This window comes from Blautia aquisgranensis, from assembly GCF_040096615.1.
Classification (GTDB): Bacteria; Bacillota; Clostridia; order Lachnospirales; family Lachnospiraceae; genus Blautia_A; species Blautia_A aquisgranensis.
This window is the reverse complement of the sequence record NZ_JBBMEJ010000007.1, coordinates 1-55,435: the sequence shown is the minus strand read 5'-3', so window position 1 is coordinate 55,435 and position 55,435 is coordinate 1. Positions and strand designations below refer to the sequence as shown.

Annotated in this window: 64 protein-coding genes, 2 tRNA genes and 3 pseudogenes (1 of these 69 cut by a window edge); 12 read left to right on the top strand and 57 right to left on the bottom strand. The window is 44.8% G+C overall.

The genetic code is table 11. The features are described from left to right. The 5 genes from WMO28_RS07325 to rpmJ form a co-directional block, all read right to left on the bottom strand. Positions 1 to 621 carry the 5' portion of a DNA-directed RNA polymerase subunit alpha gene (locus WMO28_RS07325; RefSeq protein ID WP_178640853.1) on the bottom strand. It extends 339 nt beyond the left edge of the window, so 621 of the gene's 960 nt are visible here — the first part of the coding sequence; the start codon lies at positions 619 to 621; its stop codon lies off the left edge, out of view. A gap of 84 nt (positions 622 to 705) precedes the next feature. Beyond that, positions 706 to 1,299, bottom strand: coding sequence for a 30S ribosomal protein S4 (gene rpsD, locus WMO28_RS07320; protein WP_178640850.1), 594 nt, complete (start codon positions 1,297 to 1,299; stop codon positions 706 to 708). A 16-nt stretch (positions 1,300 to 1,315) separates the two neighbouring features. Next, the gene (gene rpsK, locus WMO28_RS07315; protein ID WP_015526942.1) at positions 1,316 to 1,708 is read right to left on the bottom strand and encodes a 30S ribosomal protein S11; all 393 of its coding nucleotides are present in this window, start codon (positions 1,706 to 1,708) and stop codon (positions 1,316 to 1,318) included. A gap of 55 nt (positions 1,709 to 1,763) precedes the next feature. Continuing rightward, on the bottom strand, positions 1,764 to 2,132 hold the full coding sequence (gene rpsM / locus WMO28_RS07310; protein WP_008707282.1) for a 30S ribosomal protein S13: 369 nt from the start codon (positions 2,130 to 2,132) through the stop codon (positions 1,764 to 1,766). A 307-nt stretch (positions 2,133 to 2,439) separates the two neighbouring features. Then, entirely contained in the window at positions 2,440 to 2,553 is a 114-nt protein-coding gene (gene rpmJ, locus WMO28_RS07305; RefSeq protein ID WP_003022746.1) for a 50S ribosomal protein L36, read from the bottom strand. 242 nt (positions 2,554 to 2,795) lie between these two features. Between rpmJ and WMO28_RS07300 the strand changes: the two genes are divergently transcribed. Further along, a complete protein-coding gene (locus tag WMO28_RS07300) occupies positions 2,796 to 3,506 on the top strand; it encodes a YoaK family protein (RefSeq protein WP_349056555.1) in 711 nt (236 codons plus the stop codon). Positions 3,507 to 3,686: 180 nt separating this feature from the next. Here WMO28_RS07300 and WMO28_RS07295 read toward each other — a convergent pair. Next, positions 3,687 to 4,579: pseudogene (locus WMO28_RS07295) on the bottom strand (alpha-amylase family glycosyl hydrolase); the annotation flags it as partial. A gap of 32 nt (positions 4,580 to 4,611) precedes the next feature. After that, a pseudogene (locus tag WMO28_RS07290) lies at positions 4,612 to 5,426 on the bottom strand (glucose PTS transporter subunit IIA); the annotation flags it as partial. Here WMO28_RS07290 and WMO28_RS07285 point away from each other — a divergent pair. Continuing rightward, positions 5,404 to 5,721 (top strand): annotated as a pseudogene (locus WMO28_RS07285) (UTRA domain-containing protein); the annotation flags it as partial. The pseudogenes WMO28_RS07290 and WMO28_RS07285 overlap by 23 nt on opposite strands. A gap of 63 nt (positions 5,722 to 5,784) precedes the next feature. Beyond that, positions 5,785 to 7,107 (top strand): sodium-dependent transporter, encoded by a 1,323-nt coding sequence (locus WMO28_RS07280; RefSeq protein ID WP_349056553.1) that lies wholly within the window; start codon positions 5,785 to 5,787, stop codon positions 7,105 to 7,107. Between the two features lie 237 nt (positions 7,108 to 7,344). On the opposite strand, the gene WMO28_RS07275 is transcribed toward WMO28_RS07280, so the two are convergent. The 32 genes from WMO28_RS07275 to WMO28_RS07120 all read right to left on the bottom strand — a co-directional run bounded on the left by WMO28_RS07275 (position 7,345) and on the right by WMO28_RS07120 (position 27,459). Next, positions 7,345 to 9,399, bottom strand: a complete 2,055-nt coding sequence (locus tag WMO28_RS07275; RefSeq protein ID WP_349056552.1) for an autotransporter outer membrane beta-barrel domain-containing protein — start codon at positions 9,397 to 9,399, stop codon at positions 7,345 to 7,347. Positions 9,400 to 9,572: 173 nt separating this feature from the next. Continuing rightward, positions 9,573 to 9,791, bottom strand: coding sequence for a translation initiation factor IF-1 (gene infA / locus WMO28_RS07270; RefSeq protein ID WP_005428560.1), 219 nt, complete (start codon positions 9,789 to 9,791; stop codon positions 9,573 to 9,575). Positions 9,792 to 9,825: 34 nt separating this feature from the next. Continuing rightward, positions 9,826 to 10,584, bottom strand: a complete 759-nt coding sequence (map, locus tag WMO28_RS07265) for a type I methionyl aminopeptidase (RefSeq protein ID WP_178644022.1) — start codon at positions 10,582 to 10,584, stop codon at positions 9,826 to 9,828. A gap of 2 nt (positions 10,585 to 10,586) precedes the next feature. Further along, entirely contained in the window at positions 10,587 to 11,231 is a 645-nt protein-coding gene (locus tag WMO28_RS07260; protein ID WP_178644020.1) for an adenylate kinase, read from the bottom strand. A 98-nt stretch (positions 11,232 to 11,329) separates the two neighbouring features. After that, positions 11,330 to 12,643 carry a preprotein translocase subunit SecY gene (gene secY / locus WMO28_RS07255; protein WP_349056551.1) on the bottom strand — a complete coding sequence of 438 codons (1,314 nt, stop codon included), beginning with the start codon at positions 12,641 to 12,643 and terminating at the stop codon, positions 11,330 to 11,332. Further along, complete coding sequence (gene rplO / locus WMO28_RS07250; protein ID WP_349056549.1) at positions 12,643 to 13,083, bottom strand: 50S ribosomal protein L15; 441 nt, start codon at positions 13,081 to 13,083, stop codon at positions 12,643 to 12,645. The genes secY and rplO overlap by 1 nt, the downstream gene beginning before the upstream one ends. 12 nt (positions 13,084 to 13,095) lie before the next feature. Then, positions 13,096 to 13,275, bottom strand: a complete 180-nt coding sequence (rpmD, locus tag WMO28_RS07245) for a 50S ribosomal protein L30 (RefSeq protein ID WP_015526932.1) — start codon at positions 13,273 to 13,275, stop codon at positions 13,096 to 13,098. A gap of 13 nt (positions 13,276 to 13,288) precedes the next feature. Then, a complete protein-coding gene (rpsE, locus tag WMO28_RS07240; RefSeq protein ID WP_015526931.1) occupies positions 13,289 to 13,798 on the bottom strand; it encodes a 30S ribosomal protein S5 in 510 nt (169 codons plus the stop codon). A 17-nt stretch (positions 13,799 to 13,815) separates the two neighbouring features. Then, positions 13,816 to 14,184, bottom strand: coding sequence for a 50S ribosomal protein L18 (gene rplR, locus WMO28_RS07235; protein WP_118513010.1), 369 nt, complete (start codon positions 14,182 to 14,184; stop codon positions 13,816 to 13,818). Positions 14,185 to 14,201: 17 nt separating this feature from the next. Continuing rightward, positions 14,202 to 14,741 (bottom strand): 50S ribosomal protein L6, encoded by a 540-nt coding sequence (gene rplF / locus WMO28_RS07230; protein ID WP_178644014.1) that lies wholly within the window; start codon positions 14,739 to 14,741, stop codon positions 14,202 to 14,204. Between the two features lie 97 nt (positions 14,742 to 14,838). After that, positions 14,839 to 15,240 (bottom strand): 30S ribosomal protein S8, encoded by a 402-nt coding sequence (gene rpsH / locus WMO28_RS07225; protein WP_349056548.1) that lies wholly within the window; start codon positions 15,238 to 15,240, stop codon positions 14,839 to 14,841. 79 nt (positions 15,241 to 15,319) lie between these two features. After that, positions 15,320 to 15,505 (bottom strand): type Z 30S ribosomal protein S14, encoded by a 186-nt coding sequence (locus WMO28_RS07220; protein ID WP_015526927.1) that lies wholly within the window; start codon positions 15,503 to 15,505, stop codon positions 15,320 to 15,322. A 13-nt stretch (positions 15,506 to 15,518) separates the two neighbouring features. Next, positions 15,519 to 16,058, bottom strand: coding sequence for a 50S ribosomal protein L5 (gene rplE, locus WMO28_RS07215; RefSeq protein ID WP_021650765.1), 540 nt, complete (start codon positions 16,056 to 16,058; stop codon positions 15,519 to 15,521). Positions 16,059 to 16,080: 22 nt separating this feature from the next. Next, positions 16,081 to 16,392 (bottom strand): 50S ribosomal protein L24, encoded by a 312-nt coding sequence (rplX, locus tag WMO28_RS07210; protein WP_349056547.1) that lies wholly within the window; start codon positions 16,390 to 16,392, stop codon positions 16,081 to 16,083. Between the two features lie 11 nt (positions 16,393 to 16,403). Next, positions 16,404 to 16,772 carry a 50S ribosomal protein L14 gene (rplN, locus tag WMO28_RS07205; RefSeq protein WP_019162495.1) on the bottom strand — a complete coding sequence of 123 codons (369 nt, stop codon included), beginning with the start codon at positions 16,770 to 16,772 and terminating at the stop codon, positions 16,404 to 16,406. A gap of 13 nt (positions 16,773 to 16,785) precedes the next feature. Continuing rightward, the gene (gene rpsQ / locus WMO28_RS07200) at positions 16,786 to 17,040 is read right to left on the bottom strand and encodes a 30S ribosomal protein S17 (RefSeq protein ID WP_294650948.1); all 255 of its coding nucleotides are present in this window, start codon (positions 17,038 to 17,040) and stop codon (positions 16,786 to 16,788) included. 17 nt (positions 17,041 to 17,057) lie between these two features. Next, entirely contained in the window at positions 17,058 to 17,267 is a 210-nt protein-coding gene (rpmC, locus tag WMO28_RS07195; protein ID WP_119240268.1) for a 50S ribosomal protein L29, read from the bottom strand. After that, positions 17,257 to 17,694: a 50S ribosomal protein L16 gene (gene rplP, locus WMO28_RS07190; RefSeq protein WP_118062095.1), complete on the bottom strand. Its 438-nt coding sequence runs from the start codon at positions 17,692 to 17,694 to the stop codon at positions 17,257 to 17,259. The genes rpmC and rplP overlap by 11 nt, the downstream gene beginning before the upstream one ends. Continuing rightward, positions 17,694 to 18,350 carry a 30S ribosomal protein S3 gene (gene rpsC, locus WMO28_RS07185; RefSeq protein WP_015526923.1) on the bottom strand — a complete coding sequence of 219 codons (657 nt, stop codon included), beginning with the start codon at positions 18,348 to 18,350 and terminating at the stop codon, positions 17,694 to 17,696. The genes rplP and rpsC overlap by 1 nt, the downstream gene beginning before the upstream one ends. An 11-nt stretch (positions 18,351 to 18,361) precedes the next feature. Continuing rightward, complete coding sequence (gene rplV / locus WMO28_RS07180; RefSeq protein ID WP_015526922.1) at positions 18,362 to 18,751, bottom strand: 50S ribosomal protein L22; 390 nt, start codon at positions 18,749 to 18,751, stop codon at positions 18,362 to 18,364. An 86-nt stretch (positions 18,752 to 18,837) separates the two neighbouring features. Beyond that, a complete protein-coding gene (gene rpsS, locus WMO28_RS07175) occupies positions 18,838 to 19,119 on the bottom strand; it encodes a 30S ribosomal protein S19 (RefSeq protein ID WP_015526921.1) in 282 nt (93 codons plus the stop codon). Between the two features lie 15 nt (positions 19,120 to 19,134). Continuing rightward, the gene (rplB, locus tag WMO28_RS07170) at positions 19,135 to 19,980 is read right to left on the bottom strand and encodes a 50S ribosomal protein L2 (RefSeq protein ID WP_015526920.1); all 846 of its coding nucleotides are present in this window, start codon (positions 19,978 to 19,980) and stop codon (positions 19,135 to 19,137) included. Between the two features lie 62 nt (positions 19,981 to 20,042). Further along, on the bottom strand, positions 20,043 to 20,342 hold the full coding sequence (gene rplW / locus WMO28_RS07165) for a 50S ribosomal protein L23 (protein WP_119240269.1): 300 nt from the start codon (positions 20,340 to 20,342) through the stop codon (positions 20,043 to 20,045). After that, on the bottom strand, positions 20,342 to 20,962 hold the full coding sequence (rplD, locus tag WMO28_RS07160) for a 50S ribosomal protein L4 (RefSeq protein WP_021976669.1): 621 nt from the start codon (positions 20,960 to 20,962) through the stop codon (positions 20,342 to 20,344). Before rplD ends, rplW begins: the two co-directional genes overlap by 1 nt. A 21-nt stretch (positions 20,963 to 20,983) precedes the next feature. Further along, positions 20,984 to 21,616, bottom strand: coding sequence for a 50S ribosomal protein L3 (rplC, locus tag WMO28_RS07155; RefSeq protein ID WP_092069546.1), 633 nt, complete (start codon positions 21,614 to 21,616; stop codon positions 20,984 to 20,986). Between the two features lie 65 nt (positions 21,617 to 21,681). Next, on the bottom strand, positions 21,682 to 21,999 hold the full coding sequence (gene rpsJ / locus WMO28_RS07150; protein ID WP_015526916.1) for a 30S ribosomal protein S10: 318 nt from the start codon (positions 21,997 to 21,999) through the stop codon (positions 21,682 to 21,684). A 355-nt stretch (positions 22,000 to 22,354) separates the two neighbouring features. Beyond that, positions 22,355 to 23,434, bottom strand: coding sequence for a hypothetical protein (locus WMO28_RS07145; protein ID WP_349056545.1), 1,080 nt, complete (start codon positions 23,432 to 23,434; stop codon positions 22,355 to 22,357). 146 nt (positions 23,435 to 23,580) lie between these two features. Then, the gene (locus tag WMO28_RS07140) at positions 23,581 to 23,835 is read right to left on the bottom strand and encodes an HPr family phosphocarrier protein (protein WP_015526913.1); all 255 of its coding nucleotides are present in this window, start codon (positions 23,833 to 23,835) and stop codon (positions 23,581 to 23,583) included. Beyond that, positions 23,832 to 24,788 (bottom strand): DNA-binding protein WhiA, encoded by a 957-nt coding sequence (gene whiA, locus WMO28_RS07135; RefSeq protein WP_178645017.1) that lies wholly within the window; start codon positions 24,786 to 24,788, stop codon positions 23,832 to 23,834. The genes WMO28_RS07140 and whiA overlap by 4 nt, the downstream gene beginning before the upstream one ends. Positions 24,789 to 24,806: 18 nt before the next feature. Beyond that, positions 24,807 to 25,685 (bottom strand): RNase adapter RapZ, encoded by an 879-nt coding sequence (rapZ, locus tag WMO28_RS07130; RefSeq protein WP_349056602.1) that lies wholly within the window; start codon positions 25,683 to 25,685, stop codon positions 24,807 to 24,809. A gap of 51 nt (positions 25,686 to 25,736) precedes the next feature. After that, positions 25,737 to 26,654, bottom strand: a complete 918-nt coding sequence (gene murB / locus WMO28_RS07125) for a UDP-N-acetylmuramate dehydrogenase (RefSeq protein WP_435376066.1) — start codon at positions 26,652 to 26,654, stop codon at positions 25,737 to 25,739. 67 nt (positions 26,655 to 26,721) lie between these two features. Next, a complete protein-coding gene (locus WMO28_RS07120) occupies positions 26,722 to 27,459 on the bottom strand; it encodes a tRNA threonylcarbamoyladenosine dehydratase (protein ID WP_349056544.1) in 738 nt (245 codons plus the stop codon). Positions 27,460 to 27,635: 176 nt separating this feature from the next. Here WMO28_RS07120 and WMO28_RS07115 point away from each other — a divergent pair, with 176 nt between their 5' ends. The 5 genes from WMO28_RS07115 to WMO28_RS07095 are packed head-to-tail and all read left to right on the top strand — an operon-like array spanning position 27,636 to position 30,598. Beyond that, a complete protein-coding gene (locus WMO28_RS07115; protein ID WP_349056543.1) occupies positions 27,636 to 28,052 on the top strand; it encodes a stage V sporulation protein AB in 417 nt (138 codons plus the stop codon). Positions 28,053 to 28,074: 22 nt separating this feature from the next. Further along, on the top strand, positions 28,075 to 28,533 hold the full coding sequence (locus WMO28_RS07110) for a SpoVA/SpoVAEb family sporulation membrane protein (protein WP_349056541.1): 459 nt from the start codon (positions 28,075 to 28,077) through the stop codon (positions 28,531 to 28,533). Beyond that, a complete protein-coding gene (locus WMO28_RS07105; protein WP_178642636.1) occupies positions 28,530 to 29,585 on the top strand; it encodes a stage V sporulation protein AD in 1,056 nt (351 codons plus the stop codon). The genes WMO28_RS07110 and WMO28_RS07105 overlap by 4 nt, the downstream gene beginning before the upstream one ends. 2 nt (positions 29,586 to 29,587) lie before the next feature. Then, complete coding sequence (locus tag WMO28_RS07100) at positions 29,588 to 29,944, top strand: SpoVA/SpoVAEb family sporulation membrane protein (RefSeq protein ID WP_178642637.1); 357 nt, start codon at positions 29,588 to 29,590, stop codon at positions 29,942 to 29,944. A gap of 27 nt (positions 29,945 to 29,971) precedes the next feature. Continuing rightward, a complete protein-coding gene (locus tag WMO28_RS07095) occupies positions 29,972 to 30,598 on the top strand; it encodes a stage V sporulation protein AA (RefSeq protein WP_349056539.1) in 627 nt (208 codons plus the stop codon). Positions 30,599 to 30,679: 81 nt separating this feature from the next. Here the strand turns inward: WMO28_RS07095 and WMO28_RS07090 are convergent, their stop codons facing one another. Then, the gene (locus WMO28_RS07090; protein WP_178642642.1) at positions 30,680 to 32,662 is read right to left on the bottom strand and encodes a sodium-translocating pyrophosphatase; all 1,983 of its coding nucleotides are present in this window, start codon (positions 32,660 to 32,662) and stop codon (positions 30,680 to 30,682) included. Positions 32,663 to 32,875: 213 nt separating this feature from the next. After that, positions 32,876 to 33,799, bottom strand: coding sequence for a ferredoxin-like domain-containing protein (locus tag WMO28_RS07085; RefSeq protein ID WP_178642643.1), 924 nt, complete (start codon positions 33,797 to 33,799; stop codon positions 32,876 to 32,878). Between the two features lie 242 nt (positions 33,800 to 34,041). On the opposite strand from WMO28_RS07085, the gene WMO28_RS07080 reads away from it, so the two are divergent. Then, positions 34,042 to 34,959, top strand: a complete 918-nt coding sequence (locus WMO28_RS07080; protein WP_349056537.1) for a LysR family transcriptional regulator — start codon at positions 34,042 to 34,044, stop codon at positions 34,957 to 34,959. A 77-nt stretch (positions 34,960 to 35,036) separates the two neighbouring features. Here the strand turns inward: WMO28_RS07080 and WMO28_RS07075 are convergent, their stop codons facing one another. Then, positions 35,037 to 36,335, bottom strand: coding sequence for a cation:dicarboxylate symporter family transporter (locus tag WMO28_RS07075; RefSeq protein WP_178642647.1), 1,299 nt, complete (start codon positions 36,333 to 36,335; stop codon positions 35,037 to 35,039). A gap of 1 nt (position 36,336) precedes the next feature. Beyond that, positions 36,337 to 37,188, bottom strand: a complete 852-nt coding sequence (rfbD, locus tag WMO28_RS07070) for a dTDP-4-dehydrorhamnose reductase (protein WP_178642649.1) — start codon at positions 37,186 to 37,188, stop codon at positions 36,337 to 36,339. Positions 37,189 to 37,478: 290 nt separating this feature from the next. Between rfbD and WMO28_RS07065 the strand changes: the two genes are divergently transcribed. Further along, positions 37,479 to 37,976 (top strand): QueT transporter family protein, encoded by a 498-nt coding sequence (locus WMO28_RS07065; RefSeq protein ID WP_178642651.1) that lies wholly within the window; start codon positions 37,479 to 37,481, stop codon positions 37,974 to 37,976. 63 nt (positions 37,977 to 38,039) lie between these two features. On the opposite strand, the gene WMO28_RS07060 is transcribed toward WMO28_RS07065, so the two are convergent. From WMO28_RS07060 to WMO28_RS07015, 10 genes are all read right to left on the bottom strand, one after another. After that, the gene (locus WMO28_RS07060; RefSeq protein ID WP_178642653.1) at positions 38,040 to 38,762 is read right to left on the bottom strand and encodes a SigF/SigG family RNA polymerase sporulation sigma factor; all 723 of its coding nucleotides are present in this window, start codon (positions 38,760 to 38,762) and stop codon (positions 38,040 to 38,042) included. 2 nt (positions 38,763 to 38,764) lie between these two features. Further along, positions 38,765 to 39,190, bottom strand: a complete 426-nt coding sequence (spoIIAB, locus tag WMO28_RS07055; RefSeq protein ID WP_349056600.1) for an anti-sigma F factor — start codon at positions 39,188 to 39,190, stop codon at positions 38,765 to 38,767. Further along, positions 39,190 to 39,534, bottom strand: coding sequence for an anti-sigma factor antagonist (locus WMO28_RS07050; RefSeq protein ID WP_178642655.1), 345 nt, complete (start codon positions 39,532 to 39,534; stop codon positions 39,190 to 39,192). The genes spoIIAB and WMO28_RS07050 overlap by 1 nt, the downstream gene beginning before the upstream one ends. Positions 39,535 to 39,654: 120 nt before the next feature. Further along, positions 39,655 to 40,911, bottom strand: a complete 1,257-nt coding sequence (locus WMO28_RS07045) for a hypothetical protein (protein WP_349056533.1) — start codon at positions 40,909 to 40,911, stop codon at positions 39,655 to 39,657. A gap of 10 nt (positions 40,912 to 40,921) precedes the next feature. Then, complete coding sequence (locus tag WMO28_RS07040) at positions 40,922 to 41,074, bottom strand: hypothetical protein (RefSeq protein ID WP_021977044.1); 153 nt, start codon at positions 41,072 to 41,074, stop codon at positions 40,922 to 40,924. Further along, complete coding sequence (locus WMO28_RS07035) at positions 41,071 to 42,369, bottom strand: bifunctional folylpolyglutamate synthase/dihydrofolate synthase (protein ID WP_349056531.1); 1,299 nt, start codon at positions 42,367 to 42,369, stop codon at positions 41,071 to 41,073. The genes WMO28_RS07040 and WMO28_RS07035 overlap by 4 nt, the downstream gene beginning before the upstream one ends. A 170-nt stretch (positions 42,370 to 42,539) precedes the next feature. Continuing rightward, the gene (locus WMO28_RS07030; protein ID WP_178642661.1) at positions 42,540 to 44,639 is read right to left on the bottom strand and encodes a sulfatase-like hydrolase/transferase; all 2,100 of its coding nucleotides are present in this window, start codon (positions 44,637 to 44,639) and stop codon (positions 42,540 to 42,542) included. Between the two features lie 15 nt (positions 44,640 to 44,654). Beyond that, positions 44,655 to 47,309: a valine--tRNA ligase gene (locus tag WMO28_RS07025; RefSeq protein WP_349056529.1), complete on the bottom strand. Its 2,655-nt coding sequence runs from the start codon at positions 47,307 to 47,309 to the stop codon at positions 44,655 to 44,657. 473 nt (positions 47,310 to 47,782) lie between these two features. After that, positions 47,783 to 51,655, bottom strand: a complete 3,873-nt coding sequence (locus tag WMO28_RS07020; RefSeq protein ID WP_349056528.1) for an FtsX-like permease family protein — start codon at positions 51,653 to 51,655, stop codon at positions 47,783 to 47,785. Next, positions 51,649 to 52,362, bottom strand: a complete 714-nt coding sequence (locus WMO28_RS07015; RefSeq protein WP_118624215.1) for an ABC transporter ATP-binding protein — start codon at positions 52,360 to 52,362, stop codon at positions 51,649 to 51,651. The genes WMO28_RS07020 and WMO28_RS07015 overlap by 7 nt, the downstream gene beginning before the upstream one ends. Before the next feature lie 319 nt (positions 52,363 to 52,681). Between WMO28_RS07015 and WMO28_RS07010 the strand changes: the two genes are divergently transcribed. Further along, the gene (locus tag WMO28_RS07010) at positions 52,682 to 53,020 is read left to right on the top strand and encodes a hypothetical protein (RefSeq protein WP_349056526.1); all 339 of its coding nucleotides are present in this window, start codon (positions 52,682 to 52,684) and stop codon (positions 53,018 to 53,020) included. Between the two features lie 70 nt (positions 53,021 to 53,090). On the opposite strand, the gene WMO28_RS07005 is transcribed toward WMO28_RS07010, so the two are convergent. Further along, a complete protein-coding gene (locus WMO28_RS07005) occupies positions 53,091 to 53,729 on the bottom strand; it encodes a bifunctional 4-hydroxy-2-oxoglutarate aldolase/2-dehydro-3-deoxy-phosphogluconate aldolase (RefSeq protein WP_178644831.1) in 639 nt (212 codons plus the stop codon). A gap of 18 nt (positions 53,730 to 53,747) precedes the next feature. Then, the gene (locus WMO28_RS07000; RefSeq protein WP_349056524.1) at positions 53,748 to 54,266 is read right to left on the bottom strand and encodes a PfkB family carbohydrate kinase; all 519 of its coding nucleotides are present in this window, start codon (positions 54,264 to 54,266) and stop codon (positions 53,748 to 53,750) included. A 34-nt stretch (positions 54,267 to 54,300) separates the two neighbouring features. Between WMO28_RS07000 and WMO28_RS06995 the strand changes: the two genes are divergently transcribed. Then, positions 54,301 to 54,993: a FadR/GntR family transcriptional regulator gene (locus WMO28_RS06995; RefSeq protein ID WP_349056599.1), complete on the top strand. Its 693-nt coding sequence runs from the start codon at positions 54,301 to 54,303 to the stop codon at positions 54,991 to 54,993. A 126-nt stretch (positions 54,994 to 55,119) separates the two neighbouring features. Here the strand turns inward: WMO28_RS06995 and WMO28_RS06990 are convergent. Together WMO28_RS06990 and WMO28_RS06985 are read right to left on the bottom strand one after the other, a co-directional pair. Further along, a tRNA-Cys gene (locus tag WMO28_RS06990) sits at positions 55,120 to 55,190 on the bottom strand. A 3-nt stretch (positions 55,191 to 55,193) separates the two neighbouring features. After that, a tRNA-Asn gene (locus WMO28_RS06985) sits at positions 55,194 to 55,266 on the bottom strand. Between the last annotated feature and the right edge of the window lie 169 nt (positions 55,267 to 55,435).

Below are 55,435 nucleotides of genomic sequence, written 5' to 3'. Positions count from 1 at the left end.
TGTTCCATTGGTGTATACATCCAGTGTAAGCTTGTCGAAGTCAGTTACCTGACCAACACGTGTATTCTCTACGATCATGTTGACTCTGTCAACCGGAGTGTAGATCGCATCAACTGCGATCACACCGATCGGCATGTCATCGGTTTTGCCTTTGTCTGCGCTGATATAACCACGTCCCTTGGTAATGGTAAGTTCCATGGCCAGTCTGCAGTCTTTTCCGCCGTTCAGGGTTGCGATTACCTGATCCGGGTTCATGATCTCAATATCCTGATCTGCCTGAATATCAGCTGCTGTAACAACGCCTGCGCCCTCACACTCGATGTATGCGGTTTTCGGCTCATTATCACTGCTGTTATTCTTGATGGCAAGAGATTTCAGATTCATGATGATCTCAGTTACATCTTCCTTCACGCCCGGAATAGAGCTGAATTCATGAAGTACACCATCAATCTTCACCTGGCTTACTGCAGCTCCCGGAAGGGAGGACAGCATAATTCTTCTCAAAGAATTGCCAAGGGTAGTACCATAACCTCTCTCAAGAGGCTCTACAACGAATCTTCCAAACTTCTTATCTTCGGATATTTCGGTAATTTCGATTTTTGGTTTATTGAAATCAAACACTATAAGGTTCCCTCCTTCTGGGTTAATCAACTTTCGAGGGTATTACCAATTTTTACAACTATAAACACAGTGAATAGCTGCTAATTATTTAGAATACAGCTCGACGATAAGCATCTCGTTTACAGGAACATCAATCTGCTCTCTTGTAGGAAGCTCTTTGATAGCACCTTTCAGGTTCTCCTGGTCAACATCGATCCACTCCGGAACAAGTCTTCCACCAGTAACCTCAAGGATTCCCTTATATCTCTCAGAACCTTTGCTCTTCTCTCTGATCTCAATTGTATCTCCGGCCTTGCACAGGTAGGACGGAATGTTTACGCATTTTCCGTTAACAAGTACGTGCTTGTGATCTACGATCTGACGAGCCTCTCTTCTTGTTCTTGCGAATCCCATACGGAAAACAACGTTGTCAAGTCTGCTTTCAAGCATAACCATAAGGTTCTCACCTGTCTGGCCCTGCATTCTGTCGGCTTTCTTGTAGTAGTTACGGAAAGGTTTCTCAAGTACTCCGTAGATGAATTTAGCTTTCTGTTTCTCTTTCAGCTGAAGACCGTACTCAGATACCTTACGGTTTGCACGTTTTAACTGTCTTGTGGACTTCTTATCAATTCCTAAGTAAATTGGATCCAGGCCAAGGGATCTGCATCTTTTCAGAACAGGCACTCTATTTACTGCCATTTCAACTACCTCCTAATTAGACTCTTCTGCGTTTTGGTGGACGGCATCCATTGTGAGGAACCGGAGTTACGTCACGAATGCTGGTTACTTCAAGTCCGCATGCCTGAAGCGCACGGATTGCTGCTTCACGGCCTGAGCCCGGGCCTTTTACCATAACGTCTACTGTTTTTAATCCGTGAATTAAAGCAGCCTTTGTTGCAGTCTCTGCTGCCATCTGTGCTGCATAAGGGGTAGATTTCCTTGAACCTTTAAATCCAAGACCACCGGCACTTGCCCATGAAAGAGCGTTTCCTTCGTTATCTGTCAGTGTAACGATTGTATTGTTGAAGGAAGACTGAATATGTGCCTGTCCGTGTTCAACGTTTTTCTTGACACGACGTTTTGTCGTTTTCTTTGTAACTTTTGCCATTTTAAAACTAACCTACACTTTCCTTTTATTGAAATTAATTAGTTATATCTAAAAATTATTTCTTCTTGTTAGCTACTGTTCTCTTCGGTCCCTTGCGAGTTCTCGCATTTGTCTTAGTCTTCTGACCACGAACCGGGAGTCCTTTACGATGACGGATACCTCTGTAGCATCCGATCTCCTGCAGTCTCTTGATGTTAAGGGCGATTTCCCTTCTCAGATCACCTTCTACTGTCATTGTCTCATCAATAACAGCGCTCAGTCTCTTAACCTCATCATCAGTCAGATCTCTGACACGTGTGTCAGGATTAACCTCTGCTTTAGCAAGAATTTTGTCTGCGCTTGGTCTACCAATTCCATAAATATAGGTAAGACCGATTTCAATACGTTTCTCTCTTGGTAAGTCTACACCAGCTATACGAGCCATGTACTGTTTCCTCCATTTTCTGTTTCTGAAAGTCTCACACATCGTATGTCACTTGCTCCCGCAAGGTGAAATGGGACATATCGATCTGTCTCTTTCTATTCTAGTTTCCTAATTGGGGTGCCTCGGTAAAACACCCAGCTGTAATTGGCGAATCACAGCCTTTCCGAAATTGCGGATCTTAACCGCTGTTGCCTCTCGGTATTAGGCAATACATGCTTATTATTCACTCAGCAGAACAACCCTTCCGGGTGTTTCATACTGCAGCCGCACGTTTCACAAACATTCCAAAGAAGTTCCGATATGGAAATCAACCCTGACGCTGTTTGTGCTTCGGGTTCTCACAGATGATTCTGATGGATCCCTTTCTCTTAATGACCTTGCACTTCTCGCAGATCGGCTTTACAGATGATCTTACTTTCACTGGAAATCCTCCTTCCGTAAATTAGTCTCATATCTGCAGTTTCACAGGCGCACTCATACACAGTATTTGCGCGCTTGAAATATATACTAACACCTGTTTTTACGAAATGCAAGTAGAAATTTAAAAAATTTTTGATTTTTTTTGTTTTATTTCATCGGATTTGACTATTCTATTATTTTTACGATGGTATTATAATAAGAGGCATGTTCATATATTATATAATTGAAAGGATTTTGTTATTTATGCACACGGAACTGAAATATCGTTTTCTGATCCACTATACCCTGTCTTTTATCGGCGGGTACCTTGGCCTTTATGCTATTGTATCCAGGGCAGATCTTTTCGGCAATGCACAGACTGCCAATCTTCTTTATCTGGTACGTGATCTTGTAGGTAGGAATTTTCCGGATATGCTGCTGCGCTTTGGTGCTCTGGCTGTCTATATGTCTGCGGTGATCCTTACAGTATGGATTCCGGCACATTTTTCTATGGATCTTCGTTACATCAGTATCGGAATAGATATCTGTGCTGTACTGCTTCTCGGATTTCTTCCTTCTGAGATGAGCCCTGTGATCGCACTGTACCCTGTATTTTTTGCAATGCCGTTTCAGTGGTGTACCTTTAAGGCACCCGGTGGCTACAACAGCTCCACCATCTTTTCCACCAATAATCTCCGCCAGTTTACCTCTGCGCTTACAGAGTTTCTTATGAAAAAGGACTCCGCGCAGCGTGATAAGGCGAAATTTTACGGAATGACGCTGCTTTCCTTCCATACAGGTGCAGCACTTTCCCTGATTCTTTATATGGTATGCGATATTCCCGGAATCTGGTTCTGTCTTATTCCTGCTTTTGGTGCCACATGGCTGGTCAGCGCAGATATCAGGACTCTTTCCCCGGAAGCTGTTCCCGCTGCAGGCTATCTTAAGATTTCCGGACAGAAAGAACAGGCCTGATATTTTTTTATACAGGATGGAATAAAAAACAGAGCTGATACTTTTATTCTGCGTGTATACACAGCACTTAAAAGTATTCAGCTCTGTTTTTATTTTACAATTTAAACAGCTTCCCCTGCATTCTTATTCACTCTTTGAATCCAGCACCATTGTCTCAAATGGTCTCAGTATGATCGCAGCTTCTTCCATTCTGCTGTCCTCATAATTCCCAAGAAGCTTTTCATAACTCTTCCACTGTGCCTGTTTTTCAACAGTCACTTCTTTTCCGGTAAGATTATTCAGCACGATCAGTTCTTCTCCCTGATAAACATAGGGAGTTCCCCGCATCATGTGGATCGCTGCCGCAAGCATTTTGGCAGATTCCTTCCAGTATCTTCCTTCATCTCCCATTCTGGATACAATGCGCGGCTGATAGTGGTTGCACCAGAAAAGTGCATTCCAGCCATCACCATTCTGCATTCCTGTCTGCCATTTTTCAAACAGCTTCTTCAGTGCCATTCTGTCCGGCTCCATCAGTGCCCATTTATCACCATCTTTATAATCGACCTTCAGATGGTGAAAATTAAAGCACATGGAAAGCTCTTTTTCTGCTTTACCGGAATAGCGAATGCAGTTTTCCAGTGAGGTAGAGGACATTTCCCCTACTGTTATCATATCTTTCATCTTCGAACAGTCCGGCTTGGAAATCAGATTTACCACATCGAATCGGAAACCCTTTACGCCTTTGTTCTTCCAGAACAGGATCACCTTTTTCAGTTCTTCTCTTACTTTCGGATTTTCCCAGTTTAAATCTGCCTGAGTAACATCAAACAGATGCAGGTACCAATCAGCGTATCCATATCTTCCATGGTACCAAACTGCGGATTTATCCTGTAATAGTCTGCAACATCATATCCATTGTCATTCATCGGTGATACAAATACCGGTGTAATCCACAGATAGTCAATTCCGAGTTTTTTCAGATAATCCAGTTTTCCGGTAATTCCGTTAATATCTCCGACTCCGTCACCATTAGAATCATAAAAGGACTTCGGATAAACCTGATATACTGTCTTCTTTCCAAATTCTGTCATATTTTTTGCCTCTCTGAGCGAATTCTGTTCTTCTACTCATGTGAAACAATTGTTGTTTTTCCTGCTTCTACGTGAATATCTGTTATGAATTTAAAGTTTTTCGCATTTCCTTCTTCTGTAACAATGCACACGGTCACATCCGGATGACCTGCTGCCTGGATCTTTTCTCTGTCAAAACGTACCAGCGGTGTTCCTGCTTTTACTTTCTGTCCAAGAGCCACAAGATATTCAAATCCGTTGCCCTTCATCTCTACCGTATCGATTCCAATATGCAGAAGAATTTCCATTCCATTGTCAAGTGTCAATCCGCAGGCATGTCTGGATTCATCCATAAGTACGGTTACTTCTCCGTCACATGGTGCATAAAGAATATCATTCTCCGGAAGGATAGCTACACCATCGCCCATAACACCCGCTGAGAATACGCCATCATTTACTTCTTCCAAAGGAATCACTTTTCCGGTCAGAAAAGCTTTTTCTTTCCGACGATCATGGTCAGTACCATCGGAACTACAAATGCGATCACCATACAGATGGCAAAGCTTCCCATATATTTCGGCTGAATAGAGAGGATTCCCGGAATTCCACCTACTCCTACTGCATTGGCTGTGGTTGAAGTCATAACACATACCACTGCGGATACTGCTGAACCGATCATTCCGCAGATAAACGGAAATCCGTATTTCAGGTTTACACCAAAAATCGCCGGCTCTGTTACTCCAAGATAACAGGAAATTCCTGCCGGAACATTTACCTCCTGGGCAGCCGCATTTTTCTTCTGAAGAACGATCATTCCCATAACAGCGGAGCCCTGAGCTATATTGGAAAGAGCGATCATCAACCACAACTATTTTCTGAAGGAAACGGTTCCCGGACTTACTGCTGAGATTGCCAGTCATTCCATATATGAATATCTGGAACATACACTTCATATGACGATCGTCAACAGCAAGCGTGTTATGACCGTGGAAAAAGTAACTCAGATTGATGAAAAATATCTGCATCTCAACGTAAGAGACTATAACTGTGTCGCCGTAGTTTCCAGCCAGACTTACAACAGTGACGGTATCATGTTTGAGTACACACAATCCCGTCACAGACCGGATCATTTCCGTTTTTATGACAATGCACTTCGTCGATAATAGAGTTTCTTCTTTCCCTTAATTATGTTATACTGATAAGATCAAATGGAGAGAGGAAATCTTATGAAAAAACGTGAATCTTTTACCAGCCGCTGGGGATTTATCCTGGCCTGCATCGGTTCAGCGGTTGGCATGGGAAATATCTGGATGTTTCCTACCAGAGTTTCCCTGTATGGAGGGGGATCTTTTCTGATCCCGTATTTTATTTTTGTAGCACTGATCAGTTTTACCGGTGTGATCGGTGAGATGAGTTTCGGGCGCGGAACCCGCTCCGGCCCTATTGATGCTTTCGGCCTTGCCTGCGAGTCGAAGGGAAAACGCAAAGCTGGCGAAACTCTTGGCTGGATTCCTGTGATCGGCGCACTTGCCATGGCTATCGGTTACACGGTTGTCATGGGCTGGATCTTCCGGTATATGATCGGAACTTTTACAGGCTCCACCCTGGCTCCGGAAGATATCGAGGGCTTTGGTTCCAGATTCGGCGGCATGGCTTCTTCCTGGGGAAACAATCTCTGGCAGCTTGCAGCACTTGTGATCTGCATGTTTATTCTGATGTACGGTGTTGGCAGCGGTATCGAAAAAGCCAACAAGATCATGATGCCTGTTTTCTTCATACTGTTTGTGATCCTTGGCATCTACGTTGCTTTTCAGCCAGGTGCAATCGACGGATACCGTTATATTTTCCGTGTGGAACCGGAAGTTCTGGCAAAACCTTCCACCTGGATCTTTGCTCTTGGTCAGGCTTTCTTTTCCCTTTCTGTGGCAGGAAACGGAACTCTGATCTACGGCTCCTATCTTCCGGACAGCGAGGATATTCCGGCGTCTGCTGCCCGGGTGGCACTTTTTGATACCATTGCAGCCATGCTGGCAGCGCTTGTGATCATCCCGGCTATGGCTACCACCGGAGCACAGCTTGACCAGGGTGGTCCCGGACTTCTGTTTATTTATCTTCCACACCTGATCAAAACCATGCCAGGTGGACGGATTATTGCCATTATCTTCTTCGTAGCAGTGTTCCTTGCGGGAATGACTTCTCTTATGAACCTCTACGAAGCTCCGATCGCTACGGTTCAGGAAAAAACCGGTCTGGGAAGAGTTCCATCCTGTATGATTATTGCCGGAATCGGTATCATCGTTTCTCTTCTGATACAGGGTATTGTATCTGACTGGATGGATGTACTTTCCATCTATATCTGCCCTCTTGGTGCAGGACTTGCAGGAATTATGTTCTTCTGGATCTTCGGAAAGAAATATGTAGAAGAACAGATCAATAAAGGCCGTGAAAAACCATTTACGAAATATTTTTACCCAATATGCAAATATATCTATATTCCGATCTGTTTCCTGGTTCTGATCCTTGGAATCGCTCTGGGCGGAATCGGATGATAAATAACTGATGGAGATATCGAATCCTGAATACCCTTACATAAAAAACGCTGAGAATAATGAATTTATCGTCATTCTCAGCGTTTTTTTCTCTTATTTCCTCTTTATTTCATTAATATTTCCGATATACAGCTGTTTTGTTTCCCAAGATAGCCTCTCTATTTTCTATCCTCAGGCCGGAAATCTCTAACTTATTTCTTTATATCACAGTAATCTTCTTCTGATAAACGGCTGATCTTACAATTGTTCCGGTTTTTCCACTGCATAATCGGACCAGGAAGCTACACTGTCACTGCCGGATACATCAACTGTATCTTCATATTTATCTACAGTTATTGTGTACTCACTGTCGCCTTCTGCATAAACAGTTCCATCTGTTCCTTTAATTGTAACTGTTTTACCGGAATCGTCAACTATCGTTCCTTCACTTGAAAGTGTGGATACTGTGCTGTCACCGGTTACTGTCCAGGTAGAATCCTTACTTACATATACATTACAGTATCCGTCCCCGCCATTTCCTGCAAAGCTTTCATCATCCACGATCGCTCCTGTCAGACTGCTTCCGTCTGTCATATAAAAATCAAGATCACTGATACTGTCCCAGATTACATCGCCTTCCATATCCTGGCTGATTGCTGTAAAATCGCAGTCTGCACCATTGTTTCCGCTTTCTCCCCAGCCGCGCTCATTATTGTTTCCTGAACAGCATAGAAAATATTCGTTATCATTATTATATGTAATATTTACATCTTTTAAAGCGATATCCGATTCTGTGTTGGTTGTATAAAATACGCCGCCGTTTTCTGACGTAAGGCTTCCTCCATCCATCTGGAAGGTACTGTTTCCTACTTCGGAATCGCCGGACATACTCTGGTACAGGATCACCGTCCAGGTGCTGTCATTCTGGCTTAAATCACTCATATTTCCTGTAAGGTCACAGTTGAAAAGATGCAGGGAATTTAATCCTTCGATGCAGACAGCCTCTGATCCGTTAGCTGTAAGAGTGGCATCTTTTACTGCAATATCTGCAGTACAGTATACAGCCGGTGAGCCCTCGCCGTTCGATGTATAGCTTCCACCATCCACTACCATGGTTCCACCGCCACGGTCACTTCGGATTGCAGCTGCAGACTCTCCATTGGTCTCCACGTTCAGATCCCAGGCATATAATTTTCCGCCGCCTGCTGCGTGAATTCCGCCGGAAGTATCCTGTGTAGTCTTAATCGTTGTGTCCGCCGCATACACCGTTCCATCGCTGTAAGCAAAAATTCCTGCTCCGCCTGCCGCATCTGTTGTTACAGTTCCGCCTTTTACATATGAATTCCCAGCAGTTGTAAGAAGTGCTGCTCCTACGCCATAGAAGCTGGAGTTATCTCCGCCTGTACTGTCTGCGGAGGTTCTGGTAATATCTACATTGTTGAAGGTTACATTTGCGCCTGATGAAACCAGTGCCGCATTTTCGTCTGTTCCGGTTGATTCCAGAGAAGTGTCCGATACTTCGGTATCAGAATCGTATGTGTTTGCTGCATCGTAGCTGTCTGCTCCCTGGGCATCTCCGCCCGGTGTACCTACAGGGCCGCCCTGGCCGCCACCCATGTCGTTATTCTGTACTTTGATGGTCAGTGCATTTCTATCGTCATCTGTAGTAATCGCTACAATATCACCTTCCTGAATATCGGAGAGTTCGATTGTTTCACTTTCTGGCTTGTTGCCATCGTTATTGTTCCCTTCTGGTTTCTCCGGAACTTCGCCCTGATTTCCTCTCAGTGCTCCGCCTCGTCCTCCGGCACTTTCCTTGGTTATCACTGTAGTTTCTGTTACTGTAACGGTCAGCTCATCGCCTGTAAGATCCAGCATGGAAAGTTCTTCGCCCTGCATGCCATCCGGAGCTCCTGCATTATTTTCCCCACTGCTGCTTCCCTCTGGTTTCTCCGGAATTTCGCTGTTGTCATCACCTGTTTTTTCTGATGCTTTACTGTCTGATTTATCATCGTCCGGCTTCTCGGGTGCACTTCCCATGTCCTTCTTTGTTCCTACTGCGATCGTCAGTTTTCCATCTTCTACAGACTTCACTTCACCGTAGGTCACATCTTCTTCAGCATCAGAATCTTCTGAATCCGCATTCGTTTTCGTATCACCCTCTGTACTATCTGCACTGCTGTCTTCTGTATTCTTATCCGCTGAGCTCTCAGCCGCACTTTCTTTTGTCTCCGTCTGTGTTGCCCCACATGCGGTAACGGATGTTGTTGCTATCATAACTCCCAGGATTGCCGCCAGATATTTTTTCTTCATATAAGCTCCTCTCTTTATCTTGTATGCCCATACTATATCAACAAAATCTGTTCAGTTTATGTTTAAAGCGTGAAAAAAATGTGATTCCCTTTTTATCAGAACAGGGCCGAATAATTTTTCTCTGAACAAAAAAGAACCCGGCAGCCAAAACCGCCAGGTCCTTCAAAAATTTCTTATTTATCTCTCCAGATGATTCTTCCCTTGGAAAGATCATACGGAGAAAGCTCGATCGTTACCTTATCTCCCGGGAGAATACGGATAAAGTTCATGCGGAGCTTGCCGCTGATATGTGCAAGTACCACATGCTTGTTTTCCAGTTCTACTTTAAACATCGCGTTAGGCAGTTTCTCCAGAACAGTGCCTTCTACTTCGATCACATCTGCTTTTGACATTTTTTACCTCCTATGTCATAACAACAATTGCTGCTTACAGATTCGTAAGCGTCAGAATCTCTGGTTCCCCATCTGTGATGAGGATCGTATTTTCATAATGGGCGGAAAGTGAACCATCCATGGTCACTACTGTCCACTCATCGTCCAGCCATGCCACGTCCGCACGACCAAGATTGATCATGGGCTCGACGGCCAGGGTCATTCCCGGAAGGAGCTTGATGCCCCTGCGCTTCTGCGGGAAGTTTGGAATCTGCGGATCCTCATGAAGATGAGTTCCGATTCCATGTCCTACAAGGTCACGTACGATACCATAACGGTATTTTGCTGCGTGAGCACCGATGGCTTTGGAAATATCATTTAAATGATTTCCTGCTTTTGCCATCTTCAATCCCTCAAAAAAGCACTCTCTCGTAACTTTGATAAGCTGCTGTGCTTCTTTGGATACATTACCTACTGCATACGTACGTGCTGCGTCAGAATGGTAGCCCTTGTAAATCAGGCCGGCGTCGATCTTAACCAGATCCCCGTCCTGGATTATCTTCTCTTCGGATGGAATCCCATGCACTACCTCATCATTCAGGCTGATGCAAAAAGAAGCCGGAAAACCTCCGTAGTTCAGAAAGTTCGGAATACAGCCCATCGACCGGATCATGTCTTCACCGATGCGGTCGATCTCCTTTGTGCTGACACCTGGTTTGATATAAGGAATCAAACCGTCATGCACCTTCTCAAGAAGATGGCCGGATTCTCTCATAAGTTCTATTTCATGCTGTGTCTTAATTGTTACGGACATTCTTATTCTCCTAAGATGTCAACGATCTCCTGGAATACCTCATTCAGATCCCTGGTTCCGTCTACCGTCTTCAAAACACCTTGTCTGGTGTAATAGTCAATCAACGGCTGTGTCTGATCATGATAAACGTTCAGACGCTTCTGAACTGTCTCCGGCTTGTCGTCATCACGAAGTACAAGCTTCTCACCACAGGTATCACACACGCCTTCTGTCTTAGGTGCTGCAAATACAACATGATAAGTTGCACCACATTTCACACATGCACGGCGGCCGCCCATACGTTTCACGATATTATCATCCGGCACATCCACATCGATTGCATAGTCAATTTTGCTTCCAAGTTTACTCAGAGCCTCTGTCAGACACTCTGCCTGCGGAATCGTTCTTGGGAAACCATCCAGAACATAACCTTTTTTCGCATCATCCTGCTGGATTCTGTCTACGACAAGGTCACAGGTCAGTTCATCCGGAACAAGAAGTCCCTGATCCATGTAAGTTTTTGCTTTTTTTCCAAGCTCGGTACCGTTTTTGATATTGGCACGGAAAATATCTCCTGTGGAGATGTGCGGGATCCCATACTTCGCCGCAATTTTCTTAGCCTGAGTACCTTTGCCTGCCCCCGGTGCACCCAACATAATAATTCTCATAGCATACCCTCCATTTTTCCTTTTTTCTGCCTGAAAACAGACAGTCCTGTTTACAAATCAAGGCTGCGACACTTACGTACCGCAACCTTCATTTTCAATTAGTTCAGGAAGCCTTTGTAATTACGTACAAGCAGCTGGGATTCCACCTGCTTAACAGTCTCCAGGATAACACCCACGATGATGATAATGGATGTTCCTCCAAAGGAAACATTAGCACCGAATACACCGTTGAAGAAGAACGGGATAACGGCCACGATAACAAGACCTACTGCACCTATAAATATAATATAATTCAGGATTTTAGTCAAATAATCTGAAGTCGGTTTTCCCGGACGGATGCCTGGGATAAAACCGCCCTGCTTTTTGATATTATCGGCTACTTCCAACGGATTAAAGGTAATTGATGTGTAGAAATATGCGAAGAATACGCAAAGCACTACATACAGGATCAGACCCCAGCTATACTGGATCTGACTTGGATTACACCAGTTATTAGAGGAAAGACCTCTTAAAATTTCACTTCCGATGCCTGTTCCGTTTCCCTTACCAGCGAACTGAGCAATGATAGACGGGAAAGACATGATTGAGGAAGCAAAGATAACCGGGATAACGCCGGCTGTATTCACCTTGAGCGGAATGTTTGTGGACTGACCGCCCATCATCTTACGTCCAACCATCTTCTTGGAATACTGAACCGGAATTCTTCTCTCTGCTCCGTTGAGGATAAGTACGAGCACTACAACAACCAGGATGATCACAGCAATGATGCAGGCTGCAAGCATACCTTTTGCAATTGTTTTGCCCTTGACGAAGTTCTCATAAAGAAGGGATATATCGCTCGGGACCCTGGACACGATATTAATAGTCAGGACGATGGAAATACCATTTCCGATGCCCTTTTCAGTAATACGCTCACCCAGCCACATAAGCATGGCAGAACCCGCTGTTAAACTTGCAACAACTACGATTCCTTTCAGGAAGTCCATGTTCGGAATCATTCCCTGACGTCCAAATCCGATTGCCATAGCAACAGACTCAAACAGGGCAAGACCAACCGTTACATAACGTGTGATTGCTGTAAGCTTTTTTCTTCCTTCTTCTCCGTCACGCTGCATCTCTTCCAGTGCCGGAATGGCAATGGTAAGAAGCTGAATGATAATGGAAGAAGTAATGTAAGGTGTGATGTTCAATGCAAAAATTGACATCTGAGTAAAGGAACCGCCGGTGAACGCATCAAAGAAATTGAATGCGTCACCGGTATTAGATTCAAACCACTGCTTAAAGAAGTCACTGTCGACTCCCGGTACAGGAAGCTGGGATCCGATTCTGATCACGAATATCATCCAGATCAGATAGAGAAGTTTTCTTCTCATTTCCTTTACTTTGAAAACACTCTTAAGAGTCTCAAACATTAGATCACCTCTACTGTACCACCAGCAGCTTCAATTTTTGTTTTTGCAGTCTCGCTGACAGCGTTTACTTTAACATTGAGTTTTTTTGTAAGCTCGCCGTTTCCAAGAATCTTAACACCATCACCGACCTTGGAGATTGCACCGCTTGCAAGTAAGCTGTCAACTGTAACCTCTGCGCCATCCTCAAAACGATTGAGAACGTCTACATTGATTGCGATAATTTCTTTAGAGTTTCTGTTCTTGAAACCTCTCTTAGGAAGACGTCTGTATAAAGGCATCTGACCTCCCTCGAATCCCGGTTTCTTGTGTCCGGAACGAGCAAGCTGTCCTTTATGTCCTTTACCAGCAGTTTTGCCGTTTCCTGAACCATGTCCACGGCCTCTTCTGAAGTTATCGCTATGCTTGGAACCCTCTGCGGGTCTTAAGTTTGATAATTCCATTCTGGCACCTCCTTAATCTTCTACTTTTACCAGGTGCTGCACCTGCTGAATCATTCCTCTTGTTGCAGCGTTGTCTGGCATCTCAACTGTTTTATGCATCTTTGTAAGACCCATAGCTTTTACAGTTTTTTTGTGCTTCGGTACTGCACCGATCGGAGATTTTACCAGTGTAACCTTGATTGTATCTGCCATTTCCATTTCCTCCTTAACCCAGAATCTCATCTACAGATTTTCCGCGGAGCTTTGCAACCTCTTCCGGAGTCTTTAACTGGCTCAGGCCTGCGATTGTTGCCAGAACTACGTTCTGTTTATTTCTGGAACCCATACATTTTGTACGGATGTTTTTGATACCAGCAAGCTCGATTACGGCACGTGCCGGGCCACCGGCGATAACTCCAGTACCTTCCGGAGCTCTCTTCAGAAGCATCTCAGCGCTTCCGAATTTTCCGATGAAATCATGTGTAATGGAATTGTTCTCGTCTCTTGCAACAGTAACAAGTTTCTTCATGGCATCCTCTTTACCTTTGCGGATAGCCTCCGGAATTTCTGCTGCTTTTCCTAAACCTGCACCAACGTGTCCATTGCCGTCACCTACAACAACTAAAGCTGTGAAACGGAAGTTACGACCACCTTTAACAACCTTGGTAACACGCTTGATTGATACTACTTTATCTTCTAACTCTAACTGACTAGCATCAATAAGATTACGTTTCATGTGTTCTTTTCCTCCTCTTAGAATTTCAGTCCAGCTTCTCTTGCTGCATCTGCCAGTGCTTTAACTTTTCCGTGGTAGATATATCCACCTCTGTCGAAAACAACGCTCTCGATACCAGCCTCAACAGCTTTTTTACCGATTACTGCTCCGACTTTTGCTGCAGCCTGTACATCGTCAGTGTTCTCAAGCTCTGCTTTTACGTCCTTCTGGAGAGTAGAAGCGGATACTAAAGTTTTACCAACTGTGTCATCAATAATCTGTGCATAGATATGCTTGTTGGAACGAAATACTGCCAGACGAGGAGTAGTTGCAGTTCCGTTTAAATGATGACGTAATCTTCTATGCTTCTTTTCGCGAATTTCGCTTCTGGATGCTTTGTTAATCATATTCTCACTCTCCTTAATTATTTCTTACCGGTCTTACCGACTTTACGTCTGATAACTTCGTCAACGTACTTGATTCCCTTGCCCTTGTATGGCTCAGGTCTTCTCTTGTCTCTGATCTCAGCTGCGTACTGGCCAACTTTTTCTTTGCTGATACCAGATACGATGATCTTGTTTCCGTCTACTGTAGACTCAAGACCTTCTGGATCTTCCATTTCTACCGGGTGAGAATATCCGAGGTTAAGTACAAGTTTCTTACCCTGCTTAGCAGCTCTGTAACCAACACCGTTAACCTCAAGCTCTTTTTTGTAACCTTCGCTTACACCAACAACCATGTTGTGGATAAGGCTTCTTGTTAATCCGTGAAGGGATTTGATTCTCTTTAAGTCGTTTGGTCTTGTTACTACTACATGACCATCTTCAACTTTGATCTCTAACTCTGTCGGGAGTGCTCTCTCAAGTGTTCCCTTAGGTCCTTTTACTGTTACAACGTTTCCATCTGCGACTGTAACCTCAACGCCAGCTGGAATTGCAACCGGAAGTCTTCCGATTCGTGACATAAATTTGTCCTCCTTACTTAGATTGTCGGAGAGGGACTATGCCCTCTCTGTTTTCAGTTTAAAAGCTATATGACTGCTTCGTTAAGTGGCTTTCGGCCTACCAAACGAATGCAAGTACCTCGCCACCAACCTGAAGCTTACGAGCCTCTTTGTCAGTGATAACACCTTTGTTTGTGGAAAGGATTGCGATACCAAGTCCGCCAAGAACCTTCGGAAGCTCGTCCTTGCCTGCGTATACACGAAGACCTGGTTTGGAGATTCTCTTAAGTCCTGTGATGATCTTCTGGTTTTTGTCCTCACCGTATTTCAGTGTGATGTGAAGAGTTCTGATAACTCCGTCCTCAACCAGATCATATTTAGCGATGTATCCCTCATCTACAAGGATGTTTGCAATAGCAATTTTCATCTTGGATGCCGGTACGTCTACAGTGTCATGTTTTGCAGTGTTTGCGTTACGGATTCTTGTAAGCATATCTGCGATCGGATCGCTCATTGTCATGTAAGTTTCCTCCTCTTTCTTCAGACTTTACATGTCGTGTGAATATTATTTATATATTGTTCAAAAAGTTGCTTGCAGCCTACCAGGAAGCTTTTTTAACACCCGGGATCTGACCTTTGTATGCCAGCTCACGGAAGCAGATTCTGCAAATTCCGTATTTTCTCAGGTATGCATGTGGACGGCCACAGATTCTGCAGCGAGTATACTCTCTTGTGGAGAATTTAGCTTTGCGCTGCTGTTTAATTTTCATTGCTGTTTTAGCCATGAATCTTTTCCTCCTATTTAGCAAATGGCATGTTGAATAATGTCAGTAATTCGCGTGCCTCTTCGTCTGTCTTTGCAGTTGTAACGAAGATAACATCCATTCCTCTTACTTTATCAACCTTATCGTACTCAACCTCTGGGAAGATCAGCTGCTCTTTGATACCAAGGGCGTAGTTTCCTCTGCCGTCGAATGCGTTCGGGTTAACACCACGGAAGTCACGTACACGTGGAAGAGCAAGGTTGATAAGACGATCAGCGAACTCATACATCTTCTCACCTCTCAGAGTAACTTTACATCCGATCGGCATACCCTCTCTGATTTTGAAGTTAGCGACAGATTTCTTAGCTTTTGTAGCGATTGCTTTCTGTCCTGTAACAAGTTCCATATCTGCAATTGCAGCGTCAAGAAGTTTAGCGTTCTCTTTAGCCTCGCCAACACCCATGTTAACAACGATTTTCTCGAGTTTTGGCACTTCCATTACGTTTTTGTATCCGAATTTCTTGGTCATGGCATCCATGATCTCGTTCTTGTAAAGATCTTTTAATCTACTCACCTTTATATGCCTCCTCTCTTAATTAATCGATTGTCTTTCCAGTTGCTTTAGCAAAGCGAACTTTCTTGTCTCCGTCCATCTTGAAACCTACTCTTGTAGCTTTTCCGTCTACAACGAGCATTACGTTGGAGATGTGAAGCGGAGCTTCTTTTGTCACGATTCCACCGTTCTGATTAGCTGCGGACGGTTTAGCGTGCTTTGTAACCATGTTCACGTTCTCAACAACTACTGTGTTGTCTTTTACGTTAACTGCAAGAACTTTTCCGTCCTTACCTTTATCTTTTCCAGCGATAACTTTTACAGTATCACCTTTTTTAATCTTCATAGCTGACATTCGGCACCCTCCTATAATACTTCCGGAGCTAAGGAAACGATCTTCATGAATTTCTTCTCACGAAGCTCTCTGGCAACTGGTCCAAAGATACGTGTTCCTCTCGGAGTTAAGTCATCCTTGATAATTACGGCAGCATTTTCATCGAAACGGATGTAAGATCCGTCTTTACGACGAGCGCCTTTTTTAGTTCTAACAACTACAGCTTTAACAACGTCACCTTTTTTAACAACGCCGCCTGGTGTTGCATCTTTAACCGTAGCAACGATTGTGTCACCGATGTTTGCATATCTTCTTGTAGAGCCGCCCATAACACGAATACAAAGGATTTCTTTTGCACCAGTGTTGTCGGCAACTTTCAGTCTAGTTTCCTGCTGAATCATACTGGTTTCCTCCTTATTTAGCTTTCTCTACGATCTCAACCAGTCTCCATCTCTTGTCCTTGGACAGCGGTCTGGTCTCCATTACCTTAACGGTATCTCCGATGTTGCACTCATTGTTCTCATCATGAGCTTTTAATTTATATGTTCTCTTCACGATTTTTTTGTAAAGAGGATGTTTTACATGGTCTTCAATTGCAACGACAATGGTCTTGTCCATTTTGTTGCTGACAACCTTACCCACGCGGGTTTTTCTCAGATTTCTTTCCACGATTGTGTCCTCCTGTCCTATTTGGAAGCGTTTGCCTGCTCAGTGATTACTGTCTGGATTCTGGCAATATTCTTACGAACCTCTTTGATTCGGCCTGTATTGTCTAACTGGTTTGTTGCATTCTGAAATCTCAGATTGAAAAGCTCTTTTTTAGCAGCTACTAATTCATCATTCAGTTCTGCAACTGACTTTGCTTTTAAATCTTCCACGAACTTATTAATTTTCACTGTTATCACCGCCTTCTAAGTCTGCACGAGAAACTATTTTACATTTACATGGTAACTTGTGCATTGCAAGACGTAATGCTTCACGGGCAACCTCTTCGGACACGCCTGCAATCTCAAACATAACACGACCTGGTTTAACTACTGCTACCCAGTACTCCAGAGCGCCTTTTCCGGAACCCATTCGAGTCTCAGCTGGTTTAGCTGTTACCGGTTTATCCGGGAAAATCTTAATCCAAACTTTACCGCCACGCTTAATGTAACGGGTCATAGCAACACGGGCTGCCTCGATCTGGTTAGATCTGATCCAGCACGGCTCAGTAGCAACAAGTCCGAAATCACCATAGTTGATGGCATTGCCTCTCAGGGCTTTTCCTCTCATGGAGCCACGGAATTGTTTACGACGTTTTACTCTTTTTGGCATTAACATTATTTATCGCTCCCTTCCTTAGTTCCTTTTGTTGGAAGAATCTCACCATTGTAGATCCATGCCTTAACACCAACTTTACCGTATGTGGTGTCTGCTTCCGCAAATCCATAATCGATATCAGCGCGAAGTGTCTGAAGCGGGATTGTTCCCTCGCTGTAGAACTCTGTACGAGCCATATCAGCTCCGCCGAGACGTCCGGATACGGAAGTCTTGATTCCCTTAGCGCCAGCCTTCATTGTTCTCTGCATTGTGGACTTCATAGCACGTCTGAAAGAAATACGGTTCTCAAGCTGAAGAGCAATGTTCTCAGCTACGAGCTGTGCATCTTTGTCCGGTCTCTTTACTTCTTTGATGTCAACGATAAGCTTCTTATCTGTGTATTTCTGAAGCTCAGCTTTAACTTTCTCGATCTCTGCTCCACCTTTACCGATTACGATACCAGGTTTTGCTGTGTAGATGATAATTTTAACTCTGTCAGATGCTCTCTCGATCTCGATCTTGGAAACACCTGCGCTGTATAATTTCTTTTTAAGGAATGTTCTGATGTTGTAGTCTTCTACCAGGTAGTCAGCAAATTTGTCTTCTGCATACCATCTGGAATCCCAATCCTTGATAACTCCGACTCTAAGGCCATGCGGATTAACTTTCTGTCCCATGCTTTTCCTCCTTACCTTTCATCAAGCACAACTGTGATATGGCTTGTTCTCTTCTCGATTCTGTAAGCTCTACCCTGTGCTCTCGGCTGAATTCTCTTCATTGTAGGTCCCTTATCTGCATAGCATGCTGCAACATAAAGGTTATCTGCGTTCATTCCGTTGTTGTTCTCAGCGTTAGCTACTGCTGACTCAAGCAGTTTCTTGATCACGCTGGAAGCGTATCTCGGATTGTATGTGAGGATACCAAGTGCTGTCTGTACATCTTTGCCACGGATTGCGTCTAATACGTAGCAGGCTTTCTGAACAGAAATTCTTGCATAAGATAACTTTGCAGACGGCCTTGTCTCTCTATTATTCTCATTTCTGGCTCTCTTTATCTGGCTTCTATGTCCTTTTGCCATCTTAAAGTGCCTCCTTTCCTAAATTCGATATCTGAGTTATCTGCCAGCTGTCTTAATGTGACAGCGGGCAGTTATAAATCTAATGACTAGCGTACTCCAGACTTCTTCTCGTCTTTTCCGTGTCCTCTGTAAGTTCTTGTTGCAACGAACTCACCAAGTTTGTGTCCGACCATATCCTCTGTGATATATACCGGCACATGTTTTCTTCCGTCATGAACAGCGATTGTGTGTCCTACGAAAGACGGGAAGATTGTGGAACGGCGAGACCAAGTTTTGATTACGGATTTATCATTTGCAGCGTTTAAAGCGTCAACTTTTTTAAGTAAGCTCTGGTCTGCAAAAGGTCCTTTTTTCAGTGAACGAGACATTCTTTCTCCTCCTTATTATTTGGATAATGCTTTTCCATCGCGTCTTCTTACGATGTACTTGTTGGACTGTTTGTTTTTCTTTCTGGTCTTCAGGCCGAGAGCCGGTTTGCCCCACGGTGTGCATGGGCCTGGGCGTCCGATACCGGTCTTACCTTCACCACCACCATGTGGATGGTCATTCGGGTTCATAACGGAACCACGAACTGTAGGTCTGATACCCATGTTACGTTTACGTCCTGCTTTACCAATGTTAATAAGGTTGTGATCTCCGTTTCCGATTACACCAACTGTTGCGCGGCATACGATCGGAACCATTCTCATCTCACCGGAAGGAAGACGAAGTGTTGCGTACTTTCCTTCTTTAGCCATGAGCTGTGCGCCGTTTCCTGCAGAACGAACCATCTGTCCGCCTTTTCCAGGATGAAGCTCAATGTTGTGAACCATAGTACCAACCGGGATAAGCTCCAGCGGCAGGCAGTTTCCAACACGAACCTCAGCTTCCGGACCATTGTAAACCTTCTGGCCTACTTTAAGTCCCTCTGGAGCGAGGATGTAAGCTTTCTCGCCATCTGCATAGCAGATAAGAGCGATGTTAGCTGTTCTGTTCGGATCGTACTCGATTGTTTTTACTGTTGCAGGGATTCCATCTTTTCTTCTCTTGAAGTCGATGATTCTATATTTTCTTCTGCTTCCGCCACCCTGATGTCTTACAGTGATTTTACCCTGATTATTACGTCCGGCGTTCTTCTTAAGGGAAGTAACGAGGGATTTCTCTGGTTTAGCAGCTGTAATCTCAGAGAAGTCGGAACCAGTCATATGTCTTCTTGACGGTGTATATGGGTTATAGCTTTTGATTCCCATGATGTTTCTCCTTTCGAATTTGTTCTCGTGCTTTCGTGCACATATTCGGGCTTAATTTCTAATTAAAGTCCCTCGAAGATCTCGATATCTTTGCTCTCTTCTGTAAGAGCTACGATAGCTTTCTTAGTTTTAGCAGTTTTTCCAACTACCATTCCACGGCGTTTTTTCTTGCCATCCATGTTGATGGTGTTAACGCTTTTAACTTTTGTTCCCTCGAACATCTTCTCAACAGCCTCTTTGATCTGAGTCTTGTTAGCTTCCGGATGTACAAGGAATGTATATTTCTTCTCACCCATGTCTGCCATGGATTTCTCTGTGATAACCGGACGGATGATTACGTCATAGTACTGAATACTTGCCATTATGCGTATACCTCCTCGATAGATGCAACAGCATCCTTTGTAACAACTACGGTGTTGTGTTTCATAACATCGTATGTGTTGATTGTAGCCGGTGTTGCAGTTTCCACGTCAGCGATGTTTCTTGCAGAAAGAATTACGTTCTGATCGTTGTCAGCTGTGATTACAAGAGCTTTCTCTGCTTTCAGGTTTGTAAGAACCTTCTGCATCTCTTTTGTCTTAACCTCAGCAAGTGCAAGGCTGTCAACAACAACAAGTTTATTATCCTGAACCTTGGATGTCAGAGCGGATTTAAGAGCTGCTCTTCTTTCCTTCTTGTTCATTTTTACTTCATAATCTCTCGGAACCGGAGCGAATACAACACCGCCGCCTGTCCACTGTGGTGCACGGATGGAACCCTGTCTTGCATGACCTGTTCCTTTCTGTCTCCACGGTTTTCTTCCGCCGCCTCTTACCTCAGAACGAGTTTTCGCTTTCTGAGTTCCCTGACGGTTATTTGCAAGCTGACGAACAACTGCAAGATGAACGAGATGCTCATTGATCTCAACGCCGAATACTGCGTCATTCAGCTCCATTGTGCCAACTTCATTGCCTTCCATATTATAAACAGTTACATTAGCCATTCTGATGCTCCTCCTTTCCTATTATAAGGACTTTACTGTCTCTTTGATTGTAACCAAAGATTTCTTAGGTCCTGGAACAGCACCTTTAACTAACAGTAAGTTATTCTCTGTATCTACACGTACGATCTCAAGATTCTGAACAGTTACCTGAACATGTCCCATATGACCTGGCATATGTTTTCCTTTGAAAACCTTGCTCGGATCGGAGCAAGCGCCGTTGGAACCTGCATGACGATGATATTTAGAACCGTGAGCCATAGGTCCTCTGGACTGGCCATGTCTCTTAATGGCGCCCTGGAAGCCTTTACCTTTGGAAACTGCAGTAGCATCGATATGATCTCCTGCTGCAAAGATATCAGCCTTGATCTCCTGTCCAACCTCATACTCGCCGGCATTGTCAAATCTGAATTCTTTTACAAATCTCTTTACAGCTACACCAGCTTTGTCAAAGTGGCCTTTCTCCGGTTTGTTGACCAGTTTCTCTCTGATCTCGCCGAAGCCAACCTGAACTGATGCGTATCCATCGTTCTCCTCAGTTTTAACCTGAGTTACAACGCAAGGACCTGCCTGTAAAACAGTTACCGGAATTAACATTCCATCTTCATTGAAGATCTGAGTCATTCCGACTTTAGTAGCTAAAATAGCTTTCTGCATTTCTTTCTTCCTCCTTATAGCGGATTACCATTCGGTAATCATATAGTTAATGTCAAATGACATTATTAACGATTTTTCATTTTGATATCGATGTGAACACCAGCCGGCATCTCCAGTCTGGAAAGTGCATCTACTGTTTTCTGAGTTGGTGTCAGGATATCGATAAGTCTCTTATGTGTTCTCTGCTCAAACTGCTCTCTGGAATCTTTGTATTTATGAACAGCTCTTAAGATTGTAACAACCTCTTTCTTAGTAGGAAGCGGAACCGGTCCACTTACCATTGCTCCGTTCTTCTTTACTGTCTCGATGATCTTTGCTGCAGATGCATCAACGAGCTGATGATCATATGCCTTTAATGTGATTCTCATTACCTGATTTGCCATAAAAAAAGTCTCCTCCTATTCGTACTTATATAGCAGTACGACAAGCGGCGACTGTACACATCTCCGTGTGTGTCATGGTATATTTACACACACGCCCATCCCATGATGGTTATTGAACTTTGTACAGTGACTTGTCGTCAGTTTCCTAACTTGACATTCGCTCCACGGAAAACCTGCCAGTGTGGCAGCAACCTCGCGCTTCATAGCTATCAATGTCACAGCAAGGATTAGTATATACGATGATTCTCCAGAATGCAAGTGTTTTTTTAAATTTTTTTAATTTTTTTTCATTTTATCTAAAATAGAAAAAACGGCTCATTTCTGAACCGTTTCCTTCTTATATAATAGGTAGTTATTATTCTTCTATGTCGTCTGCTTCACCGCTGATGATATCGGAGTAGTCAAACAACGTAACCTTTGTGATATCGTCTTTCACGATATCCGGTGCATCTCCTGCTTTCTTTACGCGGCTTGCAAGCTGTGCAGCTGTAAGAGACGGCATTGCAAGATTACCGATAGCAACTGGCGTTTCTTCTGTCCGAACTTCTTTCTGTATTTGCTGTACTCTTGCCGGTTTTCTTCGTTCAGTAATTGTACGTTCAGGCTGTTCCAGCCGAGAAAACATATCACTTTCTTCTGAAGTTGCTGCCGCAATTTCTTTCTTCAGTTCCTCATGTGCCTCACTGGCAGCTGTCTGCGCCGTCTGCTGAATCGCAGATGTACGTCCGACAGCTGTTCTTTCTGTCATGTCATCCTCATCAATCTCATCCACGAAACCGCCGGTACGGACTTTACGCTTATCTGCTTTTTTCTTTTTTTTCTTATGTGCTTTTTCTTCCTGAAGGAGTTCTCTGTCTTCTTCCTTCATTCTTCTGGCACGCGCTTTCTCTTCACGCTTAAGTTCTTTTTTTGATTTCACATAGCCTGGTTCCGGATCATATGTATCATCTTCGATATCATCCGGATCCTTCTTCCAGAGTTCTGCAATCACATAAAGAATAATCAGGAACAAAACAACAAGTCCCAGAATAATGAGCCCTTCAATACTCTCTGTAGCTACCAGAAGATAGCCCACAAATCCAATTGTCACTACAACCTTTGGCACATAATCACCAACCTTGATTGTAAGTGTTTTACCGCCGGAAACTGACTGATCAGTAACAGTTCCTGTTCCCTTGGAAACATCCAACTCGGTAATTGTATATTTATATGTCTTGGAATCCTTCTGTACAAGAATCGACGTTCCAGGTCCCACCTCAGAACTCTTTGCCGGAACTGCATATGTAACAGAACCTACAGGAAGGTTCGTAGCATTTGCGGATTTATCCACGATCACAGTTCTTACTCCAAAAAATGGCGGCAGAACAAGTCCCAGCACACAGATCAGAGTACATATTACAACAAGATGTACAATAAATTTTAATACTTTTGACATAGGTAATCTTCCTCTTTCTTACTTAGTAGACATCCACTTTAAGCGGAAAGGGATACAGCGGGAATCGGTCTTCCTTTCCGTCTGTATCCCTTTATGTTCCACGTCTGGAAGAATTTATTCTTCACAGACTGCTCTGTCCAAATTGATTACTGATTACTTAAATACTGCTCAATGCTCTCCATTGCTGCATTCTCATCATCACCATTGGCAGAAAGTGTGATTTCCTCTCCAGCATCAAGTCCCAGAGTCATCATTCCCATGATACTCTTCGCATTGACTCTCTTCTTGCCAATCTCAACATAAATTTCACTGTTAAACTGGCTTGCCACCTGAACAAGCTGTGCCACAGGTCTCGCCTCCAGTCCAGTGGATAAGTTGATAGTGATTGGTTTTTTAATCATAATAGCTCCTCCTTGTTCTTCCGCAGCTCATCTGCGATCTCACTCAGCTTACGAAGCCGGTGGTTCACACCTGATTTGCCCACCTGCGGATTCAACATCATACCTAATTCTTTCAGTGTGGCATCCGGATACTGCAACCTCAGCCTAGCTACCTGCGCCAGCCCATCGCTCAGGCTCTCAAAACCAGCAGTTCTGCCGATCAATTCTATATCCTCTACCTGCCTCACCGCCGCATTTACCGTTTTATTGATATTCGCAGCTTCACAGTTCACCTTACGGTTTACTGAATTACGCATCTCCTTAAGTATCCGGATATTCTCCAGATCCATAAGTGCCACATTCGCCTCCATGACTGCCAGCATATCGACGATCTGCGCGCCCTCCTTCACATAGACCACATATGATTTCTTGCGCACTACTATCTTAGCTTCTACGTGAAAACTGCGGATAATCCCCTGTAATTGTTCTGCTTTTCTTCTGTCAGGACATACAATCTCAAAGTGATATCCCTTCTCGGGATCACTGATCGATCCTGACGATAAAAAAGTGCCGCGAATAAATGCACGCTTGCAGCAGCTCATCTGAACCACAAGCGAATTATCCATTTCAAGTAACCCGGTCTCGTTATCCACAGAAAGCTTCGTTCCCTGAAGAACCTGTTCTGCTCTGACAGGATCCGTAACCTCCACGAGATACACCCTGCCTCGTTTCAGATGGGAGCCCTCCCGGATAACAATCGCTGTCTCTATATTAAATGTTTTTCGCAATAATGTAAAGCTTTTTCTTGCAACTGCTTCATTTTCTGTCTGAATCCACAGTCTTGTATTTCCATCCGGCAGCTTTTCCACATGACCGCAGCCACACAGCAGTGCAGCCATTTCTGCTACCTGACAGTGTCTTGCCGGACTGAACTGCCCCGCAAGTTCCTCCTTGACCTTTCCTGAAAATGACATCCCGAACCCTCTTTTATATTATTTCTTCAGAAGTCTGTCCTTCTCCGCATCTCTGTGCTCCAGTCGTATTCCATAATCACCGGACTGCGACAGTCTAGAAAAAAGCTCTCTGGCTATGGTAACGGAACGGTGTTTTCCACCGGTACAGCCGATACCGATCACAAGACTTGTTTTTCCCTCTTTAATATAATTGGGAATCAGAAAACGGATCATATCCTCCAGTTTATCAGCAAAAGCCTTCGCAATATCGCTGTCCATCACATAATTAAATACTGCATCATCCAGGCCGGTCAGCGGACGAAGTTCATCCACATAATAGGGATTCGGCAGAAAACGTACATCAAACACAAGATCCGCATCAGCCGGAATTCCATATTTAAAACCAAAGGAAAGAACCGAGATCATAATATTACTGAACTCCCTGTCATCCACAAAGATCTTTTCGATTTCCTGGCGAAGCTCTCTGGTAAGCAGATGACTGGTATCAATAATGTAATCCGCACGTTTTCGCAGAAATTTTGTTTTCTCACGTTCCAGGCGGATTCCTTCATCCACTCTTCCGGTTCTGGCAAGGGGATGACTTCTTCTGGACTCCTTATATCGTTTCACAAGCACAGGATCTTCTGCATCCATAAAAAGGATCTCATAGTCATATCCTGTATTCTTCATCCGGTTCAGGACAACTTCCAGCTCATCCAGTGCGCTTCCGCTTCTGGCATCGATTCCCAACGCTACATTTCTTACATTCTCACTCTGCATTTCCGGAAGAAGAGATGCAAATTTTTCCAGAAGCTGAATCGGAAGATTATCCACGCAAAAATATCCCATATCCTCCAGCATTTTAAGGGCAGCTGTTTTTCCGGCTCCCGAAACTCCTGTTACGATCACAAAACGCATTTTCTCTCTTCCTTTCTCCATGTTACTGTCCGTGTGCACATCCGGTCATGATCAGTTCTCAAAATCTCCAAGGAACTTCACTTCCGGTTCCAGAGTGACACCATATTTCTCATAAACGATATCTCTGACATTATCCATCAAAGTGCGGACGTCTTTTGCCGTTGCATTTCCTGCATTAATCACAAAACCGCAATGCTTCTCGGAAACCTGGGCACCGCCTACACGGTATCCTGCAAGTCCGCTGTCCATCACAAGCTTTCCGGCAAAATATCCCTCCGGTCTCTTAAAAGTGCTTCCTGCACTGGGATATTCCAGCGGCTGCTTCGTAGTCCTTCGAATCGTCAGATCCTTCATCTTCTCGCGGATTTCTTCCTGATTTCCCTCTTCCAGACGTATCTTCGCTTTCAGAACAGTATATCCTGCTTTTTTGATGATGCTGGTACGATATCCCAGTTCCAGCTTCTCTGCCGGGATCGTAAAGATCTCGCCCCTGCCATCCATTACAGTTACCTCCAGCAGCACATCTTTCATCTCGCCACCATAAGCACCTGCATTCATCACAACAGCACCGCCTACAGTTCCCGGAATTCCACCGGCAAACTCAAAACCTGTAAGAGAAGCTTTTTTTGCAGCCGCTGCCACAGAAGAGAGCAGGGCACCTGCCTGAGCTATGATCACATTTCCCTCTGTTCTCACAGAAGACATATTCTTATACACCTGAATAACCACTCCTCGGTAGCCTCCATCTCCTACAAGAAGGTTGCTTCCGTTTCCCAGGATAAAGTACGGCATATCTGCGTTCCTGCAGATCTTTATGATTTCGCTGACCTCAGCTTCCGTCTCCGGCACCAGAAACAGATCTGCCGGTCCTCCGATCCTAAAAGTCGTATGAAGCTTCATTGGCTCCTCTGTCAAAACCCTCTCCTCACCAAGAAGGTCACAAAACATTTCTGTTAATTTCTGATTCAAAATTTCTGTTCCTCAGTCTTTCTGTTTTTATTTCTATATTATAAAGCAGCGCTTTTGTCTGCCTCTCTCATCCGTTTCTCACATTCATTCCTGTTGACAGGATATCCCTGACCACTTCGCCTGCAAGAAAACATCCTGCTGTCCCCAGCACAAAAGAAATATTTCCTTCCACAGGTTTGGTCGGCACATTATTGCGTTTTCGTCTGAAAATCCGTTCTTTCACCGGACGTTCTTTGGAATAAAGAACTTTCAGTTTACGGATTCCACGTTTCCGTAATTCCATCTTCATAGCTTTAGCCACCGGGCATACCGCAGTTCTGCTGATGTCTGTGATTTCCAGTCTGGAAGGATCTAGCTTATTTCCCATATCCAGGCATGAGATCACCGGCACACGCGCCTCCTTCGCCCTGCTGATCAGAAGCAGTTTCGATGACAGCGTTCCCATAGCATCTACCACGTAATCAAAAGCATGCAGATCAAACATTCCGGCTGTTTCTTCATTATAAAAGGTTTCGTAAGTATGTACCAGAATATTCTCATCAATATCATGAATTCTTTTTTTTGCTGCCTCAACCTTGCTCATCCCTATCGTAGAATGAACTGCCAGGATCTGGCTGCTGACATTCGGCAGTGTGATCTTCGCATGATCGACCAGCGTCAGGCTTCCCACCCCGCACCTTGCAAGAGCATCAGTCGCATATGAACCAGCTCCCCCAAGACCGAATACTGCGATCTTCGCCCTGCTGATTTTTTTTTCGCCTGCGTTTCCCACAAGCAATTCCATACGAGAAAAAGCATCCTGCATATCCGACCTCCTGTTGCTGATCTTATTTTTATTCAACTGCTGTCAGTCCATAAAGCAGCAACTTTATTATACTATCTGTAACCGAAAATGTACAGAAATTCTTATTTTTTAAGATTGTCGTATAAAATTTTTATATTTTCAAATACTATTCTCATTATCAAAGGAGGGATTCCTCAATGCTTCAGCAGCTTATTTTATGCTTCACAGGTTTTTGCGCCGGTATTATTGTAGCCGGTGGCGTTTCCGGTCTGATGATCGGTCTTTCCATTATTCCCCGATATGCCGGAATCACCCACACAGCAGACTATATTTTTCTATATGAAGATATGTCTCTTCTGGGTACAATAAGCGGCACTGTCGTTCTTCTTTTTAACATTCCTCTCCCTATTGGAAGCTGGTTTCTTATATTATGCGGTATTTTTTTCGGCATATTCTTAGGCGGCTGGATCCTGGCTCTCGCAGAGATCGCGAAGGTTTTCCCCGTATTTATCCGAAGACTGAAGCTGACGGAAGGCCTTTCCCTGGTGATCCTCTTCATTGCCGCTGGAAAAACCCTCGGCTCTCTTCTCTACTATGCAAAGGGATGGATGTAAGATTTATGAAAGGAGCATTTTCATGCGTAATATCGATGAAAAAGAATACGAAAAATATGTAAAGCAGGTAACTCCCACGCACTGCCTTCCTGTAAATATGCTGAAGGCTTTTTTCACAGGAGGGCTGATCTGTCTCGCAGGCCAGTTTATCATCAATACCGCGCAGGCACTTGGCGCAGATATAGCCGATGCGAGAACCTGGTGTTCTGTACTTCTCATTCTCATCAGCGTAATTCTCACCGGCCTTGGCATCTACCCGAAGATTGGCAAATTCGGAGGTGCAGGAAGTCTTGTTCCCATTACCGGTTTCGCCAATTCTGTGGCAGCCTCAGCCATTGAATTCCGTGCAGAGGGACAGGTCTTTGGTATCGGCTGCAAGATATTTACCATTGCCGGACCTGTGATCCTGTATGGCATTATGAGTGCCTGGGCTCTCGGCTTGATCTATTATATCTGTAAACTTCTGGGGGTGATCGCATGATAAAAAACCTTCACAGAGGGGCAGCCAGCATTGCCTTTAGGGAGCCTCTTTATATAGAAAGCTGTGCATCCATTGTAAGTCAGAAAGAGGGCGAAGGACCTCTTGGAAAGCTTTTCGATATAGTCTGCGAGGATCCTATGTTCGGATGTGACACCTGGGAAGCTGCCGAAAGCACCCTGCAAAAAGAAACCGCCACCCTGGCTCTGAACCGTTCCAGACTCACACCGGACGATGTCCAGCTTATGTTTGCCGGCGATCTTCTGGCCCAGACAGCAGCCACCTGTTTCGGTTCTGCCGGAATCGGCATTCCTTTTTACGGACTGTACGGTGCCTGCTCCACCATGGGCGAATCGCTTTCTCTTGGAGCACTTTCATTAACTGCCGGTTTTGGCAGCCGTGTTCTCTGTGTCACCTCCAGTCATTTTGCCAGCGCGGAAAAAGAATTTCGTTTTCCCCTGGGATATGGAAATCAGCGTCCCTTATCTGCCACCTGGACTGTCACAGGAAGCGGTGCCTGCATTTTAAGCACCACGCCTCCGGCAAAAAGCTCTCCGCTTCGTTCTTCAGTAGGCTTTGCAGCTATCACAGGACTCACCGCCGGACGTGTCATGGATTACGGCCTTAAGGATTCCATGAATATGGGCGGCTGCATGGCACCTGCAGCCTGCGATACCATTGCCAGAAACTTCTCAGATTTCAGCCGCACACCTTCAGATTACGATGCTGTATTTACCGGTGATCTCGGTACCGTCGGCCAAAAAATCCTTCTGGATCTTTTAAGCGAACAGAATATCGACCTTGCATCCATTCATCAGGACTGCGGACTTCTGATCTATGATAATGAAACTCAGGATACTCATTCCGGTGGAAGCGGCTGTGGCTGCTCTGCCACAGTGCTGGCAGCTTATATCCTTCCCAAAGTTGTATCCGGCGAATGGAAACGGATTCTTTTTGTGCCAACCGGTGCACTGCTTTCCAAGGTAAGCTTTAACGAAGGCGACAGCATTCCCGGAATTGCCCACGCAGTTGTCATCGAACACATGGAGGTATGATCATGGATTATTTTAACGCTTTCTGGGTCGGCGGCCTGATCTGTGCCCTGATCCAGATCCTTCTGGATAAAACAAAGCTGATGCCCGGTCGTGTCATGGTACTCCTGGTATGCAGTGGTGCCGTGTTAAGTGCTGTCGGCATCTACAAACCACTGGTCGATTTTGCAGGTGCCGGAGCCTCCGTTCCGCTGATCGGCTTCGGCCATGTTCTGTGGGAAGGCATGAAAAAAGCCATTCAGGAAGACGGACTTCTGGGGCTTTTCACCGGTGGCTTTACTGCCTGTGCTGCCGGTGTCTCCTCAGCGCTTATCTTTTCCTATCTGGCCAGCTTCTTTTTCCGCCCGAAAATGAAAAAATAGCATTTCTGATGAAAGGAGTTTTTCCATATGAGTGACACTCTTTATCTTCAGCTGGATCAGAATATTGAAGTCACGAATCCCCACGTATATCTGCAGGATATTGCCGCACTTTCCTCAAGCAATACAAAGCTTCTGAACCGGCTTCGCGTCATGCCCGTGATAATTCTGGATTCTTCCCGCCCGGGACGCTATGTTCTGTCTGTCTCTGAGCTTTTAAAAATGATCCAGAAAGCAGAACCTTCTGTTGATATCTCTCCTATCGGCGAGTCCAGCTTTATCATCACCTACCGTATCAGCTCTGCCACAGGAATCCTTTTTCGGTATATCAAAATCTTTTTTGTATGCCTGGTTTCTTTTTTCGGTGCTGCCTTTTCTATTATGACTTTTAATAACGATGTAGATCTGGGCGGACTTTTTTCCCAGATTTATACCCTTGTTATGGGAAAAAGCTCTGACGGATTTACCATACTGGAAATTTCCTATTCCATCGGTATCGGACTTGGAGTCCTGATCTTTTTTAACCATTTCGGGCACCTGAAGCTCTCGGATGATCCAACCCCTATGCAGGTACAGATGCGTACCTACGAAAACGATGTCAACCAGACTCTGATCGAGCAGAGTGAGCGCAAGATTTCCACAGGAAAAGATTCCTGACATGCAAAAAAGAAACTCCTCACAGAATTTTCCTCTGCGAAGAGTTTCCTTTTATATAAATATGGGTTTACTGTTTTTTGATTACAGAAGTCCTCCGATGGATAAGAACAGAGGAGCAAATACCAGTGATACGATGGTCATAAGCTTAATCAAGATGTTGATAGCCGGACCTGAAGTATCCTTGAACGGATCGCCGACTGTATCGCCGACAACGGCTGCTTTGTGCGCCTCGCTGCCTTTTCCGCCGTGATGACCTGTCTCGATGTATTTCTTTGCATTATCCCATGCACCACCTGCGTTGGCCATAAAGATTGCCATAAGAACACCTGTTACAAGAGCTCCGGAAAGAAGTCCTCCAAGAGCCTCAACGCCAAGGATCACTCCTACTGCGATCGGTGCTACTACTGCCATAATTCCAGGAAGCATCATCTCATGAAGAGCTGCTGTTGTGGAAATAGCAACGCATGATTTATAATCCGGTTTCTCTGTACCTTTCATGATACCCGGTTTCTCATGGAACTGACGTCTTACTTCCTCAATCATCTTATATGCAGCCTTGGAAACAGACTCCATAGTAAATGCTGAGAAAAGGAAAGTAAGCATACCACCGATAAAGATACCGATGATAACACGATGATCCAGAAGGTTAATAGATTCCATTCCAACTGCGCTTGCATAGGATACGAACAGTGCAAGTGCTGTAAGGGCTGCGGAACCAATGGCAAAACCTTTACCCATAGCTGCTGTTGTGTTACCTACAGAATCAAGCTTATCTGTGATCTCACGAACAGACTCATCCAGTCCGGACATCTCTGCGATACCACCTGCATTATCAGCGATCGGGCCATATGCATCAACTGCAACTGTGATTCCTGTTGTGGAAAGCATACCAACAGCTGCAAGAGCGATACCGTATAATCCGTTTACTCCGTATGCAACAAAGATACCAACACAGATCAGAAGGATCGGGAATGCTGTGGATTTCATACCAACAGCGATACCGCTGATGATCGTTGTAGCTGCACCAGTCTCAGACTGCTCACCGATTCCCTGAACCGGTTTGTAATCTGCAGATGTGTAATACTCTGTGATGTTTCCGATGATAACACCAACAACAAGTCCTGCGATAACAGCGATAGCTGCTTTCATATCTCCGAAAAGTACTTTGCTTAAGATCAGAGATACGATGATCACAAGTGCTGCAGATACATAGCTGCCTTTTGTAAGGGCTTTCTGCGGATTGGAATTGTCATCACCTTTTACAAAGAATGTTGCGATAATGGATGCGATCAGTCCGCAGCCTGCGATAGCCAGCGGATAAAGAACACCTGAGATCGCGCTTACTGCCACACCAAGTGTCAGGGCAGATACAAGAGATCCTACATAGGACTCAAAAAGGTCTGCTCCCATACCTGCAACATCACCTACGTTATCACCTACGTTATCAGCGATAACAGCCGGGTTACGAGGATCATCCTCAGGGATTCCGGCCTCAACCTTACCAACAAGGTCAGCTCCTACGTCAGCTGCCTTTGTGTAGATTCCGCCACCAACACGGGCGAAAAGTGCGATGGATGATGCTCCAAGGCTGAATCCAGAGAGCACGTCAACGTTCTTAGTGATGATATATACAACACTGACTCCAAGTGCACCAAGACCTGCAACGCACATACCCATTACAGCACCGCCGGAAAATGCAACGGAAAGAGCTTTGTTCATTCCGCCTTCTTTTGCTGCGTTTGCTGTTCTGACGTTAGCTTTTGTTGCAACGGTCATACCGCAGTAACCTGCGATTGTTGAAAACAGAGCACCAATTACAAAGCAGATTGCTGTTACCCAGCTTCCTACTCCCAATCCAATCAGTACAAAAAGTACGGCTACGAAAATAACCAAGATCTTGTACTCTGCTGTCAGGAAAGCGCGTGCGCCTTCTGCGATCGCGTCTGCGATCTCTTTCATTCTATCTGTTCCAGCGTCCTGTTTGCTGACTTTAGCTGCAAGGTATGCTGCGAACAGAAGTGCCAGTATTGCTGCCACCGGCACCAAATACATGTAATTTTCCACTCTTTTTACCTCCAGTTTCATGTATTGTTAAGAGTTTATCACATATTTTTGCATATTTCAAATAGAATTTTAACTTAGATTTTTGTGAATGTTGTGATATAATAAAAATTTATATATTTGAAATAAACGAAATTTATATTTTCAGTGCCGATTTTTACATTTTCAACCTGCTTATCTAATAGGAAGTTTTTTTATCGCATTTTTTATGTCTTTTTACTTTGAAAGAATTTCAGATTTTCTTTCCAGAAGATTTTTTTCCAGTAATTGTTTTTCTGCATTTTCGAATCCGATCCGTTCAATGGTCTCAGCAAAACGCTCACCTTTAATTCCCTGATCTTTAAACAGAAGAATTGCTTTTTCAATGACATCCAGTGCCTCTTCCTTTGATGTAAAAATCTTGTTCAGTGCTTTTCCATGTGAGATCTTTTTTCCCCATCTTCCGCCAATGTAGATCTTGAATCCATATTCCCCGTCCCCAATGGAACCAAACGGGCATTTTCCAACACATCTTCCACAATGTCTGCAAAGCTCTTCATCAATATGGAGCTTACCATCCACAACCTTTGCCACCTTATTCGGGCAGGCCGTTTCAATAGCACATTTTTTACATCCCTTGCAGGCTTCACTGTCAAAGTGCGGAATCCTCTGTCCGATGATTCCCACATCATTCAGGTTCGGCTTCACGCAGTTGTTCGGGCAGCCACCCACTGCGATCTTGAATTTGTGCGGCAGTGCAACCTGTCGATATCCCTTATAAAATCTCTGGAAGATCTCCTCGGAAATGGCATAGGAATCCAGAAGTCCATACTGGCAGGTCGTTCCTTTGCAGGATACCACCGGACGTACCTTCGCTCCTGTTCCACCTGTCTCCAGTCCTTCTTTTGCGATAAATTCCTGAAATTCATCTATTTTTTCGTACGGAATTCCCTGGATTTCCACGGAAAGTCGTGTAGTATAAGTGAGATTTCCGTTGCCGAATTTCTCTGCAGCCTCTGCCATACATTTATGCTGTGCGGCTGTTACCTTTCCGTTTACGGTGATCACCCGTGCGGAAAAATCATCCGTTCCCTTATTATTCAGAAATCCCTGTCCTTTCAGTCTTTTTTCCTCTTCCTTACTAACTGTTAATGCTGACATTATAGTTCCTCCTTATAACCTTTCTGCTGTCTCTGCCATATTTCAAAATTACAGTCGTTCCATAACCAACAGCCAACTCTCTGAATACTGCCCTTATAGTAATTCACGATCTGTTGTCTGAAAACGTTTTCACCATCCTACTATATCACTTGAATATCTATTTGAAAAATGATATTATTTTATGAAAACGATAGGTTTTACCTATATGCAAATATTGCTACATGTGAAAGGAATATACTGCCATGACGATCCGCCATCTCACTGTTTTTGTCACAGTTGCCGAACAGGGCTCCATGAGTGCTGCCGCAAAGTTTCTCTATCTTTCCCAGCCAACTGTCAGTCAGGCTATTCGAGAGCTGGAAAAGCATTACAACGGACTTCTCTTCGAACGTCTTGGAAAAAAACTCTATCTCACAGACATGGGACGCCTACTGCTTCCTCATGCCCGTGAAATGCTCCGTCAGTTCGAACAGCTGGAAGAACTGATGCAAAACCAGGGACAGTCCTCCACTTTAAAACTCGGTTCCACTATTACTGTGGGAACCTGTCTGACACCGTCCATCATTTTAAAATTACAGCAAAAACTTCCGGATCTCGATGTCTATTCCTTTGTGACCAATACCCGAGTTATTGAGCAAAAGCTTCTTTGTTCTGATCTGGATGCCGCTGTTGTGGAAGGTGAGATTCATTCACCAGAACTTATCGTCATTCCGGTGATCGATGACTGTCTTGTTCTTGCTACCGGCAAAAAACATCCGTTTTATTCCAGAAATCGCATTCATGTCCAGGAACTGAACGGACAGAAATTCGCAGTCCGGGAATATGGCAGCGGCACCAGACAGCTTTTTGAGGATTATGCACAGCGCCATGAGCTCAGTATCCGGACAGCCTGGGAGGCCAACAGTCCCCGCACTCTGCTGAACGCTGTTCTCTCCAACCAGATTCTTTCTGTAATGTCCATACGACTTATGAACCATGAGATCCGTCATCATTCCGTCCAGGTCTTTCGAAACGAAGCGGGGGAATGGAACCGGAAATTCAAGCTTGTCTATCACAAGAACAAATTCCTCACCCCTGCCATCTACGAACTGGAAAAAATCCTTCACAGCTATGAGCAGATGGAGCTTCCGGATAACATAGGTATCCTGACTCAGAGATGAAAAAACGGCCGCATTGCATATGCAGCCGTTTTTTCTCTATCTCAGATCTGATATCTCTATCTGATCTGCCGGAATATTTAATTGGATTCGTTAAATACTTTTTTGTCCAGCGCGCCGTTCTGGTGGGCAACGATCGTTGTGCAGACAGCATCACCGGTAATGTTGACAGCAGTTCTTGTCATATCCAGGATACGGTCGATACCCATAATAAGACCGATCGCCTCAACCGGAAGTCCGACTGAATTAAATACCATGGTCAGAGTAACAAGTCCGACACTTGGTACACCTGCTGTTCCTACAGAAGCAAGTGTTGCGGTTCCGATAACTGTCACATAATCCATAGGACTTAAATGAATTCCAAATGCCTGTGCTGCAAACACAACGGCAACACCCTGCATGATGGAAGTACCATCCATGTTGATCGTTGCTCCCAGCGGAATTGTGAAGGAGGAAATCTTTTTGGAAACTCCCACCTTCTTGGACAGAGTATCAATGGACATCGGAATGGTCGCATTGGAGGTTGCTGTTGAGAAGGCAAACGCCATAACCGGGAAAAATTTCTTGATAAATTTAACCGGGTTCAGTCCTGTAAATATCTTAAGCAGGATCTGGTATACACCGAAGCACTGGATACCAAGAGCCAGAAGGACACCGAGCATATACTTCGCCAGCGGAATAAACGCGCTGAAACCAATGTTCGCAAAGGTTCTGCTGATCAGGCAGAATACACCGATCGGAGCAAGGCTCATGATCATCATGGTCATTTCCATCATAATGTCATTAAACTGGCTGAAGAAATTGGCAACAGTCTCTGCGCGCTCTCCCATCTTCGCCAGAATCACACCTACGATCAGTGCAAATACAATAACCTGAAGCATGGTTCCGCTTGCCAGGGAATTGATCGGGTTATCCGGAATGATATTGAGAATGGTATCTGTCAGGGAGGTCGCCTCCATGGTCTCCACAGATGTCGCAGAAGACTGGATTGAGCTCATGTCAAGTCCCACACCTGGATTAATAAGATTACCGACTGTCAAGGCAACAGAAACAGCCAGTGCTGTAGTTGCCAGATAAAATACCAGGGTTCTCACACCTACGGTTCCAAGCTTCTTGGTATCTCCGATGGCCATGCTTCCACAGATCAGGGAACAGAACACCAGCGGTACTACCAGCATTTTCATCAGACGGATGAAGCCCTGTCCTACAACATAGAGAACACCTTCTACGATAACATCCTTCTTAAAGCTGCTGTCCGGTACAAGATAGCAGAGTATGATACCCATAACTGCACCGGCAAGCAGTGCAATGAATATTTTCGTCGTGAGACCCAGCTTTTTTTTCTGCTGCGTTTTCTCTTTTACGTTTTTATCTTTCATCTTATTCCTCCGTTCTCTCATCCATGTATTCTTTCAGTGATTCCTTCCAGTCCGGCATATCGTACACTTCGATAATACGGAGAATAAAATTGTCGAGAACTGCATATGGAGGTCTTACGGAAGAAAGATCGGACTGCTCTGTTGGAACGGATTTCAGCTCAATATGCTTTCCTGCAAGCCTTAAGATCTCTGTGGCAAATTCATAACGGTTGCACACCCCGCTGCAGGTCACATGGTAGGTTCCGTACTCATTGGTTCCGATAAGATACAGGATCATTCTTGCAAGATCCTTCGCACTTGTTGGTGAACCAAACTGATCTGATGCAACAGAAAGTGCCTGGCCTTTTTTTGCAGCATCCAGTACACGGTTTACGAAATTATGACCGTTTCTTCCGTATACCCAGTTGCTTCGGATAACAAAATGCTTGTGTGTAAATTCCTTTACGTAGTTCTCTCCTGCTCTCTTGGAACGTCCGTAGACAGTCAGCGGATTGGTATCGTCAAATTCTGTGTACGGTTTCTTACTCTTTCCGTCAAAGACATCGTCTGTGGAAAGCTGAACGATCTTAGCGCCGCATTTTCTTGCCACAATACTTAAGTTTCTCGCGCCAAGTGCATTCACACGGTAGGCATGCTCCGGATTCTTTTCACATTCATCAGTATCTGTGATACCAGTACAGTTAATGATCACATCCGGACGGTTTACAGACCCAAAATTGAGTACTTCATCTGTATCTGTTACATCCAGTTCATCAAAATCCGTATTCAGTGTCTCGATCTGCATGGGATCCAGAATATCATTCAGTGCCTGTCCAATCTGTCCGTTGGCACCTGCGATCCATACTTTTAACATGTTTTTACCTCCCTGTTGTATGATATGATGTGTATGTAAAAAAGGCATTGATTTAGATCAAAATCAATGTCTCTTCAACCTATATACTGTTTTATATTTTATCAGTCTCAAAAAACGCTGTCAAGAAAAAAGCCTGTTGCATTTTATACGCTCTTATGCTATACTCACTACCGTTGCAAAGCCCACAAAAACAAGGTCGTACAGGGCTTATCAGGCGGTCACCGCCTATAAATGTGCCGAGTGTTCGTGACCTTCCACTCGTAAAACAAAACTAAAGGAGAAAAAAGAATATGAAAAACAAGGGTACACTTTTTCTGGCGCAGGGAGCTGTTATCGCAGCGATCTACGTTGTCCTGACTCTGGTGTTCGCACCACTTAGCTTCGGCGAGGTTCAGATCCGGTTTTCCGAGGCACTTACTGTACTTCCGTTCTTCACACCGGCTGCTATTCCCGGATTATTTGTCGGATGTCTCATTGCCAATATTCTCGGAGGAGCCATTCCGGTCGATATTATCTTCGGAAGCATTGCCACACTGATCGGAGCCGTTTTTACCTGGAAGCTTCGTAATGTGAGCAAATGGACAGCACCGGTTCCACCGATCGTCGCCAACATCGTGATCGTTCCGTTTGTGCTTCGTTACGGATACGGTATCAATCTTCCGATTCCGTTCATGATGCTCACAGTAGGCGCCGGCGAGGTTGTTTCTGCCGGAGTGATCGGTATGATCCTTCTTGGAGCACTTTCCAAATACAAAAATGTACTTTTTCATAAAAAAGCAGCCATCTGATCGATCTGCTTTTAAGTAAAAAGGAGCCATGAGAGAATTTTATATTTTTCTCATGGCTCCTTTTTATCCTTTCTGCACAGACGCTTTCAGTCTTTTCAGTATTCTCTTTTCCATTCTGGACACCTGCACCTGCGAAATTCCAAACTCTCTCGCAATCTCCGTCTGTGTCACTTCCTGAAAATAGCGCATATAGATCAGCTTCCGCTCTTTCGCGTCCAGCTCTCCCAGTATCTCCTCCAGAAAAATCCGGTTTAGTGCTTTTTCCTGCCTGTTTTCCTTCTCCGGCAGCTTGTCCATAAGAGAAATTTCCGTTCCTTCTCCCTGATAGATCGTCTTATGAAGAGATTCCACCTCCGCACCCGATTCCATGGTCATCACCAGTTCTTCCACCGAAATTCCCATCTCAGCTGCCAGCTCTTCCACAGTCGGCTCCCGCTCCAGTCTTCTTGTAAGCGCTTCTCTCACCTGATAAACCCTGTAATGATTCTCTTTCAGTGACCGGCTTACCTTCAGTATTCCGTCATCCCTGAGATAACGTTTGATCTCTCCGATGATCATGGGAACTGCATAGGTTGAAAACTTTACATCATAAGACATATCAAACTTATCTACTGCCTTCAGAAGCCCGATGCTTCCAATCTGAAAAAGATCCTCCATCTCCACGCCTCTTCCCAGAAATCGCCGGGCTACACTGTATATCAGTCCTGTATTTTCTTCAAACAAAATATCTCTTGCCGCTTTATCCCCCTGGTGTGCACGCCCGATGAGGGCAAGCGTATGATCCATTTTTACCTCCTAATGATCTTTTTCATGTGCACAGTGGTTCCCTTTCCAACCTCCGATTCTACAGAGATCTCATCCATAAAAGCTTCCATAAAAGTGAAGCCCATGCCGGAACGGTCCTTGTCCGGTTTCGTTGTAAACAATGGTTCCATAGCTTTTTTTACATCCGGTATCCCGACTCCATGATCCTTCACATCCACCATAAGTTCATGTCCCTTAAGACGGCATTCTACCAGGATCTTATGTATCTCCCCTTTATAAGCATGAATAATACAGTTTGTCACAGCCTCGGAAACTGCTGTCTTCAGATCGGAAACTTCCTCCAGGGTCGGATTCAGCTGTGTACAAAAGGATGCAACTGCCACCCTTGCCAGCGCTTCATTTGCCGGTCTACTGTCAAAAATGATTGTCATTTCATTTGTATTTTCCATCATAAATTCCCTCCCTGCTCTATTGTCGGATCTTCTTTTTCAACGATCTCTATATATCTGCTGATTCCGGAGATCCGCAAAAGCTTTGTGATATGGCTGTTCGCATGAATGATCTGTATACATCTGCTTCTCATTCCCAGTGCCCGGTATCGGCCCATCAGCAATCCAATCCCGGAACTGTCCATAAAAACGGTCTTTGAAAAGTCAAAAACCATATTTTTTATATATTTATGTCCAATAATACGGTCTGATTCTCTTCGAATGTTATCCGAGACTGGATGATCCAGTTCCTCCGGCAGACGAACTGTAAGTACCGTTCCTGATACTTCAAATACTGATTCCATTATAGCATTCCCCCTGCTTTTTATTTTTATACAACAGTTCCGGTATTTTCGCATAAAAAAAGAAGAATGTGCAAAAACACATTCCCCTTCTCCGAGGTTCTTCACCTGTATTTCATGTATTTATTCCTCTGTATAACCATCACCGGAATCCTCCGATGCGGTCTGATCAGTTCCATCTGAACTGCTGTCCGCTCCGGATGAAGCACTCTGCGCCGCCGTACTGTCTGACGAGGAATCTGTGATTCCCGTTACGCCGGTTCTTTCACTGATCGTATTGTAAATACCTTTTGCAGAATCCGAAAGAGTATCCACATATACATTCTGCAGCTGTACTGCTGCCGTATCAAGGTCTTCCTGCTGCATAGCAGTGTAAGCCGCAAACAAAGCCTCATAACTCTGACTTCGCTTCTTCTCTTCCTCAATCTGCTTCGCCTGTGCGTCTGCAGTATCACTGGACTGCTCAGCCTCTCCCTGAGCTTTACTTAGCGCCACACCCTGACTGGAAAGCGACTCACTGTACTGTACAATCTGTTCATTCGCCTGCCTGTAAACCTCCTGTTTCACAGCTGGCAGAACAAGCAGCCAGAATGCCGCTGCACCTGCTGCAAAACCAACCATCACGGTAAAGAACAGAGAAATCTTTGACCGTTCCTTATAAGTTGACGGTCTTACCGTGATCTCACCGGAAATATTATCGCTTTCCTTCGCATTGCTCTTTAAAAGAGATTTTCTCCTGTTTTCCATCTTCGTGGTAACACCGGTCTGCTCATCCACTTCCCGGAGAAAACGCAGCGTCGTGGTATTGGTCTTGTCGATCCTTGCCGCCTTTCGAAGAGTTCTTCTTGCCTTGTTCCATTCCTGATTTTTCATCTGTATCAGTGCAAGAAGATGATATCCCTTGATCAGCTTCGGATTCTGAGCCAGGATCTTCTTCAGACGGATAGCCGCCATATCCTCATGTCCTTCCCTGCACATAGCCAGGGCATTGTTATATTTCTTAATGCTTTCATTGATCGTTTCCAGCTTATTCTGGTTTGCCTGAAGCTTCGCAATATATTCAGAAGCCAGATTCCTGTTCTTCTGGATATTCTTACTGATGACCCATTCACTCAGCGCAGCAACCACCTCACCAGTCTCAAAATAGACAAGGCCCAGGAGATTTCTTGCACGGATGTTTCGTTTGTCATAGGCAAGACTCTGCTTCAGACAGCTGATCGCACCCGACAGATCACGGATGCTGGCTTTTTCCAGACCCTGATTGTAATAGAGCTTGGAAAGATAGTCAACTTTTTTCTGGATCAGCACATTGGCTCCGCAATGCGGACAGTAATCCAGATCTGTATCTGTCAGGAACGCTCCACAATTTATGCAGTTCATCCATTTCTCCTTATCTTACACGTCTGTTGCTCTTGACCTCCCGCAGCATCTCCTGGAGTACATCCATGATATCTGTGATCTCACGGTCATAGATCGCACCTTCTACATCTGCCACATCCAGACATGGTTCAAATTTCTTCAGTTCCTCTTCGTAATCGATCATAATTTTTTCCTCCTGATCACAGATTTGATCTCACCCACAAGGTAAAGAGAGCCTACGCAGAACAGCATTCCATCCGCTCCCTTCTCCTTACATGCCAGATCAAAAGCTGTGGGAACATCCTCCACTGCTTCCACTTCCGGTACACCATTTATACGAAAGATCTCTGCCAGATTCTCTACCGGTACCTTACGGTAACCACCCACCTGTGTAACGATCACATGGCGAAAACGGATTCTGGTACATATCGTTCGGATCATATCTGTATAATCCTTGTCATCTACTGCTGAAAAAAGCAGTGTCAGCGGAAATTCCTTCTGAAAATGTTCTGCTGTCTCCACGAATTTCTCAACACCGTCTTCATTATGAGCTCCGTCCACGATCACACCTGGAAGAACTGTTTCCATTCTTCCCTGCCAGCGTGTCTTGCTCATACCAGCCTTAAGCTCCTCCATGGATACCGGAATCTTATCCTTCAATATCTGAATAGTTTTTACCGCAAGGGATGCATTCATCACCTGATACCGGGCAATAAACGGTATACTGAAAACTGTATCTCCGTAAGCCTCATCCTTCAGGGAAAATTCAATTCCGTCCCTGGTGATCTTATGAATGCAGGTATCCTCTCTTCTGATCTCATATGCCGGACATCCCAGTGCCTTCGCATGCTCCTGCATCACCTTCGCTGCATCCGGATCGTTTCCATCATAAATCACCGGAACACCAGGTACCATGATTCCTGCCTTTTCTCCTGCGATCTCGGAAACTGTATTTCCCAGATACTGCATATGGTCAAGACTGATGGAAGTGATCACACAGGCCACCGGATCTTCCACTGCTGTGGTCGCATCCAGACGTCCGCCAAGACCTGTCTCCAGTGTCACATAATCCACGCCTGCCTCTGCAAAGATCACCATTCCCATAAGTAAAAGAGTCTCAAAATAGGTCGGATGATAACTTCCCTCTGCCACAAGTTCATCAGAAAGCTTCTTGACTTTCATGAAAGCATTCAGAAACGTATCGTCATCAATGACCTCTTCATTGATCTGAAATCTCTCATTGATCTCCACAAGGTGCGGAGATGTAAAAAGTCCGCAGGAATAACCGGCTTCTCTGAGAACCGATGTGATAAACGCACAGGTACTTCCCTTTCCGTTCGTTCCCGCAACATGGATTACACGGAATTTCTTCTGTGGATTGCCAAGTCTTCGCAGGCACTCCTTTGTATGGTCCAGACTGTTCTTGGTGGTAAATCTGGGTATGTCTTCAATATACGCAACTGCTTCTTCGTAATTCATAAAAAAAACCATCACTTATCTATAATGTATTCGTAAGGAGCGTTCGGGGAGAACATGTTCTCCCCTCCGACTCGCTACGATACCATTATATAATAGTGGTGGAAGATGTCCAGTCCTAATCGTAATATTTTATCCGACATTTTTTGTATCGGATGAGATTTTTTGCTCTTTTACTGCCCGTCAGTACTGCTTTCTGTATCAGTCTCTGCATCTGATCCTGCTGTTTCAGACGACAGATCTGTGTCTAAAGCAGAAGGTTTTTCGCTGCTAAGCTTCCATTTACTGTCTGCAAGCAGAGCATAAACTGACCGGTCATGTGTCTTGGTCATAGCCTTTCTTGTGGAACTGTTGCTTCGCTGTACCACCGAGATCCTGTCAAAATCGCCCAACTCTTTTCCGGTGATGATCAGCTTCGTCGGATTTACATAGACTGTATCATACCAGTCACCATTGATCTTCACCTGACTGGACGGCGTAAAGTTCGTTCCCAGCACATAATAGGTATGATCCTGCTCCGACACAAGCTCAAGTGAATCCAAAGTCGCATCATAGATTCCCATACGCATTTTTGTACGCTCAAACGGATTGACACCGTCATAGGAATACTGTTTTCCATAGAGAAGGTCATACTGCAGTGTTTCCAGATCTACCTGATAGTTCTTGGTATTCTTTCTTGCCTGATGATATTTGAAGATGGTTCCCTCGTGGATTCCCACGCGGTCCATAACCTCTGCTGCCATCTGGTAGGCCGCAAGATTCTCTTTCTTTTTCTTGAGGCCGAAATTATCCCACATAACATACTCTGTCTGGAACAGATATTTATTCTTCACATCCTCTACCGTCAGCCCCATAGTGGGAAGATGATCTCCATACATGACAAGCACTACGTCCTCCGGATAATCCGCAAGTGCATCTGTCAGCTCTTTCACGAATTCATCCATCTCATGAATCTGATTTACGTAGTACTCCCATTTATTGTTAAGCTCATCGGTAGGTGCTCCTGAAACCGTGATATCCGGATTCTCCAGTATCGGCTCTGACGGATAATCACCATGTCCCTGAACGGAAATGGTATATACATAATCCGGTCCCTCTGTGGAATCCAAGCATTTGATAATCTCATCCGTAAGCACACTGTCCTTGGTCCAGCCAAGCGGATTTTTCTGATTCTCATCCTTCATGTATTCTGCGGAAGTAAAGGTATCAAATCCCAGATTCGGGAAAATACTTCTTCTTCCATAGAAATTCGCCTCATTGTTATGTAAAGCATGAGAAGTATATCCCAGATTATCCAGAACATACGGGGCACTTTCACAGGTCGTCTCCTTGAGGATACTCTTGTACGGATACTCTCCCGGTCCGAAGTAATGCAGGCTCATTCCTGTGATCGATTCGAACTCCGTGTTGGCTGTTCCGGCACCTACTGACGGCACCTTATAATATCCGGATGAATATTCCTTCATCAGTTTACGGAAAGTCGGAATCGGATCCTCCGACAGATTCAGATAATTTACAAGCGTCGGGTCAAAAAATGACTCCAGTTGTAAAAACAGAATGTTCGGATGAGTTCCACTCTTCGTTTCCGGCAGATTCTCCTCGGAATTCTCAATTTTTTTGATCTCACTCTCAGAATAGTCTCTCGGAGCACTGATTCCTGTATTAAAGATCGTAGTTGCCAGGCAGTACGGATAGCCGTAATCCTCATAAGCTATGGCAATATTTCCAAAATAGTTGGATAGAACTCTTTTTTCCAGGGCAAGCTGTGTGATGCCGCCAAAAGCCAGCACTCCAACAAGGATCAGTGGAATATTCACCTTATATTTCAGCTTTCCTCTGTATTTCGGCGATTTTATCAGGATGATCAGAAGAATCAGTACCGCCACTCCAAGGAGTATTCCCCCTATGGTCATCTCTGTCTGAGACAGATATTTTTTTGCAATACTCAGTCCATCAGTAAGGTTCTTTACATCCGGGCCTGTAAACGGCGTTACACGGTTGAGAAGAAGAACACCGTTTACGATTCCCAGAAACAGCCAGAAGCCGCCGATAAAAATACGCCAGAATATTCTCTTTCGGAAGAGATAAACAAGCAGCATAGTCGTAAAGATAAACGCTGCATTATAAGCAAATACAAGCGGCTTTGTGGTCATGTAGGTCCACGCCTCTGTGAACGAGTGCCTGCATATGGCCTCGATCACAAAGTACAGGACTGCACAGCCCAGAGCCTGAAGTATCAGCGAAATCTTATTGAAAAAGTTACACCACTTCATGAAAACGCTCCTTCGTTATTTCAACATCTGTTTCAACTGCAGGTTCACTTTTTCTTTCATCTCTTTGTATTTCTCAAGTTTCTCCTTCTCCGCCTCTACCTTGGCTGCAGGTGCCTTATTTACAAAGTTCGGGTTATTCAGCATTCCCTCGCAGCGGGCGATCTCTTTTGTAAGACGCTCCTGCTCCTTTGTAAGACGCTCGATCTCTTTTTCACGATCGATCAGATCCTCCAGCGGAAGATATACAACACCGTCTGCTACAACGATGGATACTGCATCCTCGCCGATTCCGGCTTTATCCTGCTGCACATGGATCTCTTTTGCAAACGCAAGGTTTGTAAAGGATCTCTTGCAGGATTCAAAACGTGCACAGCAGTCTGCATCCTTGCCTACGATGTAGATATTTGTCTTTCTGTTCTGTGGAACATTCATCTCATTTCTGGTATTACGGATTCCACGTACAACCTCCTGGAAGCTCTCAACAGTTTTCTCTGCCTCTGTGAAATTCATCTCATCTTTATATACCGGCCAGTCAGAGATCATGATGGACTCTTCCTCAGGAAGCAGTGTACAGTAGATCTCCTCTGTGATAAACGGCATGAACGGGTGAAGCAGCTTCAGTCCCTGTGTCAGTGCTGTACGTAAGGTCCACAGTGCATCATTAGCTGCTGCCGGATCTTCCTCAGCTTTCCACAGTCTTACTTTTGCCATCTCGATATACCAGTCACAGAGCTCATCCCACAGGAAGTCATAAACCTTCTGTACTGCGATTCCAAGCTCATATTTATCCATGTTCTCGGTAACATCGCGGATCACGCTGTTCAGTCTGGAAAGGATCCATTTATCCTCATTGCAAAGCGCATTCAGATCCTTCGGCTCTGTTACAGTCTTTCCTTCCAGGTTCATCATGATGAAACGGGAAGCATTCCAGATCTTATTTGCAAAGTTACGGCTGGATTCTACACGCTCCCAGTAGAAACGCATATCATTTCCAGGTGCATTACCTGTCATCAGTGTCAGACGAAGGGCATCTGCGCCGTATTTGTCGATAACCTCCAGCGGATCGATACCGTTTCCAAGAGACTTACTCATCTTACGTCCCTGTGAGTCACGTACCAGACCGTGAATCAGTACATGGTGGAACGGTGTCTCACCGGTCTGCTCCAGTGCGGAGAATACCATACGGATAACCCAGAAGAAGATGATATCATATCCGGTTACCAGAACATCTGTAGGATAGAAATACTCAAGCTCCGGTGTCTTATCCGGCCATCCAAGTGTGGAGAACGGCCACAGTGCGGAACTGAACCAGGTATCCAGAGTATCCTCATCCTGATGCATATGTGTGCATCCGCATTTCGGGCACTTCTCAGGCATTTCTCTTGCAACTACCATCTCACCGCACTCATCACAGTAATAAGCCGGGATTCTGTGTCCCCACCAGAGCTGACGGGAAATACACCAGTCACGGATGTTCTCCAGCCAGTGAAGATATGTCTTGTCAAAACGGGCCGGAACAAACTGAAGGTTTCCGTCGTCCAGAGTCTTGATGGCAGCCTTTGCCATTTCGCTCATCTTTACGAACCACTGTGGCTTGATCATTGGCTCTACAGTTGTACCGCAGCGGTCATGTGTACCTACGCTGTGGTTATGCGGAACAACTTTTACAAGAAGTCCCTGTGCTTTCAAATCCTCAACCATGGCCTTACGTGCCTCATAGCGGTCCATACCTGCGTATTTTCCGCCAAGGCTGTTGATCGTAGCATCATCATTCAGGATATTGATCTCCTCAAGATTATGACGACGTCCGACCTCAAAGTCATTCGGGTCATGTGCCGGTGTGATCTTAACGCATCCTGTTCCGAATTCCTTATCAACATACTCATCAGCGATCACCGGGATCTCTCTGTCTGTAAGCGGAAGCTTCAGCATTTTTCCTACAAGATCCTTGTATCTCTCATCCTCTGGATTTACGGCTACAGCTGTATCACCGAGAAGTGTCTCCGGACGTGTGGTTGCGATCTCAACGAAGCGTCCTTCCTCTCCTACGATCGGATAATTGATGTGCCAGAAAAATCCGTCCTGATCCTCATGTACGACCTCTGCATCAGAAATAGAAGTCTGGCATACAGGACACCAGTTGATAATTCTGGAACCTTTGTAAATGTAGCCTTTCTCATAGAGACGGATAAATACCTCCTGAACCGCCTTGGAACAGCCTTCATCCATGGTAAAACGCTCACGCTCCCAGTCTGCAGATGCGCCAAGCTTCTTCAGCTGGTTGATGATCTTTCCGCCGTACTCCTCTTTCCATGCCCACGCATGTTTCATGAACTCCTCACGGCCAATCTCGTTCTTATCGATACCTTCTTTACGGAGCTTTTCTGTTACCTTAACCTCTGTAGCGATCGCTGCATGGTCTGTTCCAGGCTGCCAGAGAGCTTCATATCCCTGCATTCTCTTGAAACGGATCAGGATATCCTGCATGGTCTCATCCAGTGCATGTCCCATATGAAGCTGTCCTGTTACATTGGGCGGCGGCATTACGATTGTGAAAGGTTTTTTGTCCGGATTAACTTTTGCATGGAAGTATCCGTTATCCATCCATTTTTTGTACAGACGATCCTCAATGCCCTTCGGATCATAAGTCTTTGCAAGTTCTTTGCTCATGTTTTCCTCCTGAATCTTTCTGATTATAGGAACCTTAAAATGCTCCTCTTTTCTGCAAGAAAAAGCACGCCCTCCACACAAAAGCCAATAACTAATGTGCGAAGGGCGATCATTCTCGCGGTACCACCTTCATTATCCGGAAAAAACATCTGTTATTCCCGTCTATCTCTTATCCCTTAACGCGGGATACGTGAAAACCTACACAGCAGCATCTGTTTTGCATTTCTGCCTTCAGTCTCCCGGCTCCTAAGCTACCTTCTGCAGTCTTACATCTGAAAATGCCTTCCAGCCTGCGCTTCTCTCGCGTCCGTGCATCTCTCTCTGTCAGCGTAGACCTGCATACTCCTCTTATTCAACGCCTTTACCATGTTCCTACTATAATGAAATTTTCTTTTTTTGTCAAGACAAAGGCCTGCTTTTCCTGGGATTTCACATATTTCCAGATACAAGTACCTTTCTGGCATTTCATTATTTTATTCTACGCTTTTCAGTGACTCTACCATATTGATCTTTTTCAGCTTAAAATGCATCACCATATTTACAAACATGGAAAATCCGAAGGTAATGATTCCACTGTAAACAAAGCTCATTGGCTTGATATTTCTTCCAAACATCACCGCATCTACCTCAACGGTTGTGATCACATACCGATGGAGGAAGCTTCCGAACACTGCGCCTGCCAGGATCCCTATGAAGGACAGCAGGATATTTTCCCGAAATACATACTGGGAAACCTCGCCATCATAAAATCCCAGGACCTTCAGAGTTGCCAGCTCTCTCTGACGCTCTGTGATATTGATGTTGTTCAGATTATACAGTACCACAAATGCCAGCATTCCGGCAGAAATGATCAGGACCCAGATTACCGCTCCGAGTGAGCCCAGCATTCTCTCTACCTGACCTGCTGTACTGCTTGTATAGCTGATACTTAAAGCCGCCGGATATTTCAGGATCGCATTTCCAAGAGTTTCCAGATCACTCTCTGCATCCTCTTTCATAGTATATACTGTACTTGAATACTCCGGTTTCTCTTCGAATGTTTTTTCATAGCAGGATGGGGTCATGTAAACGTAGTGTCCCATATAGTTCTCTGTAATAGCAGTGATCTTTACTTTATACTTTCTGTTGTCTTTCTCCAGGGTGATCTCGTCTCCTGTTTTCACACCGATAAGTGAAGCTGTTTTTTCACAGATCACGGCTCCGTCGTCGGTAAGCTCATACTGCTCGTGGGACTTTCTGTCACGCAACGTTACATCCTCTTTAAAATTTTCCGCATTTTCCGGAACATACACATAGATACTGACACTTCCCTTCTCTTTTGGTGCCGTCATCTTGGTGAGTTGCACACGGGTATAGTGATCGATCTCGCTGTTTTCGTCCAGGAATTTCAGAAGATCCTTTTCCTGGCTGTCTGTGGCATCCTCATCATTGATCACCATGGCATCATAATGCTGGATCTGATCATACTGAAGAATCGCAATATCCATAATGGAGTCATAAAGTCCGAATCCTACAAGCATCAGTCCCATGCTTCCTGCAATTCCGAAAATGGTCATAAAAAGACGTTTCTTATAACGGAAAAGGTTTCGCATGGACGATTTCCAGGAAAAGCTCAGATGCTTCCAGATAAAACTGATCCGTTCAATAAGGATCCGTTTTCCTTCTTTCGGTGCAGGCGGACGCATCAGAGATGCCGGTGTTTCTGCCAGGGTTTTTGCACAGGAAAACAGTGTAGCGCCCATAGTACAGATCACCGCTGCTCCGGAAGCGATCAGTGCATATTGTAACTCATAATCCAGCTGCATGTGATCGCCAATATTCCAGTACATGATCCCATAGGCCTGGATAATGATATACGGAAGAACCTTTTCTCCGAAAAGTACTCCTACGACGCTTCCGCCTGCTGTAGCCAGAAATGCGTAGCTGAGATACTTGGATGCAATGGATGCTTTTCCGTAGCCCAGCGCTTTCATGGTTCCGATCTGGGTTCGCTGTTCCTCCACCATTCGTGTCATCGTGGTAAGACTGATCAGAGCCGCTACAAGGAAGAATATCATCGGGAAAACTTTTCCGATGTTTTTCAGTCGCTCTGCATTATCACCAAAATCCGAATATTCCGGAAGGTCATTGCGATCTGTGATGATCCACTCCGGTGTTTCAATATCATCCACCTCTTTCTGGGCATCCTCGATCTTCTGCTGAGCTTCCGCAATTTTGTCATCGGCTTCTTTTTTGCCATCCTGATATTCTTTCTTTCCATCGGAAAGCTTCTTTTTTGCATCCTCCAGATCTTTTTTTGCATCTTTTAATTTCTGTTCGTTTTCTTGGATTTCCTTTTCTCCGTCCAGGAGTTTCTGTTCATTTGCATCCAGTTCAGCCTGACTGCTGGTAAGCTTTTCTGTGTTGGCCTGGATTTCTGCCTGACCGGCATTTAACTGGGCCTGTTTTTCCTCCAGCTGCTGCCTCCCGGAGCTGAGCTGGGCTCTGGCCGAATCCAGCTGATTCTGGCCATCATCCAGAGTTGCCTGGTTTGCCGCAATTTCTTCTCTTGCCGCTGAAAGCTCTGCTTTCTTTGTTTCCAGCTCTTTTTTCCCTTTATCCAGTTCTTCCTGGCCTTCGTTCAGCTGTGCCTCTGTCCCGGAAAGTGTCTCTTCCTGTTCTTTGATCTGGCTGAAGCCCTCATTGATCTGACCCAGGCTGCTCTCCAGTTCAGCTCTTGTCTGGGCCAGCTCTGATTTTTTTGCAGTAAGCTCTGACTGCGCCCCGTCGATCTGTGCCTGACCGGCATTTATCTGTTCTTCCATTGCACTGATCTGACCATTTATTGTCTGGATCTGCGTGGAAAGCTCCGCCAGCTCTTCCTCAGTTTTTCCTGCTTCCGCACCGGCGTCATACTGCGCCTGCAGCTCCGCCGCCTGACTGCTTAATGCCTCTTTCTGGCTGGTCAGTTCATCCAGTTGTGCCTGCTGCCCGGAAAGGGCTTCTTCACTGGAACTGATCTGGGATTCGCCCTCGGAAACCTGTACAAGTCCTGCCTCACACTGTTCCTTCTGACTGGTGAGAGCAGCCTTTGTTTCTTTGATCGTATTCTTTCCCGTTTCCAGCTGTTCTCTTCCACTGTCAATCTCAGCCTGTTTGCTTTCCAGTGTTTTCTCCGCTTCCCGGAGCTGAGCCTCACCGTCACTTACCTGCTGTTTTGCGGCAGTCAGCTGTTCATATCCGGCAGTCAGCTCTGACTGCTTCTCATTTATCTGTGCTTCGGAGTCGGCAAGCTGGGAGCTGGCAGCATTTAACTGGGACAGACCGTCTTCCAACTGCTGTTTTGCGCTGTTAAGCTGAGACCATCCATCTTCGATCTGCTTTCTTCCGTCAGCAAGCTGCTGTTTTCCATCGGTCAGTTCTTTTTTTGCATCGCTGAGCTGCTGTTTTCCATCTTCGTACTCTTTTTTTCCATCATTATACTCCTTCTGCCCATCATCCAGCTTTTTCTTCGCGTCGCCAAGTTTTTCCTCTGATTCCTTCTTTCCGTCCTCAAGCTCTTTTCTGGCATCATCCAGTTTTTCATTGGCCTCTGCGACGATCTCATCATAGCGCAGTCTGCACTGTTCTTTTTCGATGCCTTCCACACGCTTCTGTATTTTCCTGATAAGATTGTCGTAGGCATCGGTATAGCTGATCACATCCCCGGATTCATGAACCATAACATAGATCTGGGTAAAAGTTTCCTGTTCAAAATCCTCAGGAAGAATGTATCCGAAGCCGCTGACCTCACCGGATCCAAGAGTCGTATTTCCTCTGTTAAACGAAATATAAAGAGGGCTGCTTCCGATTCCCACAACTGTATAGGTTGTTTTTTTCAGAAGCTCACTGTCTCCATCCTCACTGACGGATATGGTATCCCCGATTTTATACCCCCGATTCTTTGCAAATGGCTTGTCAAGAAAAATCTCGCCGCTTTTTTTCGGTATCCTTCCTTCATCTGCTGTGAGCAGATTAAAATTGCTGCTGATGGATTCCAGATGAAGAACCTTCCTGGCATCGTCCTCTCCACTCATAACATCCGTAGAGTAACCGCCCTCAGCCAGTTCCACACCGTCAATATCTGATACCGCTTTTACATCACGCTGAGTCAGTCCCAGTGTTCCCTGGATCTTCAGGTCCATCAGCTTTGCTGCTTCATAATAGGCATCTCCGGAATATCTCATATCCGGAGAAGACGCCTGGATCCCGGAAAAAAATGCAACGCCCAGTGCCACGATCAGAAAGATCGAGATAAAACGTGCTTTGCTTTTCCGGATCTCCATCCAGAAATCTTTGTGCAATGCTTTCATTCCGTCACCTACCATTCAATCTCTTCCACTGGTGTGGGATGTGCATTTTCAGTCATCCTGGAAACCTTGCCGTTTTTGATCTTGATCACACGGTCGGCCATAGGTGTCAGTGCAGAGTTGTGAGTAATGACAATAACCGTCATGCCCCGTTCCCTGCTGGTATCCTGAAGGAGCTTCAGGATTGCCTTGCCGGTCTGATAATCCAACGCTCCTGTAGGTTCATCACAGAGCAGAAGCTTTGGATTCTTCGCCAGAGCTCTGGCTATGGAAACTCTCTGCTGCTCACCGCCGGATAACTGTGCCGGAAAATTGGTCAGTCTCTCCTTCAGCCCTACTTCCTCCAGAACTGTCCTGGCATCCAGAGGATCCTTACAGATCTGAAGAGCAAGCTCCACATTCTCCAATGCAGTCAGATTTGGCACCAGATTATAAAACTGGAATACAAATCCAATATCCTCCCGCCGGTATCCGGTCAGCTGCCGGTCTGTATATTTTGCAATATTTTTTCCATCGATCCAGACATTGCCGGATGTGGCCTTATCCATTCCGCCCAGGATATTCAGCACCGTTGTCTTTCCGGCACCGCTTGGTCCTACCACAACCACAAATTCTCCTTTTTTTATCCGGAAGCTGATCTCGTCCACTGCTATGATCTTCACTTCTTTTGAGCCATAGATTTTGGATACATTTTCCAGCTTCACATAATCTTCCGTATGCTCCATTCTCATCCTCCTCTTTGCTCTCTCTATAATTTCAGGGGGCTTTTGCTCGCCCCCTTTTTATTCCCCGCCTCAATATCACAGCTGTTTGGTAATATCCCTTCATCTGTGAGCAATATGTCTTTAAATATATTTATAAGTATATCGGTTCTTAATTCAAAATGCAATTTCTACTTATATTTTACAAAGATTTTTCATTCCTGCGCATTTGTATTTTACATTTCTTTTCTATAATACAGACAGATAAAGGAAATCAATATTATAGCTGCCTGTTACTGACAACAGCAGAAGTACAATTCCATCAAAATGGGAGGAATGGATCATGTATAAAACACTGTGGAATCAATTAGCTCAAAATAAAAAAAAGGCCCCTGCGCCTGCTGTTTTTCTTGCACTTTTGACAGCAAGATGGAGTGCAGCCGGAATTTTGGCCGGATTACTTGTTTGTCTGGAACTTCAGACAGAACTGATGGTAAAGCTGACTGTAATCTTATGTACCGGCGGATACGCCGGACTGATACCCGGTTTCTTCGGTGGTATTTTTTATCTTTACCGAATGGATCTTCGGAAACCTTCTGCGGATCCTGTAGCTGATCTGGCAGCTGAACCGGAAAAAGCTTCTGCGGATCCTGCTTCATTGATCTATTTTCACAATAATTGACAAAAAAGCAGAACTCTGCCTGGTTGTGCAGGGTTCTGCTTTTTTTATTGAATATGTGTATTAAGTTTGATTACTTTCTTATGGAATCAGCGAGCTTTTTTGCTTCTGCTGTCAGCTCTTTTATTTTGTCAAATTCCCCTGCCTTTACAAGATCTCCCTTTACCATCCAGCTTCCGCCGCAGCAAAGGATTTTGTCACAGGAAAGATATTCCTCAAGATTTTTCGCGTTGATCCCACCTGTAGGCATAAATCTGATTCCTGTATAAGGAGCTGCCATAGCCTTGATCATTGAAATTCCGCCTGCCGGTTCTGCCGGGAAGAATTTTACTACCTTAAGGCCTCTTTTCACTGCCTGTGCAACCTCAGATGATGTGATACATCCCGGGAAAACAGGAATGTCTTTTTCCAGGCAGTAGTCTACGATCTCAGGATCGAAGCCCGGGCTTACGATAAATTTTGCTCCGGCGCCAACAGCTGTATCTACCTGCTCAGTTGTAAGTACGGTACCTGCTCCCACAAGCATTTCCGGGAACTGCTCTGCCATGAGACGGATAGACTCTTCTGCTGCTTCTGTGCGGAATGTCACCTCTGCACATGGAAGGCCGCCCTCAACCAGAGCCTTTGCCAGCGGTACTGCATCTTTTGTATCTTCCAGCACTACAACCGGAACCACACCAAATTTCTGAAATTTTTCTGCTATCTCTTTCATCTGAATTTCCCTTCCTTTTTATCTTTTTATATCAAAGTTCATTTCCATCACATGTCTGATCATAGACACATCATCGGTAATGTTTCCGTCACCATGGATCGTATGCTTCACAGCACTGGCAGCAACACCAAAATTCACGGTATCTTCCGGTGTATACTCATTCATAAGGCCATAGATGATCCCACTTACAAATGCATCTCCGCCACCGACACGATCCAGAATATGGAAGGTCAGGCGCTTGCTTTCGTAAGTCTTTCCGTTTAACCAGAGATAGGCCATAAGACTGTTTTCACTGCAGCTGTGTGCAAAACGGACATGCCTTGCGATACATTTTATATTCGGATATCTGTCCGCAAATGCCTGGAACACTTTTTCCTGCTGTTCAAAATCCGGCTGAAACGGGATTCCGTCCTTTACATCGCCTGCACTGTGGTCTTCTTCATTTTTCCAGATATGATACGGCTCGATCCCGAAAAGGACATTTACATATGGAAGACAAAGTGTGCAGAAATCTCTGGCCTCTTCCCAGGTCCACAAAGAAATAACGAATAGAAATGGAGAAACTCATATGATGATTTCGTCATCAGAAGAAAAAAGTCTTCCGCAAAAATTATCGGAAGACATCATCGAATTTATTTTAAAGGAAAATCTGCAGCCGGGGGACAAGCTGCCTAATGAAACGGTTCTGTCCGAACGTCTGAATGCAGGAAGAAGCTCTGTCCGCGAGGCGATGAAGCTTCTTGCTTCCAGAAATATCGTGACTATCCGTCAGGGATCCGGAACCTATATCGCATCATCTCCGGGAATGGTGGAGGATCCGCTGGGATTAACTTTTATCGGCAACAAACAAAAGCTGATCCATGACCTTCTGGAAGTCCGTTTTCTGCTTGAATCCTCTATTGCAGCAATGGCTGCCACCCGCGCCAATAAAAAAGATATAAAAAAAATCACCACACTTTGTGATGAGGTTGAAGCATTATTAAAAAAACATGCGGACCATACCCAGAAAGACATTGAATTTCATACAGCGATCGCGCTGAGCAGCAAAAATGTTGTCGTTCCGCGGTTAATCCCCGTAATTAACAGCTCTATTCCACTATTTGTCGAATCAACCAGTGGTGCTCTGCACGAAGAAACAATTGAAACACATCGTGAAATCGCAGCTGCCATTGCAGAGCATGATGCTCTGCGTGCCCAGGATGCCATGTACCTTCATCTGGTTTACAACCGCAAAAGAATCCTGGTTACAGAAAAAAATTCCTGATCTATCGGACAGTATCCTTTCCGGATGCTGTCCGATCTTTCAGAAATCTGTCTTCACTATCTTCAGCAAATACATTTTTATAATAAAAACAAGCCCTGGAAATTCATCTTTCCAAGGCTTTCTAAAAGGTGCCACCCGGATTTGAACCGGGGATAGAGGTGTTGCAGACCTTTGCCTTACCACTTGGCTATGGCACCATGCTCCCCCTGTTGGACTCGAACCAACGACACTGCGGTTAACAGCCGCATGCTCTACCGACTGAGCTAAGGAGGAATACTTAATTTAAGGTTTGTACCTTAAAAACTACATACATGCTTTGTTGATGGTTAATCAAACTTCTTGAATCAATTCTTAACCTGCGTTTCTTGGTCAAGCCCTCACCCGATTAGTAACAGTCAGCTCCATGTGTTACCACACTTCCACCCCTGCCCTATCTACCTCG

Bases quoted from the DNA above. Each gene is read 5' to 3' on its own strand.
- whiA (WP_178645017.1), bottom strand. From the start codon at position 24,788: ATGTCATTTTCAGGAAAGGTCAAGGAGGAACTTGCGGGGCAGTTCAGT.
- WMO28_RS06995 (WP_349056599.1), top strand. From the start codon at position 54,301: ATGATTTCGTCATCAGAAGAAAAAAGTCTTCCGCAAAAATTATCGGAA.
- rplO (WP_349056549.1), bottom strand. From the start codon at position 13,083: ATGGAATTATCAAACTTAAGACCCGCAGAGGGTTCCAAGCATAGCGAT.
- rplF (WP_178644014.1), bottom strand. From the start codon at position 14,741: ATGTCACGAATCGGAAGACTTCCGGTTGCAATTCCAGCTGGCGTTGAG.
- WMO28_RS07050 (WP_178642655.1), bottom strand. From the start codon at position 39,534: ATGGAATCAGTATTTGAAGTATCAGGAACGGTACTTACAGTTCGTCTG.
- WMO28_RS07220 (WP_015526927.1), bottom strand. From the start codon at position 15,505: ATGGCTAAAACAGCAATGAAAATTAAACAGCAGCGCAAAGCTAAATTC.
- WMO28_RS07120 (WP_349056544.1), bottom strand. From the start codon at position 27,459: ATGCAGGATGCTTTTTCTCGTATGGAATTGCTTGTGGGAAACGCAGGC.
- WMO28_RS07260 (WP_178644020.1), bottom strand. From the start codon at position 11,231: ATGAGAATTATTATGTTGGGTGCACCGGGGGCAGGCAAAGGTACTCAG.
- WMO28_RS07080 (WP_349056537.1), top strand. From the start codon at position 34,042: ATGACGATCCGCCATCTCACTGTTTTTGTCACAGTTGCCGAACAGGGC.
- WMO28_RS07010 (WP_349056526.1), top strand. From the start codon at position 52,682: ATGTATAAAACACTGTGGAATCAATTAGCTCAAAATAAAAAAAAGGCC.
- infA (WP_005428560.1), bottom strand. From the start codon at position 9,791: ATGTCAAAAGCAGATGTGATCGAAGTAGAAGGCACTGTTCTGGAGAAA.
- WMO28_RS07115 (WP_349056543.1), top strand. From the start codon at position 27,636: ATGCTTCAGCAGCTTATTTTATGCTTCACAGGTTTTTGCGCCGGTATT.
- rpsD (WP_178640850.1), bottom strand. From the start codon at position 1,299: ATGGCAGTAAATAGAGTGCCTGTTCTGAAAAGATGCAGATCCCTTGGC.
- WMO28_RS07145 (WP_349056545.1), bottom strand. From the start codon at position 23,434: ATGTCAAAAGTATTAAAATTTATTGTACATCTTGTTGTAATATGTACT.
- WMO28_RS07110 (WP_349056541.1), top strand. From the start codon at position 28,075: ATGCGTAATATCGATGAAAAAGAATACGAAAAATATGTAAAGCAGGTA.
- rpsS (WP_015526921.1), bottom strand. From the start codon at position 19,119: ATGTCTCGTTCACTGAAAAAAGGACCTTTTGCAGACCAGAGCTTACTT.
- secY (WP_349056551.1), bottom strand. From the start codon at position 12,643: ATGTTTGAGACTCTTAAGAGTGTTTTCAAAGTAAAGGAAATGAGAAGA.
- WMO28_RS07300 (WP_349056555.1), top strand. From the start codon at position 2,796: ATGCACACGGAACTGAAATATCGTTTTCTGATCCACTATACCCTGTCT.
- rplW (WP_119240269.1), bottom strand. From the start codon at position 20,342: ATGGCAAGTATTCAGTACTATGACGTAATCATCCGTCCGGTTATCACA.
- WMO28_RS07040 (WP_021977044.1), bottom strand. From the start codon at position 41,074: ATGATCGATTACGAAGAGGAACTGAAGAAATTTGAACCATGTCTGGAT.
- WMO28_RS07035 (WP_349056531.1), bottom strand. From the start codon at position 42,369: ATGAATTACGAAGAAGCAGTTGCGTATATTGAAGACATACCCAGATTT.
- WMO28_RS07030 (WP_178642661.1), bottom strand. From the start codon at position 44,639: ATGAAGTGGTGTAACTTTTTCAATAAGATTTCGCTGATACTTCAGGCT.
- rpsC (WP_015526923.1), bottom strand. From the start codon at position 18,350: ATGGGACAGAAAGTTAATCCGCATGGCCTTAGAGTCGGAGTTATCAAG.
- rplP (WP_118062095.1), bottom strand. From the start codon at position 17,694: ATGTTAATGCCAAAAAGAGTAAAACGTCGTAAACAATTCCGTGGCTCC.
- WMO28_RS07100 (WP_178642637.1), top strand. From the start codon at position 29,588: ATGGATTATTTTAACGCTTTCTGGGTCGGCGGCCTGATCTGTGCCCTG.
- rpsJ (WP_015526916.1), bottom strand. From the start codon at position 21,999: ATGGCAAATCAGGTAATGAGAATCACATTAAAGGCATATGATCATCAG.
- rplC (WP_092069546.1), bottom strand. From the start codon at position 21,616: ATGCAGAAAGCTATTTTAGCTACTAAAGTCGGAATGACTCAGATCTTC.
- rplX (WP_349056547.1), bottom strand. From the start codon at position 16,392: ATGTCAGCTATGAAGATTAAAAAAGGTGATACTGTAAAAGTTATCGCT.
- WMO28_RS07075 (WP_178642647.1), bottom strand. From the start codon at position 36,335: ATGAAAGATAAAAACGTAAAAGAGAAAACGCAGCAGAAAAAAAAGCTG.
- WMO28_RS07045 (WP_349056533.1), bottom strand. From the start codon at position 40,911: ATGAACTGCATAAATTGTGGAGCGTTCCTGACAGATACAGATCTGGAT.
- rplR (WP_118513010.1), bottom strand. From the start codon at position 14,184: ATGATTAACAAAGCATCCAGAAGCGAAATTCGCGAAAAGAAGCATAGA.
- WMO28_RS07020 (WP_349056528.1), bottom strand. From the start codon at position 51,655: ATGGTAGGTGACGGAATGAAAGCATTGCACAAAGATTTCTGGATGGAG.
- rplD (WP_021976669.1), bottom strand. From the start codon at position 20,962: ATGGCTAATGTAACTGTTTATAATATGGAAGGCAATGAAGTTGGCACA.
- WMO28_RS07280 (WP_349056553.1), top strand. From the start codon at position 5,785: ATGAAAAAACGTGAATCTTTTACCAGCCGCTGGGGATTTATCCTGGCC.
- map (WP_178644022.1), bottom strand. From the start codon at position 10,584: ATGTCCGTAACAATTAAGACACAGCATGAAATAGAACTTATGAGAGAA.
- WMO28_RS07015 (WP_118624215.1), bottom strand. From the start codon at position 52,362: ATGGAGCATACGGAAGATTATGTGAAGCTGGAAAATGTATCCAAAATC.
- WMO28_RS07065 (WP_178642651.1), top strand. From the start codon at position 37,479: ATGAAAAACAAGGGTACACTTTTTCTGGCGCAGGGAGCTGTTATCGCA.
- rpsM (WP_008707282.1), bottom strand. From the start codon at position 2,132: ATGGCTCGTATAGCTGGTGTAGACTTACCAAGAGAGAAACGTATTGAA.
- WMO28_RS07275 (WP_349056552.1), bottom strand. From the start codon at position 9,399: ATGAAGAAAAAATATCTGGCGGCAATCCTGGGAGTTATGATAGCAACA.
- rplN (WP_019162495.1), bottom strand. From the start codon at position 16,772: ATGATTCAGCAGGAAACTAGACTGAAAGTTGCCGACAACACTGGTGCA.
- rpmD (WP_015526932.1), bottom strand. From the start codon at position 13,275: ATGGCAGATACAATCAAGGTTACACTGGTAAAATCTCCGATCGGTGCA.
- WMO28_RS07025 (WP_349056529.1), bottom strand. From the start codon at position 47,309: ATGAGCAAAGAACTTGCAAAGACTTATGATCCGAAGGGCATTGAGGAT.
- WMO28_RS07095 (WP_349056539.1), top strand. From the start codon at position 29,972: ATGAGTGACACTCTTTATCTTCAGCTGGATCAGAATATTGAAGTCACG.
- rplV (WP_015526922.1), bottom strand. From the start codon at position 18,751: ATGGCAAAAGGACATAGAAGCCAGATAAAGAGAGCCAGAAATGAGAAT.
- rfbD (WP_178642649.1), bottom strand. From the start codon at position 37,188: ATGTTAAAAGTATGGATCGCAGGTGCCAACGGACAGATTGGACAGGCA.
- WMO28_RS07005 (WP_178644831.1), bottom strand. From the start codon at position 53,729: ATGAAAGAGATAGCAGAAAAATTTCAGAAATTTGGTGTGGTTCCGGTT.
- rplB (WP_015526920.1), bottom strand. From the start codon at position 19,980: ATGGGAATCAAAAGCTATAACCCATATACACCGTCAAGAAGACATATG.
- rpsE (WP_015526931.1), bottom strand. From the start codon at position 13,798: ATGAAACGTAATCTTATTGATGCTAGTCAGTTAGAGTTAGAAGATAAA.
- WMO28_RS07105 (WP_178642636.1), top strand. From the start codon at position 28,530: ATGATAAAAAACCTTCACAGAGGGGCAGCCAGCATTGCCTTTAGGGAG.
- spoIIAB (WP_349056600.1), bottom strand. From the start codon at position 39,190: ATGGAAAATACAAATGAAATGACAATCATTTTTGACAGTAGACCGGCA.
- rpsK (WP_015526942.1), bottom strand. From the start codon at position 1,708: ATGGCAAAAGTTACAAAGAAAACGACAAAACGTCGTGTCAAGAAAAAC.
- WMO28_RS07140 (WP_015526913.1), bottom strand. From the start codon at position 23,835: ATGATTAAAAAACCAATCACTATCAACTTATCCACTGGACTGGAGGCG.
- rapZ (WP_349056602.1), bottom strand. From the start codon at position 25,685: ATGCGTTTTGTGATCGTAACAGGAGTTTCGGGAGCCGGAAAAACAGCT.
- WMO28_RS07085 (WP_178642643.1), bottom strand. From the start codon at position 33,799: ATGTCAGCATTAACAGTTAGTAAGGAAGAGGAAAAAAGACTGAAAGGA.
- WMO28_RS07060 (WP_178642653.1), bottom strand. From the start codon at position 38,762: ATGGATCATACGCTTGCCCTCATCGGGCGTGCACACCAGGGGGATAAA.
- rpsH (WP_349056548.1), bottom strand. From the start codon at position 15,240: ATGACAATGAGCGATCCGATCGCAGATATGCTTACAAGAATCCGTAAC.